Source organism: Amazonocrinis nigriterrae CENA67 (assembly GCF_016056305.1).
Lineage (GTDB): Bacteria > Cyanobacteriota > Cyanobacteriia > Cyanobacteriales > Nostocaceae > Amazonocrinis > Amazonocrinis nigriterrae.
Map to the genome: position 1 here is coordinate 1 of NZ_JAECZC010000056.1, position 57671 is coordinate 57671.

The window sequence follows — 57671 nt, forward strand, 5'->3', positions numbered from 1 at the left end:
GGGCAGGGGGGCAGGGGAGCTGGGGAGATGGGGAATAACTATTGACTATTGACAACTGACAACTGACAACTGACCATTGACCATTGACTAATATGTACATTTTATTGACTGGATTAATGCGATAGTACAGTGCGATCGCTACAATCTTAGGTAAACAATATTTAATGGTACAGCAAATGCTCAGGCGGCTAGTTCAGTGGCTCAAAAGGTTATTCCAACGCTTGTTTGGTGGGCAAAAGACTCCTGCCAATGTGGGCACAGATGTACCAAAACAACCAGCACCACCTCTAACCGACACGGATCTAGAATTTCTGTTCTCCGAACTTCTTGAAGGCGTGCATCAGGCGCGAGGAGAAGCTTGGGCGTCAAAGTGGCTACAAAACATTGAACATCGTGTGTCCAAAGAACGTTGGTTAGAATGGTTACACCGATTTGGTGAAAGACTGCTAGCATCATCGACACCTAATAATGAATTAGCTGCTCGCTTAGTGCAATTGGGTGAGTTGGGTATCGGCGAAATCGGAGATACTGCTTATGATATTGGGATGCAAGTGTTGACACGCAATCAAGGCGAACCAATATGGGAATATGATGGGCCAGATGCGGCTAGCACGAGTTTATCGCTGGAAGATAGCTACCCAGTAACAGAACAACTAGGTGAGGGAGAAAACATCCCAGGCGAGGGAGAAAACATTCCAGTAGAGGGAGAATATCAAACTGTCACCCTAGATCAGTTATTTGTGATGTTGCAGCAGGATCAAAACTTGCGCCAACAGATAGCTCAAGAGCTGGCGCTTGAGACAGACGATCCTGAAGTTATCGTGCAAGAATTGATTAATCAATATAATGCATCCAATCAATCGACTACAGAGCAACCGTAATAGTTGTTAATTGTCAGTTGTCAGTTGTCAGTTGTTAATTGTCAGTTGTCAAAAGGCTAAAAGTTAACTTCTTCACCAATTCCCAATTCCCCATGCCCCAACAATAACAACTGACAAAGTTTTGTATATTTTTTATAACCATACGGCTCTAAACCCTGCTAAATCCAGTAGGTTTTAGGTAATTGCTAATATTTTTAAGACAACGCCGCTACAATCTAGGAGAAATAAAATCCAAGAGTATGGCAAATGCTCACGCAGCTAGTGCAGTGGCTTAAAACGTTTTCAAAACGCCCCGTTGGTAGTCAGCAGACTCGCGATCTCAGGACTGTAAAAGACCAGCAGGTGGTAGAACCACCTCAACTGAGTAATGCGGATCTGGAACTTTTGTTTAACCAGCTGTTGGAAGGTGTACATCAAGGACGAGGACAACAGTGGGCAATCAACTACCTACAGCGGATGGAAGATCGGATTAGCCTTGAGCGCTGGATAGATTGGCTGCTGAGCTTTGGTGAAAAATTGCTTCTATCACCTGCACCGAACCATCAATTAGCAATGCAGATGGTTCAGTTAGGTGAACTTGATATTGGCAAAGTTGGAGAACTTTCCTATGACATTGGCATACGGTTGTTAACACTGAACTCAAGTGAATGGTACGAAGATAACGAGGAGCCACAAACTGAAACTAGTACCACTGAAGATTTTGAAGCATCTGAAACTCTGTTCAATTCTCCAGGACAAGAGTTGATACGTAATTTAGGTGAGCTGTTATGGGAGTCTGACGATTTAGAAGTCGAACCCACAAGTGCAGTACCTGAAATTTCTACTCCTGAAGAAATTTCAGCCGAGAACATAAAAGAGGTGATTTGGGAATATCAAGCAGAACCAATTGAAACTACAGCTGTACCCGATTTTGTTGCTGATGAAGATGCAACGGAGAACTCACAGGAATGGGTGTATGAAGCAGCGGCTGAAACTGCGACTTCCATACCTCTGCTACCTCCTGCTGAGGAAGATGTGATCACCAACTTAAGCGAATTGTCTTTTGAGTATGAAGTGAGAAAAACTGAAATTACACCAGCAGAGCTTTTCGCTCATACCTTGGAGGCTGGTGTAGCAAACTTCTCAGGAGACGGAACTTGGGATCAGTCTTTGGCGAATTTAGAGCCAAATGTAGCTTACACCTTAGATGAATTGTTGGTGAGGTTAGATCAAAGTGCCCATTTAGTTCAGCAGCTTGCTTCTAATTTGGCAACTCAAACCAGCCATACTTCACTCAATCAATCGAATGCAGCTATAGAAGCACAAGCTTGGTTTTATCAAGGTTTGCAACAAGCTAAAACTGGAGATTTGTTAAGAGCGATCGCATCTTACGACCAAGCTATAGAATTAAATCCTGATGCGTATGAATACTGGTTTAATCGCGGGTTGACGCTGTTTCATTTAAAACATTTTACCGAGGCGATCGCATCTTATAACCAAGCCATAGAACTCAAACCCGATTACTACAAAGCTTGGTACAATCGGGGCGGCACTTTGGGCGAATTAGGACTATTTGACGAAGCGATCGCTTCTTTTGAACAAGCCATAGAAATCCAGCCAGATCACCCAGAAGCTTGGGCTGGTAAGGGTTTGGCACTGTTGAAGTTAGGGCGGCTGTGGGAAGCAGTTGCTAGTTATGACCAAGCTTTGCTACTACAACCCCAAGACCAGGAAAATTGGTATTTCCGAGGTGTGGCTTTGGCTGTCAGCGAGCAACATGAAGAAGCGATCGCTTCTTACGACCAAGCGCTGGCAATTCAACCAGACTACCACGAAGTTTGGATTGACCGGGGTGTTGTGCTGTTTAATTTAAAACGCTGGTCAGATGCGATCGCTTCCTGGGATAAAGCACTTGCAAGTCAGCCTGATTTCTACTTAGCTTGGTACAACCGGGGTATAGCTTTGGATAATTTGGGACGGCGAACTGAAGCGATCACCTCTTATCACAAAGCTATAACTATTAAACCTGATTTTCACTTAGCTTGGTACAATCAGGCAGTAGCACTGTTTTATTTAAAACAATTTACCCAGGCGATCGTCTCTTACGACAACGCTTTACAAATCAAACTTGATTATTGGGAAGCTTGGATTGGTCGAGGTACTGCTGCGGGTCATTTAGATAATGTTGACCTCTCCTTATCCACTGACATAGCGCTAACAAATCCTGCATTGCAGCAGGGAGGCTATGAAGGTAGACTGGCCAGCTACGAGGAAGGATTGAAACACGTCCGTTCGGATACCCATCCTGAAGGTTGGGGTAGGTTACATTTAGCGATCGCTAATGCCTATTATGACCGAGGTAGGAAACATTACACATCCTATGATGATTGGTATCAAGCCCTAAATGAATATAATCAGGCATTATCAACCCTGACAAGTGAAGATTTTCCAGAGTTACATCTGGAGGTTGTGCAATCTATGATTAAAGTCCTTCTGAGTTTGGGAGAAATAGCACAAGCACAAGAATTACAGGAATACAGCGCAGATATATTGCAACAATTACTCAGTGAACCAACTCGCTCTCATGAAAGTAAAAAACAGTTGGCTCTTAAATTTGCAGGCATTAGGCAATTAGCAGTTGATTTATATGTAGAATACGGTGATTTAGTAGAAGCTTGGGAAATGGCAGAACTGGGCAAAAACTCATGTTTAACCTGGCTGCTAGATGATTGGAAGGAAGAAATTTACTCACCTAGATATGACTCAGTTCAACAATTACTTAATCCGACTACAGCAATTATTTATTGGCATATTAGCCCAGTCGGTTTAAACACTTTTATTATTAAAGACCAAGCGCCATCACCCATTCTGGTTTTTATACCCATACAAAATGTAGGAACTATAGGAACCACTACCTATTTCAATGAATTGCCTTTACCTGAAGCAGTGAGACGCTTGATTAAATTTGAAGATTGGCTAGAAGATTGGAATCAGACCCACGAAGGATATCGTAGTCAAGCTCCAGATTATCACAATAAAAGCAGCCATTCCTGGCGATTAGAGATGGAACAGAGGCTACTAAAATTAAAAGATATCCTCCAAATTTCTACAATTGAACAGGAACTAGAAGGAATTACCCAATTAATTTTAATTCCTCACCGGGAATTGCACAGATTACCTCTTCATGCACTTTTTTCTCTTTCTTCCTACCAAGAATATTTGCCAAATCTAGAATCAAATTTTGCGATTTCTTATCTACCTAGTGTCCAAATAGGTTTATCGTTAAAGAATACAAATACAGGGCAATTTTTTGAACAGAAGTTACTCATTGTTGAATATCCAAATAACACAAGTTCTTCTACATTTAACTTTGCCAATTTAGAATCTGAAGTTGTTAGCCAAATGTTCAATAGCCGCCAACGCATCCAGGGAGAAAAAGCTAATAAAAATATTGTGGAAAGTGCTTTATTTAATAATTATTATAATATCTTTCATTTTACAGGACATGTTACCAACAATTGCCGTGAGCCTCAAAAATCAGAATTAGCTTTAGCAGGAGAAGATAAGCTCACTTTAGAAAATATTTACCAAGGCAATTTAGCTACTTATAGCTTGGTTACTCTCTCAGCTTGTGAAACAACTAGCAACCAGACTATTACTACTGAATATGTCGGTTTAGTCAATGGTTTTCTCTGGCGGGGAATTCCCCATGTAGTAAGTACTCTTTGGACTGTAGAATCTTCTGCTAGTGCTTTGGTGATCATCGAATTTTATCGAAGATTACAGCAAGAGAATTCGCCAACCACTGCTTTGGCAAAAGCAACGCTATGGCTGAAAGAATTAACTGCTGGAGAATTGGCGAAATGGTATGAAGAGTTATTAAATAATGTGCAGATTGAAGATTTAAAAGTTAGGGCTTATTTAGCAACACATCTGTATAAAAATAGTAAAATGCCGTCAAATAAAAAGCTTTATAGTCATCCTTACTATTGGGCTGCGTTTACCATATCGGGTAAATAGGAAACAAGAGGTTTGAAAGCCCTTTGGTATCTTTGTTTTATGCTTAGTCCTTGTCTTCAACTGTATGGAGCGTGTGGCATTTTGCGATCGCGCTTTTCTGGTTCCTTGGGGAATATATCTTTAAATAGTCTCCATTCTAGATTGCTTAATCCTTCAAATCGTCTAGTCATACCCTGATACAACTTACCGTTATCAACAGTAGATTATCATATTGCTGGTATTAGTGGGATAGGTTCATTAACGCTGGTGGCTTATGTAATTTTGGGAGCTTTTGCAGGCGTTTTTTACTCATTCTGAAATAAACGCAGATTAGCCGGATTACTCCAGGAAAACTAACCGTTATGAGTCAGCCACCCGTCAATCCAAAAAATTTTCTTTTCCATCGTTTATACACCAGCCTTGTGTCACGAAACAATAAGTCGCACATCGCATCAAGGCTACTATAAAAAAGTTCTGCCTAAATCATTCCATAAGTAGAAATTGTATAGCACGTATATCTTTTGCTCGACAGAGGTAAATTATTTATCAAACTTTTACACTGGGGTATCGCCAACTCTAATACCGTTTCTCTGTGAAGATGCACTTAATTTTATGAAACGAACCGCCCTTCGGGTTCAGCAGTGACGCTCCTGCGTCGCTAACGCTGCGCTAACGCAATCGACGCAAGGCCCCAAGATTGCGACTGCTTCACAAAGAACTCAAAGTACACAAAGAAAGAGAGAAGAAATTAGAAGAGTGCAAGCTTATAGAATAGAGAATTGGTATAAATCAGGAGAAAACCATTCATAGTTTAGTTGCAAAGACTTTTGGGTATGGAAAAACTTCAAAATGCATAAATAAATCCTACTTTGCAAACATCGTAATCTCCTACTAATTATGCATCCACCTATTACCCCATTAATTCCCCCAGAACATTTAGGATTGAATGGAGAAGATAAGCAAAGTGGTTTAGCAAAACACAATCAATCCCTAACTTATGACTTATTTGCACCAGAAATAATTGCTAATCCCTATCCATTGTACAAACGTATCCGCGAAGAAGATCCAGTTCACTATGAAGCATCCTTGGGCTACTGGATTTTAACTCGGTATCAAGATGTAGAAGCTGCCTTGCGAGATGAACGGCTTAGTGCGAACCGACGGACTTTATTTATTCAGCAATTGGGCAATCTAGATGTCAGTTTGATTCAAAACTTTTTGCAACTGGCGGATAACTCGATGATTGAAAAAGATCCACCTGATCACTCGCGGATGCGGAAACTAGCGAATCAAGGCTTTACAACCCGTGCTTTAGAAAGCTGGCGGGGCATTATTCAAAAAACGACTGATACCTTATTAGATCAAGTGCAACATCAGGGTTATATGGATATTGTCTCTGACCTATCTGTACCCTTACCTAGCTTAATTATCGCCAAGATTTTTGGTGTACCAGAAAGCGATCGCGCTAACCTAATTCAGTGGGCAACGGATATCAGTTCTTTCTGGGGCGTTCCATCTGGTAACAATATAGAAGAATTGGCGCAAAAAGCTGATACTAGTGCTGCTCAATTCACGGCTTTCATTAACCAACTCGTAGCTGAACGCCGTCAAAAACCAGGAACAGATATGATTAGCTTGCTGACAATGGCTTACACAGAGCAAAACCTGGATTTTGCAGAATTACCTTCCCTGTGCATTCTCATTCTCAATGCTGGCCGTTCAACTACTACTCATTTAATCCCCAATGGGGTATCAGCTTTGCTCAATCATCCCCAACAGCTACAGAAACTCAAGGATAATCCCGCCCTCATATCATCAGCTATTGAAGAAATCATCCGCTATGACAGTTCGGTGTCCTTTGTATTTCGCATTGCCAAAGAAGATATAGAAATTGGTGGTCAAAAAATTCTCGCAGGTAGTGTGATTGCTTTGGGATTAGGAGCAGCTAATCACGACCCAGCAAAATTTACTCTAGCAGACAATTTTGATATTGAGCGATCGCCTAATGAACATTTAGGGTTTGGCCCTGGTATCCATTTCTGTCTAGGTGCAGTTTTGGCTCGGATGGAATTAAATATTTGTTTCTCTACTTTGTTGAAGCGGTTCCCAAATCTTCAGTTTGATTCGACAAGACCCGCTCTTCCCCGTCGTAATACCTTTGTTTTAAAGGGATTTGATGCTTTACATGTGCGGTTCTAGTGAACAATGCGTCAAGAATTGAAGGTAAAAAACGTGAGTTCGATGACCTCTCCCTCCCGGCCTCCCTCTCCTAAAAGGCGCTAAGGTGTACACACTTTGTCTGAATTTGAAATGGAATCAGGGTTTTACCCCACCCTAACCCTGCCCTTATCAAGGGGAGCCACTGCGTTGGGCGGCTTTGCCGACTTGAAGCAAGTGGCGTGAGGGAACTAGATTTTCAATTTTTCCCCCCTTGATAAGGCAGGGCTGTTTCGTTCCCTAAAATAGGTAAAATTGCAAGATTCAGACAGATAAAAATTGAGAGCAAGCGCACAATTTTAGTAAAAATCCTTGCGCCTTCAACCCAAAATAGGCGATTTTTCTTTGCGTCTTTGCGCCTTTGCGTGAGATTATCCTCTTGACAAAATCCTAATCTGAGCGAATGAAACAGCCCTGCTTGATAAGGGGGGATTAAGGGGGGTAATACGACAAAGTGTGTACACGGTAGGGCGTGTGTGGGAAAGGGAAAAAGGTGCAAGCGTTGCTCACACCCTTCCTCCTGTGCAAAGACATCAAGATATAGTTTTGCGTCTTTGCGTCTAATGGATGAAATCGTTTTGGGATTTACTTGTTAGGTTGGGGAGTTAACCGTAAATATGGCTTGACTTCCTCATAACCTTTGGGGAATTTTTCTTTGAGGACTTCTGGATCTTTGAGAGAGGGGACAATTACTACATCATCGCCATCTTTCCAATCAGCTGGTGTAGCTACGCTGTAATTATCAGTTAATTGCAGCGAATCAATGACGCGCAAAAGTTCATCAAAGTTGCGTCCAGTGCTGGGGGGATAGGTGAAAGTGAGACGCAGTTTTTTGTTGGGGTCAATAACAAAAACAGATCGCACTGTTACAGCGGCGTTAGCATTGGGATGAATCATGTCGTAAAGGTCAGAAACTTGACGATCCGCATCTGCCAAAATTGGGTAGTTGAGACTGGTGTTTTGAGTTTCTTCGATATCTCCCACCCATCCATTGTGGGATTCTACACTATCAACGCTCAGAGCGATCGCTTTAACGTTACGCTTGTCAAATTCTGGTTTGAGTTTGGCAACTGTACCTAATTCTGTTGTGCAAACAGGTGTAAAGTCAGCAGGATGAGAAAACAGCACTACCCAGCTGTCACCCGCCCATTCGTAAAAATCTATGTCGCCATGTGTGGAGGCTTGCTTAAAGTTTGGTACTGTATCACCAAGACGGAGAGCCATGAGAGATTCCCTGTAGTAAATAAGGCATGTGTCTTCTATTTTGCCATGATGACATAAAACCCTCATTCACCAATCGGGCATTAGCAGTTTGAAACAAAATTTTAAGTTGTCAGCATATTTATTAGGGAGTGGGGAGTAGGGAATAGGGAGTGGGGGATATTCTTTTTTAAGTTTGGTTGTGGAATTTTTCCCTGAATGGCTGGGTTGAAAAGCCTACTTTGACAAATATCGATGTAGATAGGTCATGCCTAATGCCTGACGATGAAATTTTTTATTAGGACTTTGTTATAAGTATTAACAAATTTTTAACTGCCTATGATGATATTCATATTTCTCATTATTGTCAAAGCAACTCTAGCACCCATTTGGCAAAAGCTGCTGTTGTATGCGTTGAATTAGGCTAAAATTAGCAGGGTCAATGCTTTGCCAGTATTTCCTGGTAAGCTTGAATTATTCGGCGAGCGATCGCATCCCAACTGAAATTTTGCAATGCATATTTTTGGGCATTTAATCCCCTTTGCTGGCATTCTTGGGGATTTTGCAAAGCTTGTTGCACTAACTCAAATAGCGTTTGCACATCTGTTGTACCCACCCAGCCCGACTGACTATCACGTACCTGCTGCCAAATATGCACTTGGTCAGAGATAACTACAGGTATGCCTGCTACCATTGCCTCAGCTACGGCAATGCCAAAGTTTTCATAGTATGAAGGTAAAACGAATAAATTAGCAGCTTGTAGTAAACTAGCTTTTAACTCACCACTAACAAAGCCTGTGATTGTAGTGTGCGATCGCAATGGTGAATTCTCAATTTGGGATTTTATCTTTTGCTCGTAATCTGGGTCTTGAGGATTTATTCCAGCTAATACAAAATGAAAATTGTACCCTTCATATAGCAGTTTCTCTAAAGCTGGAATCAACAAATTCAAACCCTTTTTCGGGTCAATACGGGACATAAACAAAACCAAAGGCAAATCCTGTGGAATGCCTAACCGACCACGCACCAAACTCCCCTCATTTCTTCGAGGGGGAATTACACCCAAAGGAATCACTAAATCTTGGGTAATGACTCCAAATCTTTCTGATATTTTTGCTTCTTGTTCACTAGTAAAATGAATTGCTGCTGCACCAGCTAAATTACGACGTTCTATAATTTCCACATAAAGCTGTTTCAATTGCTTTTTCTTCTGCAAATCAGCTGGGTCAAGAGTACCTAAAGGACGCAAAATATAAGGTAACTTTTGCTGACGGCACACAATTGCAGCAGCACTACTTATAGGAGAAAATAAAGCATGAATATGTGCCAAGTCAAACTCACAAGCGTGAAGTTTTAGCCATTTTAGTAAATCTAGCGAAAATTTGTAGCGTCGAAACGGGGCACAACGAAAGTAAATTATTTCATAGCCATCTTGTTGAATTGGGCTATTTAAAGGAACATCTAAAGGTTGTTGACCATTATCGCCATTACTATCTGTGGTGAGAATTGTAACTTTCACACCTTCTTTTGCTAAAGCGGGGGCTAGCCCTAGTACCATTTGACTAGGGCCGCCATAAATCAAGGAAATTGAGGGGACAATTTGTAAAATTTTCATTTTCTTATTAGTTGTCAGTTGTTAGTTGCTATTGACCACTGACTACTGACCACTGACCACTGACTAATGACTAATGACTATTGACTAATTCTTGATAAAACTCAAACTGCTGCTTTGCTAAAGCTTTATTCGTGTATTTTACCATTGCTTTTTGATAACCCCTTTCACCAAGAGTTTGGGCAAAATCGGGTTTTTCTATTAATTGAACTAAGCAATCAGCCAAGGCTTTAGCATCTCCTTCAGGAAAAATCAAACCATCATCACCAATTACATGAGGAATTTCACCAGAATTTGAACCAATTACAGGAACTTGACAAGCCATTGCTTCAATGAGGACATGACCAAATTGTTCTTTCCAGCCAACAGAAGTTAAGGTTTTAAAGTTGTAAGTTGTTTCTGAAGGCAGTACTAGAGTACTCATTAAATTTATATAACTGGCTACTTCGTTATGAGGAACGCTTTCTACTAAAATCAAACGTTCTTTGATATTGTTTTCTGTAGCAATTTTGATTATTTCTGTTTGTAGCGGCCCGCGTCCCAATAGTAATAATTTCCAAGATTTATCTTGTAAGGTTACTAATGCTTGCAGCAGCGTTAACAACCCTTTTTCCTGAACAAAACGCCCCACAAATCCCACTACAAAATCATCTGATTTTATCCCCAGTTTAGCGGCTAATTCTGGCTGGGCTTTGGGAGTAAATAAAGTTTCATCTACACCAAGCTGTGGCATAACTTTAATTGAACCTTGGTATCCCCTTTGCCGCAAAATTTCTGCACCGTCCTGATTACCAGAGATAATGCCGTGGCTATGATTAAGGTTATATTTTTCTAATAATGCAATTGGCAATTTTAATTCATATGGCAAATTCCACCAAGTGAAAAATATATTTTTTGCTTTGAGATTTAATAGCTGATTTAAGACAATCATTTGAGTATATGCCAGTCCTCTTGAACCTTGTTCTACCTGGATTACTTGAGGACGGAATTCCTGGAACAAACTGATCAAATCTGCACCAAATGTCAAAAGTCCCTGATGATTTTGGCTGAAATTAGAAACAGGGACTATTTTAAATGCGCCTTCATCTCGGTATTGAGTTTCAATAATTTTGTTTTGTACACCACCAGGTTTCCAGCTTTTGGGAACTACAACTGTGACCTCAATTCCGGGTTCTAATTGAGATAAAGCGCGTAATTTTTCACAATTCAGGTCAACTATATAAGTGTGACTGGCAACTAAAATTTTCATGGATATTGGGTAGTGGATAGTTGTTAGTTGTCAGTTGTCAGCTGTCAGTTGTTATTATTTGTTTTTTTCCTACTGATCACTGACTAATGACTAAACTTGTTGATCAAGACGACTATAAATTTGTCCATCATTCCATGGTGATTGAATGACACTACCCAAGGCTTTGAGGAAACCCAAAGTATAGAAAAGGGCGCGAGTAGCTATTTTGATAGGCGAACCGCTTTTGTGACAAGGTGGACGCCCCAGGACGTGACAGTCAAATAAACGGGCGTATAGGCGTAAAGCTTGGCTAACGTTGAGGTTCTTTAGACCTAATAAGAAATGGTTGTGGTAAAAGGTGAGTTGATATTTGAGCGATCGCATACTAATATCATGACAACCCCCAGTTTCTTCGCCTAAATGTATTAAATGTGCCTCTGGGTCATACCAAATTTTATATCCCGTCTTTCGCACCCGCAAACAAAAGTCTGACTCTTCGCGTACTGCACTACCGCGAAATCTTTCGTCAAACTTTAGCCCATATTTAAAAAATATTTCGCGGCGAAAAGACATATTGCAACCCCTGGCTGTCAGGACTTGCTGGGGTTTAATGGTATGTACCAAGTCAATGTGATACCAAGCAATTCCTGGATCCATAGCTTGGGGGGGAAGATATTCAATCTCCAATTTTCCCCCAGAATCGCCCAATTTCATTCTGTCAAATACCCGCCCGGCAACAGCCCCCACTTCTGGATTTTGCAAGTAGTTTTTCACATGGGCAGCTAAAAAACCAGGTGGTAATTTTACATCATCATCAATAAATAAAATTATTTCACCAGCACAGCGCCGCACACCATAATTACGTGCCCCTGGTAAACTTGCCCAATCTAAATGAAACCATTTAATTTTACCTGCTGCTGCTTGTTCTTCTAGATAAGCTTGAATTTCTGGTTTATGTTTGGGAGATTGATCTACTACTAAAACTTCAAAGTTGGCATAATCCTGATTGAGGACATCCACAATACTATCTTGTAATGTTTCGTCTCGCCCATAGGTTGGTATGATGACAGAAATTAAAGGCAGATTATTCATGTGCTTTAATATTCCAATACATTTGTGGCTTTGATCTGAGAATTGTCTGCTGTGATTAACTTTGTCATTAGATTTAGCTAATAATGATCGGGTAATTAATTAAAATTTTGTGTTGAGACGTTTTTTCTTTTTTGCTTTTTCAGGGTTTGCATCTTCCTTATCTTGTTTATCCAATGCTGGTAATTTAAATAGTAACCCTGCACAAAACCAGTAGTAGACAGCTACCGGATCAACATCTAAAGGGTAGTAGTAGGTGTTGTAACTAATAAACAATATAAACACCCATAAAGCTGCTCCGTAACTGCGGAAATTACGGTTTTTTATGGAACGATAGGTTTTGAAAGCAGTGAATGTCAGGGTGGTGACTAAAGCGATAAAGCCCAGTAATCCTAAAATACCTACTTCATATAGTACTTTCGGGTAATAAGTTTCCACTAGCTTTGTTTCACCCAATGCACGGGCGGAGTTAGTGGCGCGACCTAAGCCACTTCCTAGCGGGCCCTGTACACTTTTCCAATTTTCCTCAAACTGACTAACAATAAACTCTTGGGGTGGTGAAGCTTCCCAGCGGCTAGTAAAACTATCTAATCTCTCTTGGACAACAGTAGGATTAGTTACTATTGCTATGCTGAGAATTAAGCCAAGCCCTACCCCTATGGGGATAAAGCGTTTCAGGTTGCCAATTTGACCAGTCAGCAATAGCAAAATTACAAAGCAGGTGGGTACTAAACCTAAAGCAATTCTTTGTCCAGAAACTACTGCATTGATAAAGACTGTAACTAAAGAACCTAAACTGATAATCCGCCAAATAATCGCAGGATCAGTAAAGCCTGTAGCGAAGGTAAAAAAGGTACTAGAAATTAAAAACCATGCCCACTGCCAAGGGGCAACAAATGTTCCTGGCAGGCGAATGATTCCCTGGCTAGGACTATAGACTAAGGAACCACCAAAATAACACCTAGCTTCGAGTGTAGCTTTAAATAAAGCACTTCCTTCGGCATTTCTAGTACCTTCACATATTCCTGTGAGTAGTAATAAATATTGAATAATTCCTAGAATGCAGCAGATAAGTATGAGGACAACCTGTAGGCGGGCTAAAAATAGAAAATCCCGCTTATCACGGATGAGATAATAAGCACAACCAATGAGGGGAACATAGCCTAAAAATACTTTTAGTCCTAGAATACCCATACCTATGGGAATTTCATTAGTTGGTTTTGCTAAAAGTCCTGGACTAGGTGGATTTAGCTGCTGCCCACCATTGACAAAAACTAATGTTAACAGACATAAACCTAATAAAATAAATAGTGGTGTTTTAATTGCTTTGATAGGAATTAAAGGCAGCCCTCGCTGGCGACAACTTTGCCAAAGTGCAATCAAAACAGGAACATAAAAGGCATCTTTAGCTAATTGCAGAACCGGACTATTGCCAATGTAATATGTTATGGTACCCCCAAAGGGCACGTAAATTATAAAAGCAAAAAGTGCTTGACGTGGGTATTTGTAAGAAAGACTTATAACCAAAATTCCCAAAACAGCCGGAAGTGCTACCTTAATTCCACCTACTAAAAAAAGCAGCAGACCAACGAATAAAGCAACAGATAGGGAAGTTGTTACTAAGCTAATGAGTTCTTTACGTGCTTGGACTGCTTTGCGCTTTTTGGCTAACTGTTCTTTGAGGCTAAGGGTGGGAGTTTCCTTTGTAACCTGTTTTTTGGAATTTTTAGATTTCTGAGATTTTGACTTGGTTTTCGGCATGGCAAAGCTTTAGCCTATCAGCCTCGATAAATTAATGGGAATTGCTACAGTTATCTTATTTAGGTCGTGAACATACATTTATCTCATGCAGACAGGCACAGAGGAGATTTAAGATAAATATTAAGCGTTCACAAACAATTTAGGATTGCTGTATAAGTTGTATAACCCAAATTCCTCTCTAATTGATTCATTTAATAATTGACGATTGAAGATACTAAATCCTAACCTTGTGGAATCATAAAAAAGATGTTCACCTGTCTCTAGGATATAAACTGCACCTGCAAATGGTAGTGGTTTAATAGGTTGCCCTTGCTTTGCTAAAGTATCTTTGACTTTGCCATGATCTATATAATATTTATAGTAACCATAACCACGATTATATTCTGCTTTTTCGGGAAAATTATTCAAATCATAACGCAGAATGTTACAAGTACCGCACATTTTATAAAAATTGCTTCTTTTACGATAAATGTGTTTACTACCTTCTTGATATTTATAACCTTTGTTAATAAACCATCCATGATGATGGGGATATTGCTTAATAAAAGCGGCTAAGTTTTTACTCACACAATCATCAGCATCAACTGCCATTGTATGAGTAGGTGAAAATTCTTGAGCATAAATTAATCCTTTCAAGAGTTTTCGCCCTTTATCAGTGTGTCTTTGATTTATCAAGAATTTTTCGTTTGCAGACGGAAAATCAACTGTAATATATGTGATGTTAGGATGCGTAAATTCGATTTTTGGCTTTTCGTTACAAACAACAACAGCATGAAAATCAGTTGAGGTTTGATTGCAAACTGATTTAATAGATCTCTCAAATAATTTGGAGACATGTTCCCAGGAATTGGAAGCTTGCGGACTTTTGAGTGGGATAACAAAAACAAGCATTTTTGAAGAATTATAGAATTTTAGATTTTAGATTGGGAATCGCCTTCTGGATTTAGGTTTTGTGAAGGTATCTGTTGCAATCATTTTTCAAATTCGTATTAGTTAGCGTATTAGTTAGAAAGGGTGCTGATTATACCAAAAATATGATATCAGGTAGCAGTAACAATGCAAATATAAATCAAGTGATACAATTTTGAATTTTAGATGGTTTGGCAGACCTCACCCCAAACCCCTCTCCTGCAAGGAGAGGGGCTTCAAACTCTGATTTTTTCACTTGACAGTAGGGGCGTACAGCTGTAAGCCCCTACTTAAACTACCAAGTGTTGTTGAACTTGTGATACCAATTCATTTGTCCAGTAGTTAGCAAGTTCAGCGTCAGCGGCTTCCACCATGACTCTGACTACTGGTTCTGTACCAGAAGCGCGGACTAAGATTCTGCCAGCGTCACCCATTGCGGCTTCGGCTAAGGCGATCGCTTGTTGTAGGGGTTGACAATTTTGCCACCCCAAACGGCGATCGCGGTCTTCTACTCGCACGTTCCGCAACAGTTGTGGGTAGGTTTGAAAGCTTTGGTCTACCAGTTCGCTGAGGGAAACACCAGCTTGTTTGACCAAACTTGCTATGTGTAAGGCTGTTAATAAGCCATCTCCAGTAATGCCATAATGACGGCAAAGAATGTGCCCAGATTGTTCACCACCCAACATTCCGCCAGTCCGCAACATTTCGGCTTGCACATATTGATCGCCTACAGCGGTGCGAATCAAGTTACCGCCTTGTTGTTTCCACGCCCTTTCAAAGCCTAAGTTAGCCATGACGGTGGATACAATTAAGTTGTCTGGCAGTTGTTTTGTTGATTGCAGGTGGCGTCCCCAGAGGTAGAGAATGTAATCGCCATTAACTTGCCTACCAGTATTATCTACAGCTAAAACGCGATCGGCATCGCCATCAAAGGCAAAGCCCAAGTCGGCGTGATGTTCTTGTACTGTGGCTTGAAGAATTTCCAGGTGAGTAGAACCGCAGTCAACGTTGATGCGATCGCCATCTGCTTGGTTATGCAAACAAATGACTTCTGCACCCATTTCTTGAAATACTGATGGTGCCAAACCAACTGCTGCACCCCATGCTAAATCTAAAACAATTTTTAATCCCTGAAGATTTACCTGGGGCTGCAAAGGTTGTTTCAAGGCTTGGCTATACTCCCGAATCAATTCCAAACGCGAGTAATGCCTGCCGCAATTGCTGACGCTATTAGTAATGGATATCTTACCGCGTAGTCCCGCTTCAATTTCTGCTTGCAACGCCTGAGATAACTTCCCACCATCGGCACCAAAAATTTTAATACCGTTGTCTTCTGGCGGGTTGTGGCTGGCAGAAATCATCACTCCACCTATGGCTTCACTGACACTTGTCAGATAGGCAACGCAAGGAGTAGGGCATAATCCCAAATGCCAAACTTCTACCCCCGCTGCTGTTAAACCTGCACTCAAAGCCATTGCCAGCATATCCCCGGAGTTTCTCGAATCTTGTCCGAGAATTACGGGGGCGATCGCCTTAGCATGGGTACGCAAAATCACACCTGCCCAAAAACCCACTTGCAACGCTAAAGGCGCACTCAATAAATCTCCCACTCGTCCACGAATGCCATCTGTACCAAACAAAGGAGTCGCTGGCAGCGAGATTAAATTCCGCGTGAAATTGCCCTCAAGGCCTATTTCCGATTTATTAGCAGCCGGGCGAATGTCACCTTGAATCCGAGTTATAGATGAAACCATAAGTTTAAACACCCCACACACTCACACAGGAAAATATCACTTTACACTCTATTTAACAATTTCAAATTAGATAAGTGTTTATCTGTACTATATACTTGTTTTTTTCTGAGAATGAATTGCTGAAATGCATATTTCAGTAAAAATACTTAAAATATTCATCAGTTCTTGTCAAGATTTTAAAATAAACTTCTCTTCTTTGATACTCTAACTTGAAACAAACTCGCAATCAGAAATAATAATTGCAGTGTAGCGAAGCAAAGCTGAGTAATAGAGAGGAATTATCAAAAACCTTCTCCATATCTCAATTTCTAGGATGTAACGCTGCAAACACTACTGAGGCTGAAATGTCATTGTAGGTATAGAGTTTTTCAGCCTTAATCGCAAAATTGTGTAACAAAAATATAAATTCAGGCTACTTAAAGAATTTTAATATAAATTCTCATCAAATAGTTTTAAGGTAACGTTTTAATGGCCTTTTTTAGCCGTGTGTAAATCACATCTGTGGCAGTTAACCTTTTAAAGTTGAGAAATTTAGCATGAGCAGCAATTTAGCAACCAAGTTACGTGTAGGCACGAAAAAAGCTCACACAATGGCAGAGAATGTAGGTTTTGTCAAGTGCTTTTTAAAAGGAGTGGTAGAGAAAAACTCTTACCGGAAGCTAGTTGCTAACTTTTACTTCGTCTATTCGGCGATGGAAGAGGAGATGGAAAAGCACCGCCAGCACCCCATTGTTGCCAAAATTAACTTTCCCCAACTTAACCGCAAGCATAGCTTAGAGCAAGACCTGAGTTACTATTTTGGTGCGAATTGGCGGGAACACATCAAGCTGTCGCCAGCGGGTGAAGCTTATGTGCAACGTATCCGAGAAATATCTCAAACAGAACCGGAATTGTTAGTTGCCCATTCTTACACTCGTTATTTGGGTGATTTATCAGGCGGACAGATTCTCAAAGGCATTGCCCAAACAGCAATGAACCTCTCTGATGGAGAAGGTACTGCTTTCTATGAATTTGCAGACATCCCTGATGAAAAAGGATTCAAAGCTAAATATCGTCAAGCTTTGGATGAACTACCCATTGATGATGCAGCAGCCGATCGCATTGTTGATGAAGCTAACGATGCCTTCGGTATGAACATGAAGATGTTCCAAGAATTAGAAGGCAACTTGATCAAAGCGATCGGTTTAATGCTATACAACACCCTCACACGGCGTCGTACACGCGGTAGTACCGAACTGGCTACTGCTGAGTAATAGTACTGAGTGAGGAGTAAGAAAAATACTTCTTACGATTTTCTGCAAAATCCAAAATTGGTATGAGTGTTAACAACACTCAAAATATTTAGGGGCAATAGCCTCGTGATTGCTTTGTATTCATCAAAGCCAGCATGGGGAGATTGCCCCTCAATTATGCTTAATTGCTTAGTAAATCTTTCAAGGCACTTTGAGCTTCAGTGTTGTTTGGATCTATTTCTAGCGCTTCTTGAATAACTGACATTGCCTCTTGTTTTGCTCCTCCATCGTATGCTAACTGTCTACTAAGTCTGATGTAAATTTCAGCTATTTGACGGCGAGGAATATCATGAGTAAATTGCTGATAAAAAGCCTTTACACCAGCCAATCCTTTTTCTTTGTGAAGTGGCAAACTGATATTGAAGCAAGTTTCATAACTGCCTTCACCAATCTTGATTACCTTCTGGCAGTTCTCTACTGCTTCATCGAGGTTTCCTTGTTTAATCAGTGCTTCGCTTAATTTATTGTAATAATAATCCTTGGGTTCTTTGGCTGCGGCTTGACGGTAAGCAGTGATCGCTTGTTGGTATTTGTTTTGTAATACCAGCGCATCGCCTAATTCTGCGTAATTTGAAGCATCAGGCTCGATTTGAGTCAAATGGCGGTAAGCTGCGATCGCCTCGTTCACAAAGCCCCGTTCTAATGATAATTCAGCCAGTTTTTTATAAAAAAGCTTATTATTGGGGTCATCTTTGCTGATTTGGCGATAGATAGCTACTGCTTGTGAATATTCCAGGATTTGACCCAGCTTATCATAAGCGTTCTCAGACCAAAGATAACCATTCTCATCGAGTTTAATGGCTTCGCGGTAAGCTGCGATCGCTTCTTCTCGTTTGCCTATTGTGAAGAGGGTATCAGCTAAATAGTAGTAATTACTGGAATCGGGACTGAGTTTAACTGCTTGACGGTAAGCTACTAATGCTTCCTCTATGCTGCCAACTTCCTGCAACTTCTTGGCTAAAAGAACGTAGTTACTATCATTTCCAGGATCGAGTTTGACGGCTTGACGGTAAGCAGCGATCGCTTCTTGGGTTCGTCCCTTTTCTGCTAGAAAATTCGCTAATTTGAGGTAAATTGCCGAATCGGGAGTTAATTGCAATGCTTGGTGATAGGTAGCGATCGTTTCTGCTATCTTGCCTTGGTTAGATAGAACATCTGCCAGTTTGACGTAAGCATAACTGTTGTTGCGATCGCTTTTAATCAAACTCCGCCAAATATTAGCGGCTTCTTCATATTTTTTCACTTCTTCGGCAGCTGAGGCTTTTTGCTCCAAATCTTCCAGCGTTTGTGCAACACTGATTTGAGGAGTCAAAGTCAAACCTAAACTCACCAGCAACGCCAATATTTTGCAGCTTTGCATAGAATTTCAGCTTAAAATAACTAAGTCAATTTTCAAACTCAGCTTAACCTCAGTATGAAAGTTTGTAATCAGCGAAACTTCTCATACTGAGAAAATCCGGCAAAAATATGGCTACAAAAATTCCTGTCACAGTAATCACAGGCTTTTTAGGCAGTGGTAAAACTAGCTTAATTCGCCACCTTCTACAAAATAACCAAGGACGCCGCATTGCAGTTTTAGTCAACGAATTTGGCGAACTCGGTATTGATGGCGAATTGTTGAAATCCTGTCAAATCTGCCCCGAAGATGATGATAGCGAAAGTAATATTTTTGAATTAACCAATGGCTGCTTGTGTTGCACAGTCCAGGAAGAATTTTTCCCCACGATGCAGCAGTTACTCAAGCGGCGAGACAGTATTGACTGTATATTAATCGAAACCTCTGGTTTAGCCTTACCAAAACCCTTGGTGAAAGCTTTCCGCTGGCAAGAAATTCGTGCTGGTGCGACTGTAGATGCAGTGATTACTGTAGTAGATTGTGCAGCAGTAGCCGAGGGGACATTTGCTAGTGATTTAGAAGCGATCGCAGCCCAAAGGTTAGCAGATGGTAGCTTAGAACATGAAACACCATTGCAAGAATTATTTGAAGACCAACTAGCTTGTGCAGACTTGGTGGTGTTGAGTAAAACTGATTTGGTTGATGGTGAAACCAAAGCCCAAGTTGAAGAATTAATTAAGCAAGAATTGCCCAGAGTGGTGAAAATTGTCGAGAGCGATCGCGGCACAATCGACCCAGCTATACTATTAGGATTACAAGCCGCCGTTGAAGACAATTTAGATAGCCGTCACAGTCATCACGACAGTGAAGAAGAACACGACCACGATGATGAAATTACTTCAACACACCTAATTTTAGACCGTACCTTTGACCCCGAAAAACTGCAACAACAACTGCAAACATTGGTACACCAACAAGAAATATACCGAATCAAGGGCTTTGTCGCAGTCCCTAACAAATCAATGCGCTTAGTAATGCAAGGTGTAGGCACAAGATTTGATAAATTTTATGACCGCCCTTGGCAACCCCAAGAAGCAAGGCAAACCCGTTTAGTTTTCATTGGACGTGATTTAAAATCAAGTGAAATAGAATCACAACTAATTGCTTTATAAGTTACTCTGCAAAACAATGAATATTACTCAACTGTTTAATATTGCCAACCTTTTTGTTTTACCCTTTTGGGCTTTGATGATTCTCCTACCCAATTGGAAAATAACACGGCGGGTAATGGAGTCTTATTTGCCTTTTTTGGTTTTAGCTGGGGCGTATTTGTATTTGTTCATCAGCAGTATTACACCAGAAAACGCCCAAGCTTTATCGAATCCTCAATTAGCTGATATTGCTCGATTTTTCTCCGATGAAACAGCTGCTGCTACAGGTTGGATTCATTTTCTAGTAATGGATTTATTTGTCGGTCGCTGGATATATTGGGAAGGTCAAAAAACAGGGATTTGGACAATTCACTCGCTAAGTTTATGTTTATTTGCTGGCCCGTTAGGATTGGTTTCTCATATTTTGACCTACTGGATTTCTAAGGCATTTTTTCCCAATTCTCTACACAACTCAACTGCAACGGTTGCAGAAGAAGCCTAATTTAAAGAAATATAGTTTTAAGGTAGGGTGCGTTGTCGCATAGCGCAACGCACCCTACATTTAAATTCTTGGTCGTTCTTTGTCATTTGTCATTCGGAATTTGTATTTACAAAGGACAAACGACTAATGACCAATGATGATGTCTACGAGTGGTTATGCAACTTAGATGCACATTAGCTTACATTATGAAGCTTTGGCGTATCTATAGTTAGCATCTAACCAACAACGTGGTAGACTTTCGCCAGAAGGAAAAACAAGATTTTGTTTTTGAAAAGAATCAGGTTCCTGTTCTTCTTGACCTTCTTGGTCTTGTCCGTGAACAATATTAATATTCGGGTCAAGCAATTCTTGAATATCAAGAATTTTGATTAAATCGCTAGTACCTTTGATTTGTAAAAACATATAATTAGCCTCCAGAAATTTCAATGAAAAATCTGCACGAGTCTCACTGTCAACTCGCGTGCGTTAATAATTACTCGCAATTCTTACTTAGCAGAATTTTCCACTAATTTCTTAAACCGCATATATGCCTGTTCTGGTGTCAGCGGTTCACATTCCTTTTCATTAGGAATGTAGTATTGCCTGCTATCAGGAAAATAACGTACAACAAAACTAGGTATCAAACCCAAATGCAAAGCTTTTTTACCAAGTTTTTCTGCGGTTTCTGCTAAGGTATATGCATCATGAAACTGATATGTAGTCATGTCCTTGACCTCCTAAAAGAGGGTTGCCCTCAAAGCAAACTAATGGACATTCAAAACGCAGAAATTACAATTCGCGTTGATATTTCTCTAAAATATCCACTAGATTGACTTGGCATTGTAGAGGCAGTAAATCAATTAAAGGCAGTTCTCGCCTGCCACCGCCAATTTTAACTGGTATGGATTCCAATACTTCTATGACTCTATCCTCAGTGACAGTATTGGAAGTAATTAGGGGATAAAGTTGTTCAGCAACTACGGTATGTAGCTTGGCATCAGATAAATAAAGATGCCACTTAGCAATGTCTATGTAAACATTTTCGCCAATTTCTGATGCTAGGGCTTCTAGTAGTTCTGTGGTGTTAGTCTTAGCCATAAAAATAACCCCTATATCAACACAAGAGAAAGAAACTCTCAAGTTACTAACATTATCGCTCAATTTATCAGACTGATTCTACCGCCACAGGTTACAGTTGCCCTAGCTTGTACAGTCCATCTTCAGGTGGATTTGGGCGGTGTTTGTGAGTAGTTAGCGATCGCAGCAATATAAATCAGATGTCCCAATACTACTACTAGCCAACTTGCAGTCAACCACGGCAGCCATTCCCAGCTTGTTGCTTTCAGGTTATGGACAAACCACAACCCGGAATTAGTCACAGCCGCAACTGCCACATGTACGGCAAAATTCATCCGGTCATCTAACTTACGGAATTCTGGGTCTTTGCGATCGGGTTTACGAGGCCAGCGAGGAGGCATAAATATTTGTTACAGAATTGAATATACTGTGCTTATTTTAAGGTTTTTGGGGATGCAGTTGCTAGGGATTGGGGATTGGTGACTGGGAACTCCTTTAGAACTCAATACCCTTGGGTTAACTGATTGAGGATTCAGAGACTTACCAATAAAAAATGTCCTATTTTAATAGCTTTACCCCGAAGGATTCATCCGTCACCCGTCATCCGTCATCCGTCATCAACCTATCGAGTGACCTTTTAATGATTTCGAGTAAAAAATGATTCATCTTCTTGATAGAGGGAAGCAATACATAGACTCGTGAATATGTAAATAACCTTGAGAGGTGAATGACAATGGCTAAAGCAAATCCAGTTGAAGTACAAAAACACTTGAAGGGTGTTGACTATCCTGCTGACAAGCAAGAATTGATCCAACATGCTAAACAGCACAAAGCTGATCAAGATGTCATCTCATTATTAGAACAATTGCCAGACAACCAGCAGTATAAGAATCCAGCAGATCTCAACAAAGCTTTAGGTGAAATTGAATAGGCTATGGTTCTGGCAGGTAATAATCTCCTGATTTTCCGCCAGTTTTACTGACTAAACGAATCGATTCAATTTGCATCGACTTTTCTAAAGCTTTTGCCATATCGTATAAAGTCAAAGCCGCAATCGAAACGGCAGTTAAAGCTTCCATTTCTACACCAGTTTCAGCTTTGGTTTTGACTGTGGCATGAATTTGATAACCTGGTAGTTCCAAATCTGGTGTGATCTCGACTGTAATTTTTTGCAAAGGCAACGGATGACATAGGGGAATCAAAGCAGCCGTTTGTTTAGCTGCCATAATTCCAGCTAACCTGGCAGTTGCCAAGACATCCCCTTTGGGAGTATTGCCAGCTTGAATCGCGGCTAAGGTTTCTGGCAACATTCGTACCTTAGCTGCTGCTACAGCCTGGCGCACAGTAGCCGCTTTGCCAGATATATCTACCATCTGTGCTTGTCCTTGGGCATCTAGATGGGTTAAGTTCGTAAAATTAGATGGAATATTCTCTTGCATTATTTTGCTAGGGCGTGTTATTATAAGTTTCTGGAAAGGGCGTGTAGCTCAGTGGACTAGAGCACGTGGCTACGGACCACGGTGTCGGGGGTTCGAATCCCTCCTCGCCCGTTGATGAAAGTTAGGAGTTGTGAGTTAGGAGTGACTAGTTACTCAGCTCACAACTTATTTAATGAGTAGGAATCCTCACCTCGACCCAACGCAAAACGCAGGGAACTTGATACATTTTTGTTGGACTGGGTGAGAAAAATCATCAATCCCAGGAAAGTTAAACAGGCAGTACCAGCAAACATGTTGGGGTAGCCGGCTTTTTCAGCAACAAAACCAAAAATCGGGGCTGCGATCGCTAGTCCAAAATCAAATCCAGCGATGCAGAGAGCAAAAATTTGCCCCCGTTCTTCTGGTAATGAACGGTCTGCCATTAAAGTGGTAATCATGGAAATTAATGTTCCACCGCCCAACCCTTCAGTGATTCCAGCTAGCAAAAATATACTACTACTTCTAGCTTGCCATAACAGCAGCGTTGTTAGAGTGTAAGCCAGGATGCCAAAAGTAATAAACAAACCACGACCGAAGCGATCGCTGGCTCGACCTACGAATATTCTCAGAGTAAAACTAGCGATCGCTGAAACTGTGAAAAACAAGCCTGCATTCAAATCGACGCCAGTTTCTTGAATAAATAACGGTAAAAAGGTGTGTACACTACCAAGGGCTAAACCCGCTAACAACATGACTATAGCCGGGACTCTCATCCGTGGGCTAATTAAAATTTGCCAGAAATTAGTCTTTTTGCTTGGGACTGATGATCGTCTCTGCACTGGTGGATTGATAACTTGTATAGATGCCAACACCCCAATAAAAGCTATTTCTGTGGCTAACAGAAATAACACACCGTAACCAGTTGTAGCTTGTAAATAGCCCCCCAAGGCAGGCCCAAATGCTAAACCAATGGGAGCTGCTAAACTCATATAACTAATAATTTCACCACGCTGTTTCAGCGGTGCTAAATCCGCTACCAAAGCACTGTATCCAGTCGTAAAAGCAGCCATACTAATGCCATGAAAGACACGCACCAGCATCAACAGCGGAATTGATGTGAATGCCAAATAGCCAAGGGGTGCGATCGCGGCGATGATCGTACCAATTAACAACAGCAGTTTTCGACCATGTTGATCTGCTAATCGTCCCAGCATGGGACGAAACAACAACAGACCAATGGCAAAACCACCAATCACGATGCCAATTTGTTGCTTACTTGCACCTAAATCTTGGATATATAGCGGTAGAGTTGGCAATAACAAACCCATACTCGACCAGAATACTAAACCTGCTGTAAATAATGTCAGCAAGTTTAGTCGCAAAGAAGTATCAAAGGTATCAAAAGCTTTCAAGGCAGATGCTGTTTAATAGAGTTTTTTGTCAAAAGTCAATAGTCCATAGTCAACAGTCAAAAGTAATTCCCTTGACTGTTGACTATTATTGTCACCTTAGTTAACATTTTTTGCTATCACCTCCCGCACGCGATAGATGGGGCGACCTTGGGATTCATGGTAAGTACGCATGAGTAACTCTGCTAGAAGACCGAAGCAAAACAGCTGTACTCCGGTCACTAACAACAGTACTGCCAAAATCAGCAAAGGACGATTGCCAATGTCTTCGTGCAAAGCCAATTTTACAAAAGTTAGGTAAATACCAATCACCGTCCCTGCCACCATTGAACTTAAGCCCAACAGCCCGAAAACATGCATTGGGCGTGTGAGGAACTTTTTCATAAATAAAATGGTTAGCAAATCCATCAAAACGCGGAATGTGCGTGACAAACCATACTTACTCCGACCAAAGCGGCGGGCGTGATGTCGCACAGGCATTTCCGTAATTCTCGCACCTTCAATGTAAGCTAAAGCAGGTAAAAAACGGTGTAATTCTCCGTAGAGATTCATGTCTGCCACGAGTTCTGCACGATAGGCTTTCAAAGAACAGCCATAGTCATGAATATATACGCTAGTAGTACGCCGAATTAGCCAGTTAGCAATTTTAGAAGGAAGTAACCGATTGACCGCTCCATCTTGACGTTTTTGCCGCCAACCGCTCACCAAATCGTAACCTTCTTCTAACTTTGCCAACAACATGGGAATATCCGCAGGATCATTCTGGAGGTCAGCATCTAAAGTGACGATCGCTTTGCCCAAAGCATAATTAAACCCAGCCGCCATGGCCGCAGTTTGCCCATAATTACGACGTAAAATCACCGCTTTTAAATCATTGCGGATTTGCGCTTGGGCTTTGAGAAATTCCGCAGAACCATCTGTAGATCCATCATCCACACAAATAATTTCATAACTCAATTCACTTCCAGCTAAACTCGATGCGATCGCCTCCAATAAAAGCGGTAAACTTTCCACTTCATCGCGCACCGGCACCACCACCGAAACATCTGGAACAATTGCTAAAATCGTCCCATTCTCTTGAGCAATTCCTCCAGAAAACCCACTCCTCATATTCCTCAGCGTCCTCAGCGTCTCTGTGGTTCGTAACTCTTAATAACTCTGCCAGCACCTCGCAGTTGCTGATAGTATAACTGACTGACCGTATCTCCCTGTTCCGAGAGAATATCAATACCAATTCCATTTCGTCCTTGGGCTTGCCCGGAACTATGGATATAATAACCATCTGCCAAATAAAGACCTACATGGGTGGCTTTTTCGGGAGTGCCAAAAAACACTAAATCTCCTGCTGACAATTCAGCAATAGCAATTGCTTGAGTAAAACCTTCCTGCTGATAGGCATCTCTGGGTAACCAAACACCCACCGAGGCAAATGCTGCTTGCATCAAGCCAGAACAGTCATAATTTGGCCCCACTGTACCACCCCAAAGGTAATAATTTGACTGTTGCATCGCTTTTTGAGTGAAAGAGATCACCTCTGGAAGCAGTTTCTGAATGTCATATTGAGAAAATGATTTAGCCTGATAAAGTACAGTAGCAGGTTGTATGAAACCTAAATCAGAAAGGGATAGCCACCCTGGATAGTCATCCTCACATAAATACACCTCAACTGCTGAATCCTGATGATTTGATGTTACCTGTAAATGTCGCCCAGCAGCGGCTTGAGTTGCCAAACGCGTACATTCAGGAGAATCATATAAATTTAGGTCAGCAAGACACTGGTATTCTCCCAATTGGGGATTTGAGATTTGGGATTCAGGATGAGAAGGCATTATTTTAGGTGAATAGCTAACAATGGTTTTCTTTAGAAAAGACGAACAACTCGAAAATTTTGGTAATGGCATTTTAGAGGCCACTTGGGCAGCATTTCCAACCTTAGCTCGTAACCAAATTGCCCTGACTTGGATAGTTTACGATCCGCCAGTACCAGTCAACACTGGCGGCGCATTGACTCCAGATGCTTTTTGGAATCACCCAGTCCGTGGTTTCAGTTATCGCGGTGTTGAGCGTATTTACCCTGCCAGTGTAGTCAAGCTATTTTACTTAGTGGCAGTCAACGAATGGTTAGAGAAAGGCATGAGCCAGACTTCCAAGGAGTTAGAGCGAGCCTTGCGCGATATGATTGTTGATTCTAGCAATGATGCCACCAGCTTGGTTGTAGATATTCTCAGTGGTACTACATCAGGACCGGAGTTACCTGTGGGCCCATTTGAAACTTGGAAATATCAGCGTCATATTGTCAACCGCTATTACCAGTCTTTAGGTTGGGAGGAAATGCAGACAATTAACGTTTGCCAAAAAACTTGGGGTGATGGCCCCTATGGAAGAGAGCGGGCGTTTTATGGGGAAATGTTAGAAAATCGCAATATGCTGACGACAAATGCGATCGCTCGCTTACTGCATAGCATAATTGGTGGGGTAGCGGTTTCAAGTGCGCGATCGCAAGCTATGATGGCTTTACTCAAACGTAGTCTTAATCCTGACGATTTACCTACCGATGTAGAGGAAGACCAAATCACAGGTTTTTTAGGTGGTGGACTCACCCAAGATGCTCAAATTTGGTCAAAAGCAGGTTGGACAAGTCAAGTTCGCCACGATGCGGCGTATATTGAGTTACCAGAACAGCGTCCTTACCTCTTGGTGGTATTCACTGAAGGTAAAGCACAAGCCAAAAGCCGCGCTATTTTGCCTTTTGTCTCGAAGTTAGTTACCGAAGCAATTGCTAGTCTCTAAGCAGCCTTTGCTAGTTAGTGCATATACTGGAGTGGAATTACAGGAGAACGAGAATAATTTTCCATGTAAAATTGTTGTTCTCCCTGTTTCCCTCCTATGATGGCAATTTTGTTGTTACAGAATGATTTTGGATTGCGATATATTTTCTAATTGTTGAAAACCACAATAGCTATAGATATTATAGTAACCAGCGACGCAATTTTTTGATTATCTCTTCGAGAGAATAGCGGCTTTAGTCTCAAGCAAAAAAACACAAATGAAGGGTATAACCCAGTTGATTTTTATTCATCTTTAAACTCAGAGTATCTTATTTTATGAATTGACATAGAAACTTTGATAATTCTGTCCATATATGGATGTAATAATCAATTTTCTGGGTTAAAGTTTGAATATTGTCCAAATTCGTGGAATCAAAACCACAGAATATATATTGTGGCAATATTCTGTTAGGAGTGAATGTGAATACTATTTTTCTTCGTAAAGGTGTTTTGTTGCCAAGTTTAGCTGCTGTTGCAGTTCTGGGTGGTAGCTTATCTGCTGCTGCTCAGACAGTTGACAATATCAGCAGTGAGCAGCTAACTGAGCCTTCGGCAACTGTAGTGTCTCCCAACCAGTTGAATGCTCAACAACAGACCCCAAGTCAAAACTTCTCCACTGAAACAACTGCCAACTCTACTTTTTCAGTTGATAATCAAGCAATAGAATCTGATGCTACTGCGTTGCAGGAATTGCCTAGTACTACCACAGCAGAAACTGCCAGTCGAACATTTACGCCTGTTCCAGGAACAGTAGCAACTTCATCATCTGCACTGACGCCTAAGTATACAGAACCAGGTGTTGAAACTTCTCAAACGTTGGCTCCCAAGGTGGCACAATCGGATATTGATGTCGGCAGACCTACCCGTGGTGGCAGCAGCTATATTGGTGTTGCTGGAAACATTGGTTTGGATGGTGGTCAATCATCCTTGGGTGATGGCAACTTCGCAGCTGTTAGCAAAATTGGGCTAACAAATTCCATCTCATTTAGACCTTCGGCGGTGTTTGGGGACAATACCACAATTCTCCTTCCTCTATCTTACGACTTTACCTTCCAGCAAGCAGATCCATTTAGTGAACCATTAGCGATCGCACCTTACATCGGTGCTGGTGCAGCCATTTCAACTGGTAATGACTCGCAAGTAGGCTTTTTATTATCTGGTGGTATCGATGTGCCTCTAACTACGCAATTTACAGCAACCGCTGCTGTAAACGCTGCATTTTTCGATGAAACCGATTTAGGTTTGTTGATAGGAGTTGGTTATAACTTCAATGGCTTTGGCTTTTAGAAGTTGAAAGTTGAGAGTTAGGAGTGACTAATTTAGTTAATAGTTGAGAGTTAGGAGTGACTAATTAGTCAATTTATAACTCCTAACTCCTAACTCCTAACTTTTAACTCAGCACTCCTAACTCTTAGTTGGAGTCACTTTGTCAATGGCTTTAATTTTGCCATCTTCTCCTACTGTCCAGACATCGTAGACGCCGATGACATCACCGTTAGCATCAATGTCTACGTTGCCGCTAGCTCCTTGGTAGTTAATCTTTTTACCTTCTTTAAGTAACTTCAAACCTTCACAGACATCGGTCACTTCTGTACCAGGGCCAGCAGAAACTTCGCGGATTTTGCTAGATATGCCAACCCCTGTGTTATCCTTGGCAGATTGCGCCGCCAAAACCAATAACGCCGCAGCATCCCAAGCTTGGGGAGCATATTCCCCAGGTGAACTACCATTTTTCTTGTCTTTCCACAGCTTGTTGAAAGCTTCTAATGCTTTACCATCGGAACCGGGCACTGTACCAAGCGCTCCAGTTAAAATATATTTGCCGTCAGGGCCTTTACCAACTTGTTCGGGGAAGGTGGGTGATTTTACCCCATCTGTCAGCAGAATTTGTACTCCCTTAGTCAAACCTTGTTGGTAGGCAGTTTTGAGGAGCAGACTACCTGTTTCAGCATAAAGAACAGCAACTACCGCATCTGGTTTACCAGCAAAAGCAGCAGCAGCTTCGGTGTCAAATGTTTGGGCTTTGGGGTCGTAGCGGACTGGATTGTTTTTATTTACTACTGTGCCGCCCAATTTCTCAAAAGTTTCTACAAATGCTTTTTCAAACCCAAGACCATAGTCGTTGTTAATTACAACTGTGGAAACTCGCTTGAAACCTTTTTTATTAGCTAATTGGGCTAAGGCTAGAGCTTGGTAGGTATCTGGGGGAGCTGTACGCGCCCAAAAACCTTTATAGTCCCCTTTTTGCGCCTTTTCAGTAAATTTGGGACTGGTGCTACCAGGGGAAACTAGCATGACTTTGTTAGGAGTGGCAATAGAGATAGCAGCAGTGGAGACACTACTAGCAAAGGAGCCTACTACACCTGCTACTTTATCTAGAGTTGCCAGTTTGGTCATCCCAGCTGCACCAGATCTGGGATCGGTTTGGTCGTCTACTTGCACTAAGGTGACTGGTTTACCGTTTACTCCTCCGCAAGCGTTAACGGTATCGACGAGTAAAGGAACAGAACCGATCATTTGCTGTCCAATGGAGGCTAAGTCACCAGTGGTTGGTAGTAGAGTACCAATTTTTAGCCCTTCGGCACTACTGGTTGTAGACGTTGTGTTTGCTGCTGGGCTGGCGCTACTGCCAGGGGTGCTGTTAGCACTAGGCCCACCAGAATTCTCACAAGCCGCCAACAGAAAACCAGATGCTATGGTAGTTAAACTTAGGGCTAGGGCAGCACTAATTTTTCGCATACGTTACTCTCACTCCTCAGTTATAGGGGAGCCTGAAAGTAAGATTTAGACTAAATTTTCAGGTTAGTTCAATCTTAACAAGACTCCAAAGGTTAAATGATATCATCCCTATGGAGGTGTAAAAGTACTTGCTCTTAGATTAGTACTTCTTCTACGTTTCTCAGCTTGAAAACGGAGAGGGAGGGATTCGAACCCTCGGTACGGAGTTGCCTGCCGTACAACAGATTAGCAATCTGCCGCTTTCGACCACTCAGCCACCTCTCCTCGGTCACGAATATTAATGTTAGCAGATCTTTTCAGAAAAGTAAATAGTTAATTGTCAGTTGTCAGTTGTTGGTTGTCAGTTGTTAGTTTTTTCTTAGTCACCACTGACCACTGAACAAATGACAAATGACAAATGACAACTAACCTAATTACAGTACTTGCGATCGCAACCAAGCCAGAGGTAAAGAACGTAACTTTTGCCATTGGGGCACGTAGGCACGCTGAGTAAAGGCATTGTAATCGTTGCGCTCAATTACTCTTAAAATTCCACTGTAATGGGTCAGGGCAGCCCATACAGGCCAGCGGGCGTCAGAAGATAGATAAGAGATTCCTTTTTCTGCTTTGGTATAAAATTCTCGTGCCCGTGCTATTTGAAAGCGCATCAAAGACCGCCAGCGCTCATCGATTACACCTTTGAATAAATCTTCCTCTGTGTAGTTAAATCTTGCCAAATCTTCTAGAGGAATATAAATTCGCCCACGTCGCGCATCTTCTCCCACATCCCGCAGGATGTTGGTTAGTTGCTTGGCTATTCCTAAGGCTATTTCTTCTTCTATGGGAACATAGAGCTGTTGTTCACGGTTCCACGGAGATGTATTTCTGGGGTTATCCAACCCCATGACTGCCGTTGACATCAAGCCTACGGTACCAGCGACGCGGTAACAGTAGAGATATAAGTCCTCGAAAGTTTCATAGCGACTACGGTACAAGTCCATGCGCTGTCCGGCAATCATATCCCGAAAGGGCTGAATGTCCATTGGAAAGCGCTGGACAGTATCCGCTAACGCCACATCTAAGTTGTCTACTGGGTGTCCAGCAAAAATTGATTCCAGCCGCTGTTCCCATAGATCTAGGGTTTCTGGTGTTGTCATAGCAGATGCGGGGCCATCCACTAGTTCATCTGTACGGCGACACCAAGCATAAATTGCCCAAATTGCGGGACGTTTTTCCTTGCTCAGGAGCAAGGTACTGAGGTAAAACGTCGTGGAATACTTGGCTATGAGGTGACGACATAGGTTGTAGGACTCGTCTACTGAGACCAGCGTTTTCATGCGCGGGGGGGAATCAGACAGTTGCAGCATTCGTTGCAGGCGGTCGGGTTAGCGTTGGCAAGTGAGAAGGATTCGTCACCGGGTTGGCTTCAGCGATCGCCTGCGCTGTTAGCTTACCAGAAAGTACGGCACCTTCCATACTGGCTAAGTAACGTTGCATGGTGTAATCGCCAGTCAGATAAAAGTTGGCAATGGGGGTTACTTGCGACGGACGGTATTCTTGACGACCTGGGGTCGCTTTGTACACTGAACGCGGCGTTTTCACCACATGATATTTCAACAATTTTGCTGGATTTTCTCCTCCAAAGTGGTCGGGGAAGAGTTTTTCTAATTCAGCAATCGTGGCGCTGACAATTTCCTCGTCAGATTTGGCGATCCAATCTTTAGCTGGTGCTAGAACTAATTCCAGCATTGAGCGATCCGGATTAGCATATTCGCGACAAGTATTGCTCATATCAGCATAAACGCTGAGGAGTGGCGATCGCGAAAATAATAGGTGATCAATTTCTGTGAGTTTTCGATCAAACCACAAGTGTAAGTTAATCACTGGTACACCTTCCAAGCCTTCTAGCTTTTGGAAGAATTCCATTTGCTGCCAAGGTTGTGGAAGTATGACTTTCAGCGGATCAACTGGCATGGCAGATACATATAAATCAGCCGTGAAGACTTCATCTTCTGCACCATTTAACCCACGCAGCAGGAATCCCTTAACCGTGCCATCAGGATTCAGCAAAATCTCTTTCAAGGGGGCGTTCAGTCGTACTTCCCCGCCACGTTCGGTAATGTAATCTACCAAAGGTTGACACAATCGTTCTGTTGGGGAACCATCCAAAAACGCCATTTTTGAGCCATTTTTTTCTTGGAGGAAGCGATTGAGGGCTGTTAGCAGGATGGTAGCAGAAATTTCATCGGGGCCGATGAAGTTCAGTGATTTGCACATGGCAATAAAAACTTCATCATTCACCCGTTCGGGAATATTTTGCTTACGCAGCCACTCTGTCCAGGAGTATTTGTCCATGTCTTCAACGTACTTTTGCCCCTGAATCATCGCCGGAATCAGTCCTAGCCCAAATTTAATTTTTTCAGGCCAGGTGAGCATATCGTTATTCCGCAGAATTGCCACTATACCATTTAGAGGTGCTGGCAAATCGGGAAAATCAAAGCGGCTGTAAGTACCTGGTGCATTGGGCTGGTTGAAGATCATTGTATGTTCTTTCCATTGCAACCGATCTTCAATATCCAGTTCTTTGAATAGCTGCAACATGTTGGGATACGCCCCAAAGAAAATGTGCAGACCCGTTTCGTACCAGTCTCCATCAGAGTCTTTCCACGCCGCCACCTTACCTCCCAATACGTCCCGGCGTTCCAAGACAATGGGGGTGTGACCTGCGTCTGTGAGATATTTCGCGCAGGAAAGTCCTGCTAGACCAGCACCCGCGATCGCTACTCGCATTTAAACCTACTGTTCTTCAATATTTCTTAATCGTTTTGCCGTTCTCATTATACGTTGCAATCCGTTACATTTGGTATTCGTTGTGCGATCGGTTTCCCAAAAAAACTTATTTCAGGTATTTTACTTAGTACATACCGATAACAGCGGTCTACTAGCAGCATTGTTGATGACAGTTATAGAAAATCCATATAGTAATTTTGTATATGTTATTTTTCTGACATTACCTGTTAGTTAGTAGATATATGTCTAAACAGATGATGCAGTCGATTATAAATGAGGTCAGTAGCTTAATTTAATGAAATGTGAAATGAGCAAGTGCAACCCAGTGAAGAGAAATGATCAGAAAGACTCGATTTAACAGTTTTAAAGATAAAACCCCATATTCATGATCGAATAAGGGGAAAAGAATTATTTTTTCCTTTTGATTACACGAGCTATTCAATACACTTTAATAGAGAAGTTTCTCTAATGTCGTGTTGCATATTATAGTCTGTCGTCGCAAATTCTATTTGTAAAATTAAGCGGTCTTGATGAGTTGGAGGAATGCCTTTATGAAAACAAAGTGGATCTTCTACAAACCCAAAACCAGCTTTGCCACAAATCTTTACTAAAGAATCTATACCATAATAATCAATAATATCTTTGTCTGTTTCTCGTTTACGTAAACAAAGGTGTGATAACTTTTTCTGATTATGACTTCCACGTACACAGACATGAGGGCCAGACGTTTCATCTACATCAGTCAAATAAAAGAAAAATTTAATAAATCGATAATCATCCATGTCGTAGTGGAAAAACTGAGCCGCTTGACTTTGTTCGTGGTATGTTGTTTTTCCTGCAAAACTCCACCACAAATGATTTCCTTGGTGTACTGGTTGAGTATCTAAATACCTAGCAGCTATTGCTAATAATAAAGGGTCATTTTGTAGTTTTTTAATAGCTGGACATAGCAGACCTGTGTTGAAATAATTGCCTGTAGTAAAATGCTTCCTTAAGTTTTTTTCTACTTGTTCTTTTTGGTGATAATAAAAGCCTAAATTAGATTTGCGATTTCCATAACAAGCTGTTGATTTAGCAAATTCAATGATTTCTTGAACCATTTCTTGAGGAAGGTTAATACCTAAATATAAACCTTCAGTTTTTAATTTATTAACAACTCTATCTAAATGAATTTCTGCAAAACAAGAATTACTTTCATTTATGAATGTTAAATATGATTGAGATGAGCGTTTGAAGAAAAATAACATTATGGCTCTTCCAATCTTAAATCGAGCAACTTTACGCATCAAAAGCCATCTGGGATTTTGAGTTAATCCCTTGTAATTTTCATATAAATTTTCATAAATTTTTGTAAAGATGTTCTCCAGACAGTTATTTAATAGACTAGTGGACATAAGCTCCCTGAAATAAAAACAGCAACAAGCTATCGCACGAATATTTTTGTGAGTCTATACAATCGGTATTTATCTAAGTATTAATACGTAATGATTATATTTAAATGTTAATAGATAATGGTTAATTACGCTACAAAATTCCAGTCGGTTTATTATTTCTTTGTATAAAAAAGCAATTTTGTAAAGAGTTACTGAAAGATGAGGCAAAATAGTGCTTTCAAGTTTGACAAGATGATATTAATCTTCAGAAAAATGAAAATTAAGAGGTACTCCTTTTAGGATTTACGCAAAACTACACGCTCTTTGCAAGAATTTATGAATTGCTGCTATAGGAGAATAAGGTTTTCGGCTATTGCTTGCGTAAGTCTTGTCTCTGCTAACAGCACATGAGTTCATTTCAACTGAGTTTGTAAAGGCTACTCAAGGAGCAAATTGAGAGATGAAGCACTATTTTGACAGGGAACAAAATATCAGTTACACAAGTTAGTTCCCATTTACATTTATTTATAGAATGCTGCTTCAGGATGTAGGATCGGGGCTAATATCCTTAAGGTTGAAAATTTCAGTTGTTTGCTACACAACCGTAGGTAAAGCATTATGGCAGTATCACAGAAGTTACAGCGCTTTGGACACCACTTAATTTTAGGTATTTCTGGTACTACATTAAGTGATGAGGATAAACGTGCCATCAACGAATTGAAACCAGTTGGCGTGATCTTTTTCGCTAAAAACTTTCTCGATGGCACCCCCTATGAAGTTTGGTTGGAAAGCTTCCAGCAGTTAAACCAGCAGATCCGACAGTACGCTGAACGTGACTTGATGTTCATAACTTTAGATCATGAAGGAGGACGTGTTGTTCGCACACCGTTACCAATTACGCGATTTCCTTATGCTTTGTTGTGGCGATCGCACTCGCGCGAAGTAGCAAAAGCAACAGCTTTAGAACTAAAATCATTGGGGATAAATTTATCATGGGCGCCTGATGCAGATATTTTTTCTCATCCCCAAAACCCTGTTATTGGGCCTCGCGCCTTTGGTAACACTCCCGAAACTGCTGCACAAGGTGCGCTTGAATATTACTTAGGACTGCAAGAATCGGGAATTTTGGGATGTGCTAAGCATTTCCCCGGACATGGAGACACCAGCCAAGACTCTCACATCGAGTTACCATCATTGAATCTGAGTTTAGAAGATTTGCGAATTCGGGAACTAATACCTTTCAAAACTTTAATTCAAGCGCAGATTCCTTTGATTATGACAGCACATATCTTGTTTCCCAAGATAGATCCTGATGTGCCGGCGACGCTTTCCCAAGCTATTCTGAAAAACATACTCCGCCAAGAACTTGGCTTTGAAGGAGTGGTTGTATCTGACGACTTAGATATGAAAGCTGTGTCAGATATGTTTATCCAAAGTGGTACTGTAGCGAGAGCATTTCAAGCTGGTTGTGATTTGTTTATTGTCTCACGCAACATCCATTCAGCAACTTTGGAACGTACCTATAAAATGGCTGAAGATTTTGTAGATTCTCTAGAGAAAGGTAGCCTTGATGAATCTGTGGTGGAAGCAGCTAAAAACAGAATTGAGAAATTACTGGCGGTGACACCGCAATATTCAGTGCATCCTCTTGATAAGGATACATTGTTGCGACATGCAGAACTAGCGATCGCTTGCACTTTTCAGTAATTTTAGGCGGTTGGAGTGCGATCGCAGTTGCCAAAATCAACAGTGATATCGAAGCAACTGCGAATATTTGGTAATTTGGGCTTTTTAACGAAAGTTTACCAGTAACGTAGACCAGGGTTTACGCTTTGGTTGGCTTGTCTATTAATTGCGATCGTGAGCATTCCTGATCGTATACACAGTATCTACAAATGTAGATATTTTTTAGTCTCTGTTAAAATTGATACGATTACTGAAGGTTTATTAGCAAGAGAGGCGTGTTGCAATATCTTTTGAGCAGGCTATCATCACTTTACTCAAGATATCTAATTCTATTAAATGCAATCAATATACAAATGTAGAACGGAATGAGTCATTGTGAGTCACTATGACTCATCTGATTTTAAATCAAATACTTGACATTCAAAAAATAGTTAAAAACCTTAAAACCCAGATTGAGTAAAGGGTTTATCTGATTATGCTTTTTGTGTTTAAACGTAAGTTTGACTCAAAAACTAAAGTAATGAAAATTTTTCACAATTAATAATGAAAATCGAAACATGCAATGTTAAAATATCTTCTTAGATACCTGCAAAATAAAATACAGTCTAAAGTCATTAACCTTTAGACTGTTTGAAATCGAAGTCCTTTACTAGCTGGTAACTAGTAAAGAGACAGGTATTTTTTTCACTGAATAAAAGTCATTTTTTGAGTGATGCCGTCACTCAAAAACTGCATATGCAGCACAAAAAATTTATTTTCCTTAAGGAGGAAAAATGAAAATAACTCAAAGCGTCCTTGAGAAAGGCGTAATTTTGACTGCATTACTATCTATTTTAGTATGTGATGCCCTAGGTTTTGCGATTATCGACCAAGAATTTTGTCCTGCCTAGTATGACCTTGTTAAAACTGTGGTTAAATGATTATTTTTCTAAAAATCAGTCCTAAAGCTTACAAACGCGCACAATCCTACACTAATGTAGTGGGATTATGGGAAGGAAAAGAAGATTGCTGGATGTACGTAGAGCTAGGGGAAGAATTTGAATATATAAGTCACCCAAAAGATGACCCTAACACTGATTTTCGGATTTTTAGAGGTTGCACAGTATCAATCGCTGAAAGTAAAGAAGATTTGAAAGCGGGAATAGTAGCAACAACACTACTCAATCAAACAGTCAAAATCTACTACTAAACCTTTACAGAATCAGGTACAACTCCATCAAAATCCAAATCCCCACGTAGTTCTATGCGATGAGTTTCTAAGTTACCCTTGTTTTTTCTTAGAAACTCATCCAAATTTTTTAGCTCCACATGGACAACTTCACCATTTTTTAGCTTAAAGGTCAACATAGTTTATTGTTCCAATGAAGTTCTAATCCCTAATAGGGATCAGATGAAATTACAATTACCGTCATACATAGCGTGGGCACAAACTATTGAAACCCTAGAGTTTCAATCCCTAATAGGGATTAAGTGCTATTATCATTATATATCAAACAAAATTTAAGCTCCTTAAATTTTGCGATCGCCCCTTCACCTATAAATATCTCAAATCCCATGACTTTTACCAATCACCCAATTACGCCGGAAAAACCGCGCTAAGGCTGACTCTTCCAACGATAAATAAATCGGTCGTCCGTGGGGACAGGTGCGGGGGTTGCGAGTACGTTGCCAATCATCGAGTAATTTCTGCATTTCTTGCAGGTTCATTGGTGTACCATTACGAATAGCACTACGACAAGCAACAGCAACTTGCGCTGTTTGTAAATCGCCTCCTAAACTCAGTTCTAAAATTGCTTCGGCACAATCTTCTCGCTGTTGTAACATTGCAGGTAGATTACGAACTGCCCAAAGTTGTTCACCAAAGGTTTCAATATCTAAACCGATACGTTGCAGTTGAGAAACTTGGGCTGGCGATAATTGATAAAGAATAATTGCTGGTTCAACGGGAACAAATTGCCATTTATCACATAATTGTTCATACAAAATTCGCTCATGGGCAATGTGCTGTTCTACTAACCACATTCCCCCAGGATATTCGGCAACAATATAAGTATTATTAACTTGGGCAATAGCTTTTAAGGAGTTAGGAGTTTTACTATCCTCGTTGGGATTTTGAGGATTAAAGTTGTAGTTGCCTTTTGCTTCTGCGGCTTTGAGTAGTTTGCTGACTCGTGATGTGTGAACAGATTCTTTTAAATTAGCAGAATTAATGCGGAGTGCTTGATCAATTCCTTGGGTAATTTGTTCTTGCCAATAATTGATTTCATTGAGGTAAATTTCGGTTTTTGCAGGATTGCGATTCCAGTTAATTTGTTCTGGGGAAATAGCAAGATGTAAAAAACAAACTGGATAGCGATCGCGTGGTAATGTTTTGTGAAATGCACTCAGAATAGTTTGCTCTAGTTCTGGTGATTTTACCATCCGCCTGTTAATAGCTACTCGCACCCAATCTGGGCGGCGGCGATGACACCTGTCTGGTAATCCTACCACTAGTGAGAGTGAGGAGTTAGGAGTTAGGAGTGAGGAGTTAGGAGTGCTGAGTGAGGAGTTAGGAGTGCTGAGTGAGGAGTTGGGAGGGTTGGGGAGGTCTAATTTAACTTCTTCTAAGTCGCCTGGTCGCACTTGTGATAAAATCTGCGGTAGCAGTTTTCCGGCTGTGCAGGCAGGATAGATGGTAAACCATTGACGGTCATTTTGCCACACTTGCCAAGTAACTTGCGGATGACACAAAGCAATTTGCCCAATTGTTGCTTGCACGGCTTTCATTTGCTGTGCTGTTGTGGGTAAGCCTTGACGACGAGATGAACAATTGGCGAATAAATGCGAGACTGTGACTACTGTACCAGGTGCGATCGCTGTTGCTTCTACTTGTATAGCTTTGCCACCATCGCCATAAACAACCCGCCATCCTAACTTTCCGTCTGTTGGACGACTCAAAATTTCCAATTCTGCCAGAGTCGTCAAACTGTGTAACGCTTCACCACGAAAACCCAAACTGTTGATTTTCCACAAATCCTCACTCGAGCGAATTTTACTAGTACTATGGGCTGTAGCCGCTTGTTGCAAGTCGTCTAAGTTCATCCCGCAACCATTATCTGCAACACGGATGCGCCATTGCAAAGGCCATAGCGAAACGACAATTCGCGTTGCACCCGCATCAAGAGAATTTTCTACCAGTTCGCGCACTACAGATGCTAAAGAGTCGATTACCTCTCCAGCGGTAATGAGATACACGACTTCTGTGGGTAAAGCTTGAATAGTAGATGCCATAAATTACAGTGTAGGCGATTAGCCAACCACTGAATAGAATAAGCAATTATATTTACACCTCAACAGAAATTTTTATTAATTGTAAAGAAAGCTCGTTTCAAAAGGGATTTTTGATAGATTGCTTTTAAAGTTCTAGGCGACAAATGCTTATGAGTACTAATTTAGCCGTTGATGTTCATGATCTCAAGTCCCGTCTGCAATGGGGACAACCAGCTTTGACAATTGTTGATGTGCGCGATCGCGCGAGCTACAATCATGGTCATATCAGCGGGGCAATAACTCTCCCGTTGGACACCTTGGGATCTAGAGCCAAAACTGCTTTGCATACGGAACGCCATATCTATGTTTATGGCGAAAATGACCAACAAACAGCCGAAGCGGCTAAGCTATTGCGTGATGCTGGCTATGGTGAGGTAGGTGAAATCGCAGGTGGTTTTGCTGCTTGGAAAACAGTTGGCGGTGCTATAGAGGGTTTAGAAGCGTAAACTTGATTTAATTGAATATGGTTTTTTATGTACTGCACAGTGTGCAGTACAGTTTATTTTACTGAATTAGAAAAATTTACGAGTTAGAAAATCAACATTTAGTCACTCTAGGTTGTTGCCACTTTTTAGTGGTTAATTAATCTTTAGTTGCCAAAACTTTTTCATGATCGGGTTTTAGCAATCTGTTTAACAAAGATACAGGGCGTTGACTATAAGGCCAAGCAAAAGCATGACGGAAAGCTGCATCTTGACAAGCTTGTAGTTGTTCAAAACTAATAATGTCGTAAGTCAAAAGATTTTCATACTCAAATGGCAAACGGACATTATGCAACCCAGCATTATCGGTGCAAATCGCAATATCTACCCCAGCCTCAAAACAACGATCAAAAACTAATTTGAGTTGACGAATATCCTCTAAGGTACCAGTTTTCAAGTAAGTTGTGGGACAAACTTCTAAACATTGTCCACGTCTAGCCACATCCTTAAGTAACTCTGAAGACAATAGGGGAATTTGGATACCATGACCAATCCGCATTAAATAAGGTAAAAGTTGGGGATAGCAACCAGCTGTGGTTTCATATAGATGCCCTGTGGTTTTAATACCAAGCGATCGCGCATAATCATACAGGCGAATCCATTCTTCCATGCGATCAGCGTAGTAACTATCACCACCTGCAACATCTATTGCACAAACATATTCTCTGCTTTGCGCTGCTAAATCAACAATTGCCTTATTCACTTCGTAAGGTAGGCGCGAGTGCATACAAAGAATTTGGCTGGTGACAATTGGATATTCTGACAATTGGCTAGCTTGTCCCACTACTTTGACAATTTCTGCCATCTTGTCAATTCTCTCGGATTGACTTAGATGTTCAGGTGTCCGCAAATAGGGAGTGTAGCGCAGTTCCAGATAAGCCAAATTTTCAAAAATATAAGCACCCCGTACCAAGCGATAGATAAAGTAAGGCAAAGTCTCGACAGTTTGCACACTTTCTACTAAGGTGTGCAATTCTAAATACTCATCTAGGGTATTGCGTGGTCGTGTATAAAAGTCTTCAAAGTCTGAATACTCAGCAAAGCCAGAAATCAACTCAGAAGAATGTCGTTCAAAATATCGCCACAAAACACGAGGTACAACCGAACCGCCTAGATGCCGATGCAATTCAGCATACAAAGCCATAGTGGTATTTTTAGATAAAAATTTTACTAATTGTAACAAAAACCTAGACAGAAAAAATCTATACCCCAAGGGAGATTGTGTGGGGCTGGTGTTAATCCATATTGGTGATGTCAGGCATTGGGATAAAAATCCTCATTCGGTTTCATCATCAGGCTCAAAAAATTTAATTTGGGCAATTAAGAACTGCCGCTACATGAAGATAAGGTTTGGGTTATTGTTTGTGTATCTCTTGATGATCGATAGTTTGGAGATCTCGTGAATCGCGATCATTTTGAAACTAAAATTTTTTAGAACCTGCAAACAGTGAAGCCGAATATGTAATCTTATGCATTTATCTTGACATTACGAGCAGAATATGTTCATAATGGTTCTTCGTGGAAACTTTACCTCTATAAAATAAACGCTTGGCTAACGTCATTGTGATAGGCTCCCAGTGGGGCGATGAAGGGAAAGGTAAAATAACTGACTTACTCAGCCGCTCCGCAGATGTTGTGGTACGTTACCAAGGGGGTGTCAATGCTGGACACACCATTGTAGTGAAAGGTCAGACCTTTAAACTGCATTTGATTCCCTCTGGTATTTTGTATCCAGATACTGAATGCATCATCGGCTGTGGAACAGTGATAGATCCACAGGTTTTGATAGCAGAACTCGACCAACTAGAAAAACTAAACATTTCTACCAGCAATCTGCTGATTTCTGAGACAGCCCATGTCACGATGCCTTACCATCGGTTGATTGACCAGGCATCGGAAGAACGACGCGGAAGTCATAAAATTGGCACCACTGGTCGAGGTATTGGCCCTACCTATGCTGACAAATCAGAGCGCACAGGCATCAGGGTTTTAGACTTGATGGATCCAGAAGGACTGCGTGAGCAGTTGGAATGGACGATTAATTATAAGAACGTTATTTTAGAAAAACTTTACAACTTGCCGCCTTTAGACCCTCAAGAGGTAATCCAGCAGTATTTGGAGTATGCCGATCGCTTACGACCTTATGTAGTTGATACCTCACTGAAAATATATGATGCTGTGCAACGGCGGCGCAATATTTTGTTTGAAGGGGCACAGGGTACGCTCCTCGACTTAGATCATGGGACTTATCCCTACGTTACCTCCTCCAACCCTGTGGCTGGCGGAGCTTGCGTTGGGACGGGTCTAGGGCCGACAATGATAGATCGGGTAATTGGAGTATCGAAAGCCTACACAACACGAGTAGGAGAGGGGCCATTTCCCACCGAATTAGATGGAGAAGTGGGAGAATTGTTGTGCGATCGCGGTGCTGAATTTGGTACAACTACCGGACGTAAGCGTCGCTGCGGTTGGTTTGATGCTGTCATCGGTCGTTATGCCGTGCGAATTAACGGTATGGACTGTATGGCCATTACCAAACTCGATGTCCTCGACGAACTAGAAGAAATCAAAGTTTGTGTCGCCTATGAAATAGATGGCGAACGCAGCGAACACTTCCCCACCAGTTCACGTCAATTTGCCCGCTGTCGTCCCATCTACAAAACCTTACCAGGATGGCAAGTGCCAACAACACACTGCCGCACCCTAGAAGACTTGCCACAGCAAGCACTGGACTATCTAAAATTCTTAGCAGAATTAATGGAAGTCCCGATCGCGATCGTTTCTTTAGGAGCTAGCCGCGATCAAACCATAATTGTAGAAGACCCCATTCACGGCCCCAAACGTGCCTTGCTGCACCCTGATGGCACACCAGCTTCTCTACTGAGTGCTTAGTATTGAGTCGGGGAGCTTTTGGTGCAGGGGTGCAGGGGAACTCGGGGCCCCCACGACCGAAGGGGAGTGGGGATTAGGGGCGATGGGGAGATGGGGAGACACAGAGAACAATTCTTAACTCCTAACTCCTAACTCCTAACTCCTAACTCCTGACAACTGACAACTAACAACTAACAACTAGTATGCCTGTTACAGTCGAATCTCAAAAGCGACCAGAAGGTAGCAAGCCCAAAGCTTTGCGCCGTTCTGGACTGATACCTGCTAATTTATACGGTCACAACGGTGCCGAATCAATTTCTCTGGTAGTTGAAGCCAAAACTGTTGAGCGCCTGCTCAAACAAGCAGCTGTTAACAAAACAGAAATTGAACTTAACATCCCTGAACTTGAGTGGACTGGTAAAACCATACTGCGAGAAGTTCAAATCCATCCAGCTAAGGGTACACCTTATCACCTGAGCTTTTTTGCTTCTAAAGGCTAAAGCTAGTGCAAATTTGGTCTGCTTGACTACTTAAAATTTGTGATAATTGCTAATGGAACCAGGGATTAAACCCTGGTTTTTTGTTCAGCTCACAGCTTTAGGGAAATCTTATAAATTATCTTGGTTAAATTTGATGACTGATGGCTGATGACTGATATTTGGGTGCAGAGTCTTGCAGCCCTATTGTTTCTTCCCCATTCCCCATTACCCATTCCCCATTCCCCATTCCTCATTCCCCATTCCCAATTCCCAATTCCCCATTCGCAAATATGACAGAAGCAACTCTTCCACCTTTAATTCAGCAGATGTTACAGCCTGGATTTTACCCCCATGCGGTGACAGAACCTATTGAATTAATTCAAACCCACATTTCTTATGTGCTGCTGACTGGAGATTACGTTTATAAGCTGAAGAAACCTGTGAATTTTGGCTTTTTGGACTTCTCTACTTTAGAAAAGCGGCAGCATTTTTGTCACGAGGAGTTGCGATTGAATCAACGGGGTGCAGCTGGACTGTATTTAGAAGTTTTGCCTGTGACTTTGGCAAACGAGCAATATCATCTCAATGGAACTGGTGAGCCTGTAGAATATGTGCTGAAGATGCGGCAGTTTCCCCAAGAGTTGTTGTTTAGCGCACTTTTTGAACAGGGTAAGCTAAATGAGACACACCTAGAGGAATTGGGACGGATAGTAGCTGAGTACCATGCCCAAGCACAGACTAATGATTATATTCGTAGTTTTGGTGAAGTGTCGCAAGTACGTGCTGCCTTTGATGAAAATTACGAGCAAACTAAAAAGTATATCGGTGGCCCCCAGACACAGGAACAGTTTACCCAAACACAACAATACACAAATAAATTTTTTGCAGAACGTACAGAATTATTTGCTAGCAGAATTCAAAATAACTATATCCGTGAATGCCACGGGGATTTACACCTGAAAAATATTGCTCTGTGGCAGAATAAAATCACCCTGTTTGATTGTATTGAATTTAATGAACCGTTTCGCTTTGTCGATGTTATGTATGATGTAGCGTTTACGGTGATGGATTTGGAAGCACGGCAACGCCGAGATTTGGGTAATGCATTTTTAAATGCTTATATCGAGCAAACTGGAGATTGGGAAGGTTTGCAGGTGTTGCCTTTGTATTTAAGTCGTCAAGCTTACGTGAGAGCAAAGGTAACTTCATTTTTGTTGGATGATCCAAGCGTACCGCTGGCGGTGAAGGAAGAAGCCACAAAAACAGCATCTAACTATTACAGGCAGGCTTGGGAGTATACTCAACCTCAACAAGGACAACTGATTTTGATGTCGGGATTGTCTGGTTCTGGAAAAAGTACAACAGCGCGACATTTGGCTTTGCAATTGGGAGCAATTCAAATTCGTTCAGATGCAGTGCGTAAACATTTGGGAGGCATTTCCCTGTGGGAACGTGGTGGAGATGATTTATATACACCTGAGATGACCCAAAAAACTTATGCACGATTGCTAAATTTGGGGATTATACTAGCTAATCAAGGTTTTTCAGTAATTTTAGATGCTAAGTATGACAGACAACAACTACGGCTGGAAGCGATCGCTGAAGCCGAAAAACACCATCTTCCCCTGAAAATTATTCACTGCACAGCACCTCTAGAGGTTGTAAAAGAGCGTCTTGTCAACCGTACTGGTGATATTGCAGATGCTACTGTGGATTTATTGGAATCACAACTCAAGCAAGCTGAACCTTTCAGCGAAGCAGAAAAACCTTACGTCCAAATTTGGGATACAACTCAACCACATTGAACTAGGGATTGGGGACTGGTGATTAGGGACTGGGGACTGGGGATTAGAAAGATTTAAATAGGGAATGAATCTCTATTCAAAATTCAAATCTTAAAATAATTTTTTCCCAATACCCAATACCCAGTCCCCAATCCCCAATACCCAATACCCAGTCCCCAGTACCCAATAGTGAACTTATGGCATCGAAAAAAAACGACTTCTTCACTATCTCTCCCAGTTTCTTTTCTCAACTAATATTTGGGTCATTTTTAATACTCATATTAACGTTGACAGGATCTCCACTATCCTTAAGTATATTTTTGGGTGTTCTCGGTGGCTTCACCTTAGGTTGGATCACCAATACCAGTAAAAATAGTCCCCAACCCCCAACAGTAGCTTCCTCTGATGGTATTGATGCAGGACTAAAATATTGGTTATTTTTCTTAGTTGGCTTTGTCTTTTTAGGCTATTCTGCACCGATGAGTATCTTACTAGGCGGTATAGCTGCTATCGGTGGAGGCTGGATGATTTCTTGGTGGGGAAGCAAAGAAGCAGCTAAAACTCAGTTACCAGTTGAGACTTCAGAAGCAGTCGAAGGTGAACAGTCTAACGAGAGAATTACCAAACAGCAAAAAAGAAGACCCGTCCGCCGTTTCCGTCGTACTCGCGGAACTTTCAATCTTCAGTTTTGGAAGAAATAATATTGGGAACTGGGGACTGGTGACTGGGTACTGGGTGTTAAGTACAACTCTTTCCCAATTCCCGGTTCCCAATTCCCTATTCCCCAATCAATATGTTTTTATATTTTTCTAAATTACTACCACTGTTTTTCTACCCACTAGGGCTAGCTAGCGTCTGTCTTATAGTGGCTTTAGTGACATTGTGGAAGCGACCGCGCATTGCAGCAGGTGCGATCGCACTATCATTAATTTTATTACTTTTTTCTAGTAATGCTTGGGTTGCTAAATCTCTGGTGCGATCGCTGGAATGGCAAAATCTCCCTCCTACCCAAATGCCTAATGCCCAAGCAATTGTGGTTTTGGGAGGTGCGACTAAATCAGCTTTACCTCCAAGACCAGGTGTCGATTTAAGTGAATCAGGCGATCGCGTCATTTATGCTGCCCAACTCTATCGCCAAAAAAAAGCGCCTATAATCATTCTCAGTGGTGGTCGCATCGATTGGCGTGGTACTGGTTCGCCAGAGTCGGCAGATATGGCAAGTATACTCACTTCTATCGGTGTACCATCTCAAGCTATTATCCAAGAATCTGACTCACTCAACACATATCAAAATGCCGTAAATGTCAAGAAAATTCTCAAAACTCGTGGTATTGGTAAAGTTTTGTTAGTGACTTCGGCTATGCATATGCCGCGATCGCTGAAAATTTTTCAACGTCAAGGTATTGATGTGATTGCTGCACCTACCGACTTTCTTGTGAGTCAGGCTGAAATTGAAGAACTCGGCAGCTCTCCCAAAGCCGCTATACTAAATTTATTACCTGATACAGGCAACCTAAATCAATTTACTAGCGCTTTAAAAGAATATATTGGCAGTTTTGTATATCGCTTGCGTGGTTGGCTTTAATCAAGTTAGGAGTTAGGAGTGAATAGTTAGGAATAGTCCTTTCAAAGTGTAATTTTCTGAGGATTTTTACAGCCTGGAAAGTTATAAAAGTTATCAAATATACCAATTATTTAACTTTAAACTCCTAACTCCTAACTCTAAACTCCTAACTCCTAACTCTTCATTAATTTAAAATTATGTCTAAACACTTACCTTATATTATTCCATCTCGTCAACCTGATGTTGAAGAGAGTTTTGCAGCTTATCAAACAACCCATCAGTTCTACCAGGAAGTTCAGACGCGTTTAGAGTTTCAGCGTCATTGTGAATGGTATTACGTTACCGCAGAACGCAATCGCCAAGAGTTAAAAAGAATGCGCGGCGAACTGAATATTTTCCGATGGTTTCGCCGCCGATGAATGTTTGAAATAATTATTTATTCAATTATTTCTAGCTCATTCTCACGCAAGTGGGCTTTAAATTTTTTATTAAACTGTACCAAATATGGTAAGTTTGCACTTACAGGTCTACCTTGCCATTGAGTAGCAATACCTATGATTTCACCTTCTGTGCCTTTGATGTCAAAAGCCTGATTTCGATGCTCAGGATGATGGTAAACAACTACCGATTCTTTAACGCGGACGTGATCGCCAATTTTCATAACAACATTTACACCTAACTTTTGTTGTTCCACAAGCATCTGTCACAAAATAAATTACTAAACATTATTCAAACTTTTTACCATAATTACAGTGTAGTATTAGCAAATTTATCTGGTAGATTTGTGAAGCACATCTTTTCTGATATTAGTATGTCTTGGGTAACTGAATAATTTGTAATTCGTAATTCAGTTACACAGAACAAAGCTTGAATAAGGCTGTTTTTGAGCGGCTAGTCTCTTAGTAAAACAATACATTCGGGAACAATTTTGTATTGTTCGCAATTTTATACATTTTCTGTCACCTTGAATTTGACATTATATTTCAAGCATTTATACTTACTATATAAAGCCTGTATCAGCAGACTTTTAATATTAATTAATAAAAGCCTTGATCGTCACTGTTGTTGTTTTACTCCAAAAATATGGCAACATCAGATGCGCTTGGTACTTTAGCGTGAAGTCTAACCCTTTTATCTTCACTCTAGAATGTTCCCAAGGTCAACTCTTTTATCGACAGTAAAAGGGACTGGGTACTGGGTATTAAGCTTAGGGTGCGTTATAGACGGAACGTCCTAACGCACCGAGAATCTAGTACTCTGGCAAGTCATCTTTGCTGGGAATAGGTAAATGTCAGAAATAAAAAAAACCCTTTCCCCACTCCCTACTCCCCGCCTTCACCCGTTAAAATTGGGTTACTAAACCATTAGTGGCGTGGCAAGGCTAAAATAGTGCATTAACGAACCGCAGAGGCGCAGAGAACACAGAGATATTAGAGAAACTCTATTGCAACATTTTAGGCTTGTCACGCCACTACTGGTTAAGCCAAAATGTAACGGACTAAAATACTCATCACTTCATCAGGGTTCCCAGTTTGTTGTGGTTGACTCCAATCATTCACGTTTGCATAGCCAATCACTTGCAGGTAGTGAATTGTACTAGTAACGACTTTCGGGGAACCGATGAGTATATGTTTAATCGGTTTTCTGTTGGGTGTTGATTTATCAGAATCTTTACCTGGAACTTGGGGAAACTTTTGTTCTTGTGCCATATTATATTTGACTCCTGTTGAGGGGTTAAAGAAGGCGATCGCGGACTCTTCCCGGAGGCGATCGCCTTTCTTATGCTTTTATATTAAAGTATAATTTTATACTTGTCAATACATTTTGCAATAAATTTTATGAAAAAATTACAAATTGTGTTATGGCTACAAGCCGTAACTGCACGCTGTCAAATCAGCCAATGAAAAATCAGCCCTCGTGGAAAATTCCCTCCAAGGCTGAATTTATTGGATAAATTTTGATAATGTCTTTTCTTAGTGTCTTAGTGCGCGATGGTTAAACTACCCCAGAATCAACTTTTGAGGGTTTGCGCCAATTGCGTTTTTTCAAAAATGATTGCCAAGATTCCATATAGGTGTAGAACACGGGTGTTAAATAAAGAGTGAGGAATTGTGAAAATAGTAATCCTCCCACCACTGCTAAACCGAGGGGACGGCGTGTATCTGCACCAGCACCAAAACCAAGGGCAATTGGTAAAGTTCCCATCAATGCTGCCATTGTGGTCATCATAATCGGGCGAAACCTGACTAAGCAAGCTTCGTAGATAGCATCGTAGGGAGTTTTACCTTGTTGACGAGCAACAATTGCAAAGTCAACCATCATGATGCCGTTTTTCTTCACAATCCCAATCAAGAGGATGATACCTACAAAGGCGTAGATATTCAGGTCAACATTAAATATTAATAGGGTTAGTAAGGCGCCGAAACCAGCGGAGGGCAAGCTAGAAAGGATAGTCAGGGGATGAATAAAGTTTTCGTAGAGAATCCCCAATACAATATAAATCACGAAAATAGCAACTAGTAGCAGCCATCCTAAACCCTGAATCGAAGACTGAAAGGCTTGGGCTGAACCTTGGAAGCCTGTACTGATGCTAGCTGGTAAGGTTTGTCTAGCAATTTGCTCAATCTTAGCAGTGACATTACCTAATGAAACTCCTGGTTTTAAGTTAAAAGATATAGTGACAGAAGCTAGTTGTCCGGTGTGGTTAATAGTTAATGGCCCTACACCTTTAGTGACAGTTGCTACAGCGTTGAGGGGTACTAGCTGTCCACTGGGGGCGCGAATTGAAAGCAAATCTAGGGCATTGGGATTTTCCTGATATTTGGGTTCGACACCCATAATTACCTGATATTGGCTATCAGAGGCGTAAATTGTGGAAACTTGGCGAGTACCATAAGCATTACTCAGGGCAGTTTCGATTTGATTGGCAGTTAAACTCAATGATGATGCTAAATCACGGTTGATTTTGACTTGAAGTTGGGGATTTTTGATTTGCAAGTCACTATTAACATCTTGCAAATCTTCTAGTCCGCGGAGTTGCTTTTCTAAAGTGGGGGCGTATTGATAAAGCTCTTGGACGTTGGGACTTTGAAGTGTAAATTGATATTGGGCTTTGCTTTGTTGCCCACCGATGTTAATAGCTGGGGGATTTTGTAAGAAAACTTTCATCCCTGGAATGCGTGAGAGTTTCGGACGCAGTTCTTGTACAATCTCATCTGCACCTAGAGGGCGCTCATGACGAGGTTTGAGTTTGAGAAAAATTCGTCCAGTGTTGGCGGAAGCATTTGGCCCCCCAGCACCCACACTAGAGTTGACAGCTGCAATATTGGGATCTTTATATGCGATCGCTGCCACTGCTTGTTGATGTTTTACCATTTCATCAAAGGAGATATCCTCTGCTGCTTGGGTATTGGCGGTAATTTGTCCCACGTCTGCACTAGGAATAAACCCCTTGGGAACAACCATGAATAAATATACTGTCGCTACCAAAATCGCACCAGAAATTACCATCGTTGTGCGATGATATTTGAGTGACAGTTTTAAACTCCAATCGTAAGCACCAAGTAATTTATCAAAGAAGCTTTCTGAAAGGTTGTAGAGGCGAGTTTTCCAATCTTTCTTACCCTCGCTATCTTCCTGTCCATGATGGGGTGGACGCAAGAAGCGCGAACACAGCATTGGTGTCAAGCTGAGAGAAATCATCCCAGAGATGAGAATGGCAACGCTGATTGTAATGGCAAATTCTCGAAACAGTCGTCCCAAAATGCCACTCATGAACAGTACAGGAATGAAGACTGCTACTAGAGAAATGGTCATGGATAAAATGGTGAAACCAATTTCTCTGGAAGCATTCAAAGCTGCTTCAAACCGACTTTCCCCCATTTCCATGTGACGGACGATGTTCTCTAACATCACTACAGCATCATCCACCACGAAACCCACGGAAAGAGTCAACGCCATTAAAGATAGGTTATCTAAAGAAAAACCCAGCAATAGCATCACCCCAAAAGTCGCCACCAGCGATAGAGGTACTGCCAAACTGGGAATAACTGTAGCCGAGAGGTTGCGGAGAAACAAAAAGATCACCAGTACTACCAAAGCAATAGTCAGCAACAAAGTAAACTGGACATCATCAACCGATTCTCGAATCACCTGCGATCGGTCATACATAATATCCATGTTGACAGCCGCCGGGATTTGTTCGCGGAAAGAAGGTAAGATTTTCTTGATAGCATCCACCACGGCAACAGTATTAGTTCCGGGTTGCTTCTGAATTGCCAACACCATGGCCCTGACACCAGAATTTTTCTTTGGGGATTTCTCTCCCTTGTCAGGAAAAAACCAACTCGCTACTTTGTCATTCTCTACACTATCTAATACCTGACCTAGTTCGCCTAAGATTACTGGCGCACCATCTTGGTAAGTCACAACTAAAGAACGATAGCTGGCTGCATCATTTAGTTGTCCATTGGCTTGGATGGTAAAGTTCTGCTTTGTGCCGTAAAGTGTGCCAGTGGGCAGGTTAACATTTCCTTGGGAAATGGCTGTGGCTACTTCGTCCACACCGATACCTTTAGCACTCAGTGATTCCGGGTCTAATTGAATCCGTACCGCGTACTTTTGGGAACCGTACACTTGCACCTGAGCCACCCCATCCACCATTGACAAGCGTTGTGCTAAAAGGGTTTCGGCGTATTTATCTACAGTTGATAGAGGTAAAATTTCTGAGTTGAGGGAGATATAGAGAATTGGCTGGTCTGCCGGATTCACCTTGCGATAGGATGGAGGGCTGGGCATATTGGTAGGTAACTGCTTTGCAGCTTTGGATATAGCTGCCTGCACATCCTGTGCTGCCCCATCTATCTGCCGACTCAAGTCAAATTGTAAGGTGATTTGTGAGCTACCCAAGGAGCTAGTGGAGTTCATGGAACTCAAGCCTGCGATGCTGGAAAACTGTTGCTCTAGAGGAGTAGCCACAGAAGAAGCCATTGTCTCTGGGTTAGCCCCAGGCAGAGTAGCTGTCACCTGAATCGTGGGAAAATCCACGTTGGGCAGATCACTGACTGGCAACATTCGGTAACTCATCAACCCGAATATCAAAACCCCAACCATGACTAAGACTGTCATCACTGGGCGACGGATGAATAATTCAGAAATGTTCATGATTGCTTTTTAGTTCCTACTGCTGGTTTTACCTGCACTGTGGCCCCTGGTGTGAGATTGAATTGCCCATCTACAACTACTTGTTCACCCGGTTGCAATCCTTCTTTAACTACTGTTTCGTTGTCAACAGTGTCACCTACAGTGACAGGACGCATTTCAGCTTTGTTGTCAGGTTTGACTACATACACAAACTGCCCTTTTTGTCCTGGTTGCACTGCTTGGGAAGGCACTGTAATGGCATTTGGTTGTTCAGTGAACTTCAGTAACACGTTGACAAATTGCCCTGGAACTAATCGCTCCTCAGTATTGGTAAATGTACCTTTGAGTTGAATGGTACCTGTTTGTGTATTCACGCCGCTATCAACAAAGGTGAGTTCGCCCTTGACTGGAGTTCCCGTATCTTTAGCGGGTAAAGCATCTACTTCTAGTTTGTGGTCAGCACTGTATTTCTTCAGGTCAGGTAACAGCCTTTGGGGAATGGAGAATGTGACATAAATTGGATGAATCTGGCTGATGGTAATTAACGGCTCGTCCGCATCTGCTTTCACCAAGTTACCTTGATTCAGCTTCAGGCTACCTGTGCGTCCGTTGATTGGAGAATAAATAGAAGCGTAGGAAAGTTGAACCTTGGCATTATCTATGGCTGCTTGATCTGCGGCGACGGCAGCTTGAGCGTTTTGTACGTCTGCTTGGGCAGCAGTGACGGCGGCTTGAGCGTTTTGTACATCTGCTTGGGCAGCAGCGACGGCGGCTTGAGCATTGGCTACCCCACCTTGGTCTGCTTTTACTGTTGCCTGTTGGGCTTGAGCAGTTGTTTGATACTCTTCTGCTTGTTGTTTGCTAATTGCCCCCTGTTTGAGTAAACTAGCATAGCGTTGAGCCTGGATGTTGGCATTTGTTGCTTGGGTTACATCCTTAGTAACATTAGCTCTTGCCTGGTTCACTTGCGCTTTGGCTTGCTCGACATTGGCTAGTGCTTGTTGTACCTGAGCTTTAGCTTTTTCGAGATTGGCTTTAGCTTGCTGCACTTGAGCCAAATCCTTGGCTTTGTTGGCTTGAGCTTGCATGAGCGAGGTTTCCAGGGCGCGAGAATCAATGGTAAATAGTAAATCGCCTTTTTTGACGTTCTGCCCTTGGCGAAAGTAGACACCAGTCAGTTGTCCACCTACTTTAGACTTGACAGATACGGTTGAATATGCTTCCACTGTCCCCGTCGCTTGTAAAAGCATGGGAACTGTTTTCTGATTGGCACTAGCAACTACCACTGGTACTGGTCGCTTTTTGGCAGCGTCCTTTCCATTGGATTGAGCGTCAGAAGCTGCACAGGCAGTACAAAAGTAACCTAAACACAGCATAATTAGCCAGAATTTACCTCTAGAAAGCGGTTGATAAGCGCCTATAACAAAAGCCTTGCTCGTCTGCATAAAACTTAAATAGCTGATATTAATAATCTGGAACAACGAGAACATAAGCTGACCCCAGCCCAGGCGATCGCTTTTCTCTAAAGACTAATGTCATAAGTTATTTTTAGCCAAACACAATGTTAGCTATTCTAACAATTAGGGTTCAAAAGATTTTGTACTTATAATACTACTGATGCAAAAAAATTGCTATTAAACTATTGAAATCAGTCAAAAGTTACATATATATAACCTTGAGTGAAATGCGATCGTCTTTTTCATTGTAATTTAAGTATAAAATTATACTTTGCATTACAAGTGCAATAATTTTTATTGATTAAAATTGCACATCGCGTTAAACTTCCTTAGCGTAACCGCACGCTGTCAAATCAGGCGATGACAAATCAGCCCTCCTCGAAAATTCCCTCTTGCACTTGGAATCGTCCCATCGGTTTAGGTTGGGATAAACCTTATACCGTCCGCTACGCTAGTAATATTGATGATGGTCCTTGGCACGGTATGCCTCTGGGTGGCTTTGGTGCAGGTTGCATTGGTCGTTCTTCACGAGGAGACTTTAATTTATGGCACATTGATGGCGGTGAACATCTCTTTAAAAGCGCCCCCGCCTGTCAATTCAGTGTGTTTGAATCAAATGGTACATCTTCCCAAGCCTACGCTTTGTCTACTCAACTGCCTGATGATGGTAGTCTCAAGGCTTGGCAATGGTATGCAGCTAGTGGAGGAAGGGGAGCAGGGGAGCAGGGGGGAGGAAGTGGTTTTGAACAGCAAACGGGTACGTATCATGCTTTGTATCCTCGTAGCTGGTTTGTTTACGAGAATGTATTTCAAGCAAAGTTAACTTGTGAACAGTTCTCTCCCATCTGGGCAAACAATTACCAAGAAACTAGTTATCCTGTAGCGGTGTTTCTCTGGAATGCTTACAATCCCACTGATACACCCATCACTCTGAGCATTATGCTCACCTGGCAAAATATGGTGGGCTGGTTTACTAATGCCCAAAAATCTCCCGAAGTGCGGGTACGGGATGATGGTAGCCCAGTTTACGACTATCAGCCACGCTGGGGTGAAAGTCAAGGCAACTACAATTATTTAGTTGAAAGTCCCCAATACCTTGGTTGCTTTTTAGGCCGAGTTGACATTGCTGAACCTGTACAAGAAGGAGACGGCAGTTGGTGCATTGCGACGCTACAAGATGCAAAAGTAGAAGTATTTCACCACACGAAATGGAATCCTGTAGGTGCTGGTGAAGAGATATGGTCAACTTTTGCTGACAATGGTTCTTTAGATAACTATATTAATGCAACTCCAGCGGCAGCAGATGAACAATTAGGGGCAGCCCTTGCGGTTCGTTTCACCCTCCAACCAGGTGAAACTCTCAAAATTCCCTTTGTGCTAGCTTGGGATTTACCTGTAACAGAATTCGCCGCCGGAATTAATTATTACCGCAGATATACAGACTTCTTTGGCAAAAATGGACAAAATGCTTGGGCGATCGCAACCACCGCTTTAGCACAATACCATACTTGGCAACAAAAAATTGAAAGCTGGCAACAACCCATTATTAACCGCGAAGATTTACCTTCTTGGTTCAAAATGGCTTTATTTAATGAGCTTTACGACCTCACCAGCGGCGGAACTCTCTGGAGTGCCGCATCAGAACTTGACCCCATCGGTCAATTTGCCGTGTTAGAGTGCTTAGACTACCGCTGGTATGAAAGCTTAGATGTGCGGTTGTATGGTTCCTTTGGGCTGCTGCTACTGTTCCCAAAATTAGAAAAGTCAGTTATACGTGCCTTTGCACGGGCAATTCCCCACAGTGATCATACTCCCCGTGTAATTGGCTATTACTACACAATTAAGTCAGAAAGTCCAATCGCTGTTCGCAAAGTTGCAGGCGCAACACCCCACGATTTAGGCGCACCCAATGAGCATGTCTGGGAGAAAACCAACTATACCAGCTATCAAGACTGTAATTTGTGGAAAGACTTAGGTTGTGATTTTGTCTTGCAAGTATACCGAGATTATTTGCTCACAGGTGCTGATGATGTAGAATTTTTGGCAGACTGCTGGAGTGCAATTGTTCAAACCTTAGACTACCTCAAAACCTTTGACCTAGATGGTGATGGCATTCCCGAAAACTCAGGCGCACCAGACCAAACCTTTGATGATTGGCGGTTACAAGGTGTCAGCGCTTATTGTGGCGGATTGTGGTTAGCAGCCTTAGAAGCAGCGATCGCCATCAGCCAAATTCTATTAAATCATAACCTTGGCGACCTTGGCGTCTTGGCGGTGCAAAAATCCACCTATGAAACTTGGTTAAAACAATCTCGCCCAATTTACCAAGAAAAACTTTGGAATGGTCAATATTACAGATTAGATAGTGAGAGTGGTTCCGATGTAGTAATGGCAGACCAATTGTGTGGACAATTCTACGCCCGTCTACTAGGATTACCGGATATTGTACCGAGCGATCGCGCCCTCTCTGCCTTAAAAACTGTTTATGAAGCTTGCTTTTTGAAATTTGGCGATGGCAAGTTTGGTGCAGCTAACGGGGTTCGTCCCGACGGTTCACCAGAAAATCCTCAAGCTACTCATCCTCTGGAAGTTTGGACAGGTATTAACTTTGGCTTGGCAGCTTTTCTAGTACAGATGGGAATGAAAGACGAAGGATTTCGGTTGACACAAGCTGTGGTAGAGCAAATCTACATAAATGGGCTACAATTCCGCACTCCTGAAGCTGTAACTGCTGCTGGCACATTCCGCGCTAGTACTTATTTACGGGCAATGGCGATTTGGGCAATTTACTTATTTATCCAGTAAGTAGGGCGGTGCAATTAAAGATAACTGGCTAGGACTGTCATTTGTCATTTGTGAACCACTACGGTGAGGCAGTCCAGTCTTGGGTTCTCATACCACTCCCTTTGGCTGTCGGGAGACCCGCCTACGGGGGTGGCTCCCCAAGTGAAGCACGTGGCGTCATTTGTAAGGGTTTCAAGCCCATTTACGTTTCATAACATAGTTTGGTTTATTTCCACCGACTTACTTAAACATCTTTCAGGACTTACGCAAGAGTGGCGGAAAAACGAACCGCACTCCACAGGAGAACCCATCCGCCATTGAGGGTTCCCGCAGGATAGCGATACTAGAAAAACAGTGTTGCAGAACAGAGGGATGAATTAAGGCAAGCTGGGGGAGCAGGGGAAGAAATTTTTTATTTGCCAAATCATCCCGCAAATATGCAACGCTAGAAAAACAATTTGTATCTATAAATACATTTTAGCTTGTCAAAATGTTTTAATATCATGCTTTTGGAGGATATATTGCCTAATTAAAACAGTAAAATTTGACATTTTTTAATATTATTTTCCGGTTATTTTATTAATGAAAAGAAAATGTAAGTAGGTTTAATAAATAGTTTGCAGTGGCAAGTTTAGACTGCTTTCAACAAATATAAATATCTCCCACTCCCAATAACAGTGTTAATGATAATAGAGTTTTTGTATTTATTGTCTATTTTGTGCTGTCAAAGTATTAATTTTACTGGTTTTTTGGTCACAGTAATGTCGATTATGTATCACAATCTTATCATAAAAATCTATGTAAAATTCCTGAATAATTACCAGTTTGATTTCAGGTCATTAAATTTACCTTTAGTAAGAAATAAAAATTACATAATCAAAGTTAATACCACTGTGAAACTGAATGAAATAAAAAATATACCATTCTATACTATTAATTGCTAATTATTCGGCTGTTACTGTTAACACTCAACAGGTATCAGTTAAGAATTTATATAGTTTGGGTGTTGCTGCCATAAAGCGCGATCGCACCTCAACTATATCTTTACAAGTATACAAAACTCTATCCCCTTGCGGCTGGAGTTTTTGGCGATGAGGAATATCGATTTAAAAACATGCTCCTGACGATAAGTTAGGGGAATAATAAGGCAGACGTTTATACAAAATTGGTATTAGACCTACCTATAGTTGTAGATTTTTTCTCGGATAACCTGAGCAATATCCTTTGTCAATTAATTTTTGATAAATTACTAAATTACATTGATGATGTTCAGGCTAAGCCAGCTAAATCTTTTTTTCAACAGTTACAAGTAAACCTTGTGCTACATACAAATTGTAACTGAAAACGAGTTTGTATATCATACCACACATTTGCAACTATTACAAGTTATTTATCGTGATTACTTGCTAACAATACACTAACATTTACACTCATTTTTATTTTGTACTTGCTATGTAGGCTATAGCTATAAAGCTTACCAATCGCGGTATTCAGAGAATATACACATAAGTATTTTATTGTCAATATTAAAAAATTTTTTCAAGTACATCTAATAAGTATATTTTAGATTTTTTTAATAATATTTATGGTGCTATATTTATCAGTTGTTTG

General features: G+C 41.4%; 46 protein-coding genes and 2 tRNA genes. 20 read left to right on the forward strand and 28 right to left on the reverse strand.

The annotated features are described in order from the left end of the window. Nucleotides 1–176: 176 nt before the first annotated feature. From I8748_RS23510 to I8748_RS23520, 3 genes are all read left to right on the forward strand, one after another. A complete protein-coding gene (locus I8748_RS23510; RefSeq protein ID WP_198127030.1) occupies nt 177–881 on the forward strand; it encodes a hypothetical protein in 705 nt (234 codons plus the stop codon). Between the two features lie 246 nt (nt 882–1127). Further along, nucleotides 1128–4880 (forward strand): CHAT domain-containing protein, encoded by a 3753-nt coding sequence (locus tag I8748_RS23515; RefSeq protein WP_198126960.1) that lies wholly within the window; start codon nt 1128–1130, stop codon nt 4878–4880. 876 nt (nt 4881–5756) lie between these two features. Next, nucleotides 5757–7058: a cytochrome P450 gene (locus I8748_RS23520; RefSeq protein ID WP_198126961.1), complete on the forward strand. Its 1302-nt coding sequence runs from the start codon at nt 5757–5759 to the stop codon at nt 7056–7058. Between the two features lie 603 nt (nt 7059–7661). Here I8748_RS23520 and I8748_RS23525 read toward each other — a convergent pair. The 7 genes from I8748_RS23525 to glmM form a co-directional block, all read right to left on the reverse strand. Continuing rightward, nucleotides 7662–8300 (reverse strand): peroxiredoxin, encoded by a 639-nt coding sequence (locus tag I8748_RS23525; RefSeq protein ID WP_198126962.1) that lies wholly within the window; start codon nt 8298–8300, stop codon nt 7662–7664. A gap of 415 nt (nt 8301–8715) precedes the next feature. Further along, nucleotides 8716–9891, reverse strand: coding sequence for a hormogonium polysaccharide biosynthesis glycosyltransferase HpsP (gene hpsP / locus I8748_RS23530; protein ID WP_198126963.1), 1176 nt, complete (start codon nt 9889–9891; stop codon nt 8716–8718). Between the two features lie 70 nt (nt 9892–9961). Further along, a complete protein-coding gene (gene hpsO, locus I8748_RS23535; RefSeq protein ID WP_198126964.1) occupies nt 9962–11137 on the reverse strand; it encodes a hormogonium polysaccharide biosynthesis glycosyltransferase HpsO in 1176 nt (391 codons plus the stop codon). A 90-nt stretch (nt 11138–11227) separates the two neighbouring features. Continuing rightward, entirely contained in the window at nt 11228–12208 is a 981-nt protein-coding gene (gene hpsN, locus I8748_RS23540; RefSeq protein WP_198126965.1) for a hormogonium polysaccharide biosynthesis glycosyltransferase HpsN, read from the reverse strand. Between the two features lie 99 nt (nt 12209–12307). Then, nucleotides 12308–13966, reverse strand: a complete 1659-nt coding sequence (gene hpsL / locus I8748_RS23545; RefSeq protein ID WP_198126966.1) for a hormogonium polysaccharide biosynthesis protein HpsL — start codon at nt 13964–13966, stop codon at nt 12308–12310. Nucleotides 13967–14086: 120 nt separating this feature from the next. Further along, nucleotides 14087–14857 carry a glycosyltransferase family 2 protein gene (locus I8748_RS23550; RefSeq protein WP_198126967.1) on the reverse strand — a complete coding sequence of 257 codons (771 nt, stop codon included), beginning with the start codon at nt 14855–14857 and terminating at the stop codon, nt 14087–14089. Nucleotides 14858–15165: 308 nt separating this feature from the next. After that, nucleotides 15166–16629 carry a phosphoglucosamine mutase gene (gene glmM / locus I8748_RS23555; RefSeq protein WP_198126968.1) on the reverse strand — a complete coding sequence of 488 codons (1464 nt, stop codon included), beginning with the start codon at nt 16627–16629 and terminating at the stop codon, nt 15166–15168. A 536-nt stretch (nt 16630–17165) separates the two neighbouring features. Here glmM and I8748_RS23560 point away from each other — a divergent pair. Further along, nucleotides 17166–17882 carry a biliverdin-producing heme oxygenase gene (locus I8748_RS23560; protein WP_198126969.1) on the forward strand — a complete coding sequence of 239 codons (717 nt, stop codon included), beginning with the start codon at nt 17166–17168 and terminating at the stop codon, nt 17880–17882. A gap of 160 nt (nt 17883–18042) precedes the next feature. Here the strand turns inward: I8748_RS23560 and I8748_RS23565 are convergent, their stop codons facing one another. Next, the gene (locus I8748_RS23565) at nt 18043–19281 is read right to left on the reverse strand and encodes a tetratricopeptide repeat protein (RefSeq protein ID WP_198126970.1); all 1239 of its coding nucleotides are present in this window, start codon (nt 19279–19281) and stop codon (nt 18043–18045) included. Between the two features lie 107 nt (nt 19282–19388). Between I8748_RS23565 and cobW the strand changes: the two genes are divergently transcribed. Together cobW and I8748_RS23575 are read left to right on the forward strand one after the other, a co-directional pair. Further along, nucleotides 19389–20429: a cobalamin biosynthesis protein CobW gene (cobW, locus tag I8748_RS23570; RefSeq protein WP_198126971.1), complete on the forward strand. Its 1041-nt coding sequence runs from the start codon at nt 19389–19391 to the stop codon at nt 20427–20429. Nucleotides 20430–20445: 16 nt separating this feature from the next. After that, nucleotides 20446–20910, forward strand: coding sequence for an ABA4-like family protein (locus I8748_RS23575; protein ID WP_198126972.1), 465 nt, complete (start codon nt 20446–20448; stop codon nt 20908–20910). A gap of 183 nt (nt 20911–21093) precedes the next feature. Here I8748_RS23575 and I8748_RS23580 read toward each other — a convergent pair whose 3' ends face one another. From I8748_RS23580 to I8748_RS23595, 4 genes are all read right to left on the reverse strand, one after another. Beyond that, the gene (locus I8748_RS23580; protein WP_198126973.1) at nt 21094–21312 is read right to left on the reverse strand and encodes an acetyltransferase; all 219 of its coding nucleotides are present in this window, start codon (nt 21310–21312) and stop codon (nt 21094–21096) included. An 83-nt stretch (nt 21313–21395) separates the two neighbouring features. Next, nucleotides 21396–21614 (reverse strand): hypothetical protein, encoded by a 219-nt coding sequence (locus tag I8748_RS23585; protein ID WP_198126974.1) that lies wholly within the window; start codon nt 21612–21614, stop codon nt 21396–21398. Between the two features lie 64 nt (nt 21615–21678). Then, a complete protein-coding gene (locus I8748_RS23590; RefSeq protein ID WP_198126975.1) occupies nt 21679–21987 on the reverse strand; it encodes a DUF3181 family protein in 309 nt (102 codons plus the stop codon). Between the two features lie 122 nt (nt 21988–22109). Next, nucleotides 22110–22367, reverse strand: a complete 258-nt coding sequence (locus I8748_RS23595; RefSeq protein WP_096558040.1) for a hypothetical protein — start codon at nt 22365–22367, stop codon at nt 22110–22112. Between the two features lie 332 nt (nt 22368–22699). Here I8748_RS23595 and I8748_RS23600 point away from each other — a divergent pair, with 332 nt between their 5' ends. Next, a complete protein-coding gene (locus tag I8748_RS23600) occupies nt 22700–22897 on the forward strand; it encodes a DUF2795 domain-containing protein (protein ID WP_096558041.1) in 198 nt (65 codons plus the stop codon). A gap of 1 nt (nt 22898) precedes the next feature. Here I8748_RS23600 and moaC read toward each other — a convergent pair whose 3' ends face one another. Next, complete coding sequence (gene moaC, locus I8748_RS23605; protein ID WP_198126976.1) at nt 22899–23405, reverse strand: cyclic pyranopterin monophosphate synthase MoaC; 507 nt, start codon at nt 23403–23405, stop codon at nt 22899–22901. Between the two features lie 37 nt (nt 23406–23442). Here moaC and I8748_RS23610 point away from each other — a divergent pair. Beyond that, nucleotides 23443–23516, forward strand: a tRNA-Arg gene (locus I8748_RS23610). A gap of 47 nt (nt 23517–23563) precedes the next feature. On the opposite strand, the gene I8748_RS23615 is transcribed toward I8748_RS23610, so the two are convergent. The 3 genes from I8748_RS23615 to I8748_RS23625 form a co-directional block, all read right to left on the reverse strand. Further along, nucleotides 23564–24796 (reverse strand): MFS transporter, encoded by a 1233-nt coding sequence (locus tag I8748_RS23615; protein WP_198126977.1) that lies wholly within the window; start codon nt 24794–24796, stop codon nt 23564–23566. A 96-nt stretch (nt 24797–24892) separates the two neighbouring features. Continuing rightward, entirely contained in the window at nt 24893–25903 is a 1011-nt protein-coding gene (locus I8748_RS23620) for a glycosyltransferase family 2 protein (protein WP_198126978.1), read from the reverse strand. A gap of 14 nt (nt 25904–25917) precedes the next feature. Beyond that, entirely contained in the window at nt 25918–26622 is a 705-nt protein-coding gene (locus I8748_RS23625) for a C40 family peptidase (protein ID WP_198126979.1), read from the reverse strand. A 22-nt stretch (nt 26623–26644) separates the two neighbouring features. On the opposite strand from I8748_RS23625, the gene I8748_RS23630 reads away from it, so the two are divergent. Next, complete coding sequence (locus I8748_RS23630) at nt 26645–27583, forward strand: serine hydrolase (protein WP_198126980.1); 939 nt, start codon at nt 26645–26647, stop codon at nt 27581–27583. Between the two features lie 458 nt (nt 27584–28041). Then, nucleotides 28042–28908 (forward strand): hypothetical protein, encoded by an 867-nt coding sequence (locus I8748_RS23635; RefSeq protein WP_198126981.1) that lies wholly within the window; start codon nt 28042–28044, stop codon nt 28906–28908. Nucleotides 28909–29025: 117 nt separating this feature from the next. Here the strand turns inward: I8748_RS23635 and I8748_RS23640 are convergent, their stop codons facing one another. The 5 genes from I8748_RS23640 to I8748_RS23660 all read right to left on the reverse strand — a co-directional run bounded on the left by I8748_RS23640 (nt 29026) and on the right by I8748_RS23660 (nt 34523). Further along, on the reverse strand, nt 29026–30360 hold the full coding sequence (locus I8748_RS23640; RefSeq protein ID WP_198126982.1) for an ABC transporter substrate-binding protein: 1335 nt from the start codon (nt 30358–30360) through the stop codon (nt 29026–29028). 172 nt (nt 30361–30532) lie between these two features. After that, nucleotides 30533–30624: transfer RNA gene (locus tag I8748_RS23645), tRNA-Ser, on the reverse strand. A gap of 149 nt (nt 30625–30773) precedes the next feature. Continuing rightward, a complete protein-coding gene (crtB, locus tag I8748_RS23650) occupies nt 30774–31706 on the reverse strand; it encodes a 15-cis-phytoene synthase CrtB (RefSeq protein WP_198126983.1) in 933 nt (310 codons plus the stop codon). Then, nucleotides 31690–33129: a 15-cis-phytoene desaturase gene (pds, locus tag I8748_RS23655; RefSeq protein ID WP_198126984.1), complete on the reverse strand. Its 1440-nt coding sequence runs from the start codon at nt 33127–33129 to the stop codon at nt 31690–31692. Before pds ends, crtB begins: the two co-directional genes overlap by 17 nt. A 434-nt stretch (nt 33130–33563) precedes the next feature. After that, nucleotides 33564–34523, reverse strand: coding sequence for a phytanoyl-CoA dioxygenase family protein (locus tag I8748_RS23660; RefSeq protein ID WP_198126985.1), 960 nt, complete (start codon nt 34521–34523; stop codon nt 33564–33566). A 597-nt stretch (nt 34524–35120) separates the two neighbouring features. Between I8748_RS23660 and nagZ the strand changes: the two genes are divergently transcribed. Further along, the gene (gene nagZ / locus I8748_RS23665) at nt 35121–36209 is read left to right on the forward strand and encodes a beta-N-acetylhexosaminidase (RefSeq protein WP_198126986.1); all 1089 of its coding nucleotides are present in this window, start codon (nt 35121–35123) and stop codon (nt 36207–36209) included. 895 nt (nt 36210–37104) lie between these two features. Next, nucleotides 37105–37377, forward strand: coding sequence for a hypothetical protein (locus tag I8748_RS23670; protein WP_198126987.1), 273 nt, complete (start codon nt 37105–37107; stop codon nt 37375–37377). Here the strand turns inward: I8748_RS23670 and I8748_RS34710 are convergent. Further along, complete coding sequence (locus I8748_RS34710; RefSeq protein WP_214662724.1) at nt 37374–37535, reverse strand: hypothetical protein; 162 nt, start codon at nt 37533–37535, stop codon at nt 37374–37376. The genes I8748_RS23670 and I8748_RS34710 overlap by 4 nt on opposite strands. A 198-nt stretch (nt 37536–37733) precedes the next feature. Next, nucleotides 37734–39458: a DNA mismatch repair endonuclease MutL gene (mutL, locus tag I8748_RS23675; RefSeq protein ID WP_198126988.1), complete on the reverse strand. Its 1725-nt coding sequence runs from the start codon at nt 39456–39458 to the stop codon at nt 37734–37736. Nucleotides 39459–39607: 149 nt separating this feature from the next. Here mutL and I8748_RS23680 point away from each other — a divergent pair, with 149 nt between their 5' ends. Continuing rightward, on the forward strand, nt 39608–39943 hold the full coding sequence (locus I8748_RS23680) for a rhodanese-like domain-containing protein (protein ID WP_198126989.1): 336 nt from the start codon (nt 39608–39610) through the stop codon (nt 39941–39943). A 136-nt stretch (nt 39944–40079) separates the two neighbouring features. Here the strand turns inward: I8748_RS23680 and I8748_RS23685 are convergent, their stop codons facing one another. Beyond that, complete coding sequence (locus I8748_RS23685; protein WP_198126990.1) at nt 40080–41123, reverse strand: adenosine deaminase; 1044 nt, start codon at nt 41121–41123, stop codon at nt 40080–40082. 404 nt (nt 41124–41527) lie between these two features. On the opposite strand from I8748_RS23685, the gene I8748_RS23690 reads away from it, so the two are divergent. From I8748_RS23690 to I8748_RS23715, 6 genes are all read left to right on the forward strand, one after another. Beyond that, complete coding sequence (locus I8748_RS23690) at nt 41528–42871, forward strand: adenylosuccinate synthase (RefSeq protein WP_198126991.1); 1344 nt, start codon at nt 41528–41530, stop codon at nt 42869–42871. Nucleotides 42872–43053: 182 nt separating this feature from the next. Next, complete coding sequence (gene rplY, locus I8748_RS23695; protein ID WP_198126992.1) at nt 43054–43350, forward strand: 50S ribosomal protein L25; 297 nt, start codon at nt 43054–43056, stop codon at nt 43348–43350. Nucleotides 43351–43619: 269 nt separating this feature from the next. After that, nucleotides 43620–45134: a bifunctional aminoglycoside phosphotransferase/ATP-binding protein gene (locus I8748_RS23700; RefSeq protein ID WP_198126993.1), complete on the forward strand. Its 1515-nt coding sequence runs from the start codon at nt 43620–43622 to the stop codon at nt 45132–45134. A 176-nt stretch (nt 45135–45310) separates the two neighbouring features. Further along, nucleotides 45311–45814, forward strand: coding sequence for a hypothetical protein (locus tag I8748_RS23705; protein ID WP_198126994.1), 504 nt, complete (start codon nt 45311–45313; stop codon nt 45812–45814). 92 nt (nt 45815–45906) lie between these two features. Then, on the forward strand, nt 45907–46698 hold the full coding sequence (locus tag I8748_RS23710) for a YdcF family protein (protein ID WP_198126995.1): 792 nt from the start codon (nt 45907–45909) through the stop codon (nt 46696–46698). Nucleotides 46699–46874: 176 nt separating this feature from the next. Next, nucleotides 46875–47096 (forward strand): hypothetical protein, encoded by a 222-nt coding sequence (locus I8748_RS23715; protein WP_198126996.1) that lies wholly within the window; start codon nt 46875–46877, stop codon nt 47094–47096. Between the two features lie 17 nt (nt 47097–47113). On the opposite strand, the gene I8748_RS23720 is transcribed toward I8748_RS23715, so the two are convergent. The 4 genes from I8748_RS23720 to I8748_RS23735 form a co-directional block, all read right to left on the reverse strand. Beyond that, on the reverse strand, nt 47114–47377 hold the full coding sequence (locus I8748_RS23720) for a ferredoxin-thioredoxin reductase variable chain (protein ID WP_225896528.1): 264 nt from the start codon (nt 47375–47377) through the stop codon (nt 47114–47116). A 778-nt stretch (nt 47378–48155) separates the two neighbouring features. Next, nucleotides 48156–48386 (reverse strand): hypothetical protein, encoded by a 231-nt coding sequence (locus I8748_RS23725; RefSeq protein WP_198126997.1) that lies wholly within the window; start codon nt 48384–48386, stop codon nt 48156–48158. A gap of 286 nt (nt 48387–48672) precedes the next feature. Continuing rightward, nucleotides 48673–51840, reverse strand: coding sequence for an efflux RND transporter permease subunit (locus I8748_RS23730; RefSeq protein WP_198126998.1), 3168 nt, complete (start codon nt 51838–51840; stop codon nt 48673–48675). Beyond that, a complete protein-coding gene (locus I8748_RS23735; RefSeq protein ID WP_225896529.1) occupies nt 51837–53264 on the reverse strand; it encodes an efflux RND transporter periplasmic adaptor subunit in 1428 nt (475 codons plus the stop codon). Before I8748_RS23735 ends, I8748_RS23730 begins: the two co-directional genes overlap by 4 nt. Nucleotides 53265–53636: 372 nt before the next feature. Between I8748_RS23735 and I8748_RS23740 the strand changes: the two genes are divergently transcribed. Continuing rightward, entirely contained in the window at nt 53637–56081 is a 2445-nt protein-coding gene (locus tag I8748_RS23740; protein WP_198127000.1) for a GH116 family glycosyl hydrolase, read from the forward strand. The last annotated feature ends 1590 nt before the right edge of the window (nt 56082–57671 follow it).

Coding starts and splice junctions, on each gene's coding strand:
- I8748_RS23510 (WP_198127030.1), top strand. CDS start 177: ATGCTCAGGCGGCTAGTTCAGTGGCTCAAAAGGTTATTCCAACGCTTG.
- I8748_RS23515 (WP_198126960.1), top strand. CDS start 1,128: ATGCTCACGCAGCTAGTGCAGTGGCTTAAAACGTTTTCAAAACGCCCC.
- I8748_RS23520 (WP_198126961.1), top strand. CDS start 5,757: ATGCATCCACCTATTACCCCATTAATTCCCCCAGAACATTTAGGATTG.
- I8748_RS23525 (WP_198126962.1), bottom strand. CDS start 8,300: ATGGCTCTCCGTCTTGGTGATACAGTACCAAACTTTAAGCAAGCCTCC.
- hpsP (WP_198126963.1), bottom strand. CDS start 9,891: ATGAAAATTTTACAAATTGTCCCCTCAATTTCCTTGATTTATGGCGGC.
- hpsO (WP_198126964.1), bottom strand. CDS start 11,137: ATGAAAATTTTAGTTGCCAGTCACACTTATATAGTTGACCTGAATTGT.
- hpsN (WP_198126965.1), bottom strand. CDS start 12,208: ATGAATAATCTGCCTTTAATTTCTGTCATCATACCAACCTATGGGCGA.
- hpsL (WP_198126966.1), bottom strand. CDS start 13,966: ATGCCGAAAACCAAGTCAAAATCTCAGAAATCTAAAAATTCCAAAAAA.
- I8748_RS23550 (WP_198126967.1), bottom strand. CDS start 14,857: ATGCTTGTTTTTGTTATCCCACTCAAAAGTCCGCAAGCTTCCAATTCC.
- glmM (WP_198126968.1), bottom strand. CDS start 16,629: ATGGTTTCATCTATAACTCGGATTCAAGGTGACATTCGCCCGGCTGCT.
- I8748_RS23560 (WP_198126969.1), top strand. CDS start 17,166: ATGAGCAGCAATTTAGCAACCAAGTTACGTGTAGGCACGAAAAAAGCT.
- I8748_RS23565 (WP_198126970.1), bottom strand. CDS start 19,281: ATGCAAAGCTGCAAAATATTGGCGTTGCTGGTGAGTTTAGGTTTGACT.
- cobW (WP_198126971.1), top strand. CDS start 19,389: ATGGCTACAAAAATTCCTGTCACAGTAATCACAGGCTTTTTAGGCAGT.
- I8748_RS23575 (WP_198126972.1), top strand. CDS start 20,446: ATGAATATTACTCAACTGTTTAATATTGCCAACCTTTTTGTTTTACCC.
- I8748_RS23580 (WP_198126973.1), bottom strand. CDS start 21,312: ATGTTTTTACAAATCAAAGGTACTAGCGATTTAATCAAAATTCTTGAT.
- I8748_RS23585 (WP_198126974.1), bottom strand. CDS start 21,614: ATGACTACATATCAGTTTCATGATGCATATACCTTAGCAGAAACCGCA.
- I8748_RS23590 (WP_198126975.1), bottom strand. CDS start 21,987: ATGGCTAAGACTAACACCACAGAACTACTAGAAGCCCTAGCATCAGAA.
- I8748_RS23595 (WP_096558040.1), bottom strand. CDS start 22,367: ATGCCTCCTCGCTGGCCTCGTAAACCCGATCGCAAAGACCCAGAATTC.
- I8748_RS23600 (WP_096558041.1), top strand. CDS start 22,700: ATGGCTAAAGCAAATCCAGTTGAAGTACAAAAACACTTGAAGGGTGTT.
- moaC (WP_198126976.1), bottom strand. CDS start 23,405: ATGCAAGAGAATATTCCATCTAATTTTACGAACTTAACCCATCTAGAT.
- I8748_RS23620 (WP_198126978.1), bottom strand. CDS start 25,903: ATGAGGAGTGGGTTTTCTGGAGGAATTGCTCAAGAGAATGGGACGATT.
- I8748_RS23625 (WP_198126979.1), bottom strand. CDS start 26,622: ATGCCTTCTCATCCTGAATCCCAAATCTCAAATCCCCAATTGGGAGAA.
- I8748_RS23630 (WP_198126980.1), top strand. CDS start 26,645: ATGGTTTTCTTTAGAAAAGACGAACAACTCGAAAATTTTGGTAATGGC.
- I8748_RS23640 (WP_198126982.1), bottom strand. CDS start 30,360: ATGCGAAAAATTAGTGCTGCCCTAGCCCTAAGTTTAACTACCATAGCA.
- crtB (WP_198126983.1), bottom strand. CDS start 31,706: ATGCTGCAACTGTCTGATTCCCCCCCGCGCATGAAAACGCTGGTCTCA.
- pds (WP_198126984.1), bottom strand. CDS start 33,129: ATGCGAGTAGCGATCGCGGGTGCTGGTCTAGCAGGACTTTCCTGCGCG.
- I8748_RS23660 (WP_198126985.1), bottom strand. CDS start 34,523: ATGTCCACTAGTCTATTAAATAACTGTCTGGAGAACATCTTTACAAAA.
- nagZ (WP_198126986.1), top strand. CDS start 35,121: ATGGCAGTATCACAGAAGTTACAGCGCTTTGGACACCACTTAATTTTA.
- I8748_RS23670 (WP_198126987.1), top strand. CDS start 37,105: ATGATTATTTTTCTAAAAATCAGTCCTAAAGCTTACAAACGCGCACAA.
- I8748_RS34710 (WP_214662724.1), bottom strand. CDS start 37,535: ATGTTGACCTTTAAGCTAAAAAATGGTGAAGTTGTCCATGTGGAGCTA.
- mutL (WP_198126988.1), bottom strand. CDS start 39,458: ATGGCATCTACTATTCAAGCTTTACCCACAGAAGTCGTGTATCTCATT.
- I8748_RS23680 (WP_198126989.1), top strand. CDS start 39,608: ATGAGTACTAATTTAGCCGTTGATGTTCATGATCTCAAGTCCCGTCTG.
- I8748_RS23685 (WP_198126990.1), bottom strand. CDS start 41,123: ATGGCTTTGTATGCTGAATTGCATCGGCATCTAGGCGGTTCGGTTGTA.
- rplY (WP_198126992.1), top strand. CDS start 43,054: ATGCCTGTTACAGTCGAATCTCAAAAGCGACCAGAAGGTAGCAAGCCC.
- I8748_RS23700 (WP_198126993.1), top strand. CDS start 43,620: ATGACAGAAGCAACTCTTCCACCTTTAATTCAGCAGATGTTACAGCCT.
- I8748_RS23705 (WP_198126994.1), top strand. CDS start 45,311: ATGGCATCGAAAAAAAACGACTTCTTCACTATCTCTCCCAGTTTCTTT.
- I8748_RS23710 (WP_198126995.1), top strand. CDS start 45,907: ATGTTTTTATATTTTTCTAAATTACTACCACTGTTTTTCTACCCACTA.
- I8748_RS23715 (WP_198126996.1), top strand. CDS start 46,875: ATGTCTAAACACTTACCTTATATTATTCCATCTCGTCAACCTGATGTT.
- I8748_RS23720 (WP_225896528.1), bottom strand. CDS start 47,377: ATGCTTGTGGAACAACAAAAGTTAGGTGTAAATGTTGTTATGAAAATT.
- I8748_RS23725 (WP_198126997.1), bottom strand. CDS start 48,386: ATGGCACAAGAACAAAAGTTTCCCCAAGTTCCAGGTAAAGATTCTGAT.
- I8748_RS23730 (WP_198126998.1), bottom strand. CDS start 51,840: ATGAACATTTCTGAATTATTCATCCGTCGCCCAGTGATGACAGTCTTA.
- I8748_RS23735 (WP_225896529.1), bottom strand. CDS start 53,264: ATGCAGACGAGCAAGGCTTTTGTTATAGGCGCTTATCAACCGCTTTCT.
- I8748_RS23740 (WP_198127000.1), top strand. CDS start 53,637: ATGACAAATCAGCCCTCCTCGAAAATTCCCTCTTGCACTTGGAATCGT.